General features: G+C 68.1%; 36 protein-coding genes and 1 tRNA gene (1 of these 37 only partly in view). 23 read left to right on the plus strand and 14 right to left on the minus strand.

Annotated elements, in window-relative coordinates; translation table 11 throughout:
* Together FE263_RS05170 and FE263_RS05175 are read right to left on the minus strand one after the other, a co-directional pair.
* Positions 1 to 1,221, minus strand: partial view of a sugar ABC transporter ATP-binding protein gene (locus tag FE263_RS05170; protein ID WP_138324807.1) — the 5' portion only. 261 nt of this gene lie to the left of the window's left edge; the window shows 1,221 of its 1,482 coding nt (coding positions 1-1,221); its start codon is at positions 1,219 to 1,221; its stop codon lies beyond the left edge, outside the window.
* Between the two features lie 9 nt (positions 1,222 to 1,230).
* Positions 1,231 to 2,325, minus strand: coding sequence for an ABC transporter substrate-binding protein (locus FE263_RS05175; protein WP_171033943.1), 1,095 nt, complete (start codon positions 2,323 to 2,325; stop codon positions 1,231 to 1,233).
* A gap of 991 nt (positions 2,326 to 3,316) precedes the next feature.
* Between FE263_RS05175 and FE263_RS23085 the strand changes: the two genes are divergently transcribed.
* Positions 3,317 to 3,697 carry a hypothetical protein gene (locus tag FE263_RS23085; RefSeq protein WP_240758995.1) on the plus strand — a complete coding sequence of 127 codons (381 nt, stop codon included), beginning with the start codon at positions 3,317 to 3,319 and terminating at the stop codon, positions 3,695 to 3,697.
* A 174-nt stretch (positions 3,698 to 3,871) separates the two neighbouring features.
* Here the strand turns inward: FE263_RS23085 and FE263_RS05185 are convergent, their stop codons facing one another.
* Positions 3,872 to 4,441 (minus strand): GntR family transcriptional regulator, encoded by a 570-nt coding sequence (locus FE263_RS05185; RefSeq protein WP_138324809.1) that lies wholly within the window; start codon positions 4,439 to 4,441, stop codon positions 3,872 to 3,874.
* A gap of 130 nt (positions 4,442 to 4,571) precedes the next feature.
* On the opposite strand from FE263_RS05185, the gene FE263_RS05190 reads away from it, so the two are divergent.
* From FE263_RS05190 to FE263_RS05200, 3 genes are all read left to right on the plus strand, one after another.
* Positions 4,572 to 5,780, plus strand: coding sequence for a pyridoxal-phosphate-dependent aminotransferase family protein (locus FE263_RS05190; RefSeq protein WP_171033944.1), 1,209 nt, complete (start codon positions 4,572 to 4,574; stop codon positions 5,778 to 5,780).
* Positions 5,781 to 6,209: 429 nt separating this feature from the next.
* Positions 6,210 to 7,532: an MFS transporter gene (locus tag FE263_RS05195; protein ID WP_138324811.1), complete on the plus strand. Its 1,323-nt coding sequence runs from the start codon at positions 6,210 to 6,212 to the stop codon at positions 7,530 to 7,532.
* Between the two features lie 40 nt (positions 7,533 to 7,572).
* Positions 7,573 to 8,865 carry an MFS transporter gene (locus FE263_RS05200; RefSeq protein WP_138324812.1) on the plus strand — a complete coding sequence of 431 codons (1,293 nt, stop codon included), beginning with the start codon at positions 7,573 to 7,575 and terminating at the stop codon, positions 8,863 to 8,865.
* A 41-nt stretch (positions 8,866 to 8,906) separates the two neighbouring features.
* Here the strand turns inward: FE263_RS05200 and FE263_RS05205 are convergent, their stop codons facing one another.
* The gene (locus tag FE263_RS05205; RefSeq protein WP_138324813.1) at positions 8,907 to 10,655 is read right to left on the minus strand and encodes a dihydroxy-acid dehydratase; all 1,749 of its coding nucleotides are present in this window, start codon (positions 10,653 to 10,655) and stop codon (positions 8,907 to 8,909) included.
* Positions 10,656 to 10,744: 89 nt separating this feature from the next.
* Complete coding sequence (locus FE263_RS05210) at positions 10,745 to 11,872, minus strand: FAD-binding domain-containing protein (RefSeq protein ID WP_240758996.1); 1,128 nt, start codon at positions 11,870 to 11,872, stop codon at positions 10,745 to 10,747.
* A 114-nt stretch (positions 11,873 to 11,986) separates the two neighbouring features.
* On the opposite strand from FE263_RS05210, the gene FE263_RS05215 reads away from it, so the two are divergent.
* The 3 genes from FE263_RS05215 (at position 11,987) to FE263_RS05225 (ending at position 15,036) form a co-directional block, all read left to right on the plus strand.
* Positions 11,987 to 12,898, plus strand: coding sequence for a DUF6492 family protein (locus FE263_RS05215; protein WP_138324815.1), 912 nt, complete (start codon positions 11,987 to 11,989; stop codon positions 12,896 to 12,898).
* Positions 12,899 to 13,121: 223 nt separating this feature from the next.
* Positions 13,122 to 14,093: a 2-hydroxyacid dehydrogenase gene (locus tag FE263_RS05220; RefSeq protein ID WP_138324816.1), complete on the plus strand. Its 972-nt coding sequence runs from the start codon at positions 13,122 to 13,124 to the stop codon at positions 14,091 to 14,093.
* Between the two features lie 16 nt (positions 14,094 to 14,109).
* Entirely contained in the window at positions 14,110 to 15,036 is a 927-nt protein-coding gene (locus tag FE263_RS05225; protein WP_138324817.1) for a dihydrodipicolinate synthase family protein, read from the plus strand.
* A 17-nt stretch (positions 15,037 to 15,053) separates the two neighbouring features.
* Here the strand turns inward: FE263_RS05225 and FE263_RS05230 are convergent, their stop codons facing one another.
* Entirely contained in the window at positions 15,054 to 15,761 is a 708-nt protein-coding gene (locus FE263_RS05230) for a molybdate ABC transporter substrate-binding protein (protein WP_138324818.1), read from the minus strand.
* A 27-nt stretch (positions 15,762 to 15,788) separates the two neighbouring features.
* Positions 15,789 to 17,048, minus strand: coding sequence for an alpha-hydroxy acid oxidase (locus tag FE263_RS05235; RefSeq protein WP_138324819.1), 1,260 nt, complete (start codon positions 17,046 to 17,048; stop codon positions 15,789 to 15,791).
* 87 nt (positions 17,049 to 17,135) lie between these two features.
* Between FE263_RS05235 and FE263_RS05240 the strand changes: the two genes are divergently transcribed.
* Positions 17,136 to 17,804 (plus strand): aspartate/glutamate racemase family protein, encoded by a 669-nt coding sequence (locus tag FE263_RS05240; protein WP_138324820.1) that lies wholly within the window; start codon positions 17,136 to 17,138, stop codon positions 17,802 to 17,804.
* 3 nt (positions 17,805 to 17,807) lie between these two features.
* The gene (locus tag FE263_RS05245) at positions 17,808 to 18,863 is read left to right on the plus strand and encodes a lactonase family protein (RefSeq protein ID WP_138324821.1); all 1,056 of its coding nucleotides are present in this window, start codon (positions 17,808 to 17,810) and stop codon (positions 18,861 to 18,863) included.
* Positions 18,864 to 18,876: 13 nt separating this feature from the next.
* On the opposite strand, the gene FE263_RS05250 is transcribed toward FE263_RS05245, so the two are convergent.
* The 6 genes from FE263_RS05250 to FE263_RS05275 form a co-directional block, all read right to left on the minus strand.
* Entirely contained in the window at positions 18,877 to 19,773 is an 897-nt protein-coding gene (locus tag FE263_RS05250) for an NAD(P)-dependent oxidoreductase (RefSeq protein WP_138324822.1), read from the minus strand.
* The gene (locus FE263_RS05255; RefSeq protein ID WP_138324823.1) at positions 19,773 to 20,477 is read right to left on the minus strand and encodes a ribonuclease activity regulator RraA; all 705 of its coding nucleotides are present in this window, start codon (positions 20,475 to 20,477) and stop codon (positions 19,773 to 19,775) included. Before FE263_RS05255 ends, FE263_RS05250 begins: the two co-directional genes overlap by 1 nt.
* Before the next feature lie 30 nt (positions 20,478 to 20,507).
* Positions 20,508 to 21,293 carry an SDR family oxidoreductase gene (locus FE263_RS05260; protein ID WP_138324824.1) on the minus strand — a complete coding sequence of 262 codons (786 nt, stop codon included), beginning with the start codon at positions 21,291 to 21,293 and terminating at the stop codon, positions 20,508 to 20,510.
* A gap of 513 nt (positions 21,294 to 21,806) precedes the next feature.
* Entirely contained in the window at positions 21,807 to 22,754 is a 948-nt protein-coding gene (locus FE263_RS05265) for a carbohydrate kinase family protein (protein ID WP_138324825.1), read from the minus strand.
* Positions 22,751 to 23,938: an SIS domain-containing protein gene (locus FE263_RS05270; RefSeq protein WP_138324826.1), complete on the minus strand. Its 1,188-nt coding sequence runs from the start codon at positions 23,936 to 23,938 to the stop codon at positions 22,751 to 22,753. The genes FE263_RS05265 and FE263_RS05270 overlap by 4 nt, the downstream gene beginning before the upstream one ends.
* Positions 23,939 to 23,953: 15 nt before the next feature.
* Positions 23,954 to 25,072, minus strand: a complete 1,119-nt coding sequence (locus FE263_RS05275; RefSeq protein WP_138324827.1) for an SIS domain-containing protein — start codon at positions 25,070 to 25,072, stop codon at positions 23,954 to 23,956.
* A 262-nt stretch (positions 25,073 to 25,334) separates the two neighbouring features.
* On the opposite strand from FE263_RS05275, the gene FE263_RS05280 reads away from it, so the two are divergent.
* From FE263_RS05280 to FE263_RS05345, 14 genes are all read left to right on the plus strand, one after another.
* Positions 25,335 to 26,108, plus strand: a complete 774-nt coding sequence (locus tag FE263_RS05280; protein WP_138324828.1) for a DeoR/GlpR family DNA-binding transcription regulator — start codon at positions 25,335 to 25,337, stop codon at positions 26,106 to 26,108.
* A gap of 95 nt (positions 26,109 to 26,203) precedes the next feature.
* The gene (locus FE263_RS05285; protein WP_171033945.1) at positions 26,204 to 27,733 is read left to right on the plus strand and encodes an ABC transporter substrate-binding protein; all 1,530 of its coding nucleotides are present in this window, start codon (positions 26,204 to 26,206) and stop codon (positions 27,731 to 27,733) included.
* Positions 27,730 to 28,731 carry an ABC transporter permease gene (locus FE263_RS05290; RefSeq protein WP_205880261.1) on the plus strand — a complete coding sequence of 334 codons (1,002 nt, stop codon included), beginning with the start codon at positions 27,730 to 27,732 and terminating at the stop codon, positions 28,729 to 28,731. Before FE263_RS05285 ends, FE263_RS05290 begins: the two co-directional genes overlap by 4 nt.
* Complete coding sequence (locus tag FE263_RS05295; RefSeq protein WP_138324830.1) at positions 28,728 to 29,585, plus strand: ABC transporter permease; 858 nt, start codon at positions 28,728 to 28,730, stop codon at positions 29,583 to 29,585. Before FE263_RS05290 ends, FE263_RS05295 begins: the two co-directional genes overlap by 4 nt.
* Positions 29,582 to 30,535 carry an ABC transporter ATP-binding protein gene (locus tag FE263_RS05300; RefSeq protein ID WP_171033946.1) on the plus strand — a complete coding sequence of 318 codons (954 nt, stop codon included), beginning with the start codon at positions 29,582 to 29,584 and terminating at the stop codon, positions 30,533 to 30,535. The genes FE263_RS05295 and FE263_RS05300 overlap by 4 nt, the downstream gene beginning before the upstream one ends.
* Positions 30,532 to 31,500, plus strand: coding sequence for an oligopeptide/dipeptide ABC transporter ATP-binding protein (locus FE263_RS05305; RefSeq protein ID WP_138324832.1), 969 nt, complete (start codon positions 30,532 to 30,534; stop codon positions 31,498 to 31,500). The genes FE263_RS05300 and FE263_RS05305 overlap by 4 nt, the downstream gene beginning before the upstream one ends.
* Before the next feature lie 2 nt (positions 31,501 to 31,502).
* On the plus strand, positions 31,503 to 32,210 hold the full coding sequence (locus tag FE263_RS05310; protein WP_138324833.1) for an aspartate/glutamate racemase family protein: 708 nt from the start codon (positions 31,503 to 31,505) through the stop codon (positions 32,208 to 32,210).
* A gap of 35 nt (positions 32,211 to 32,245) precedes the next feature.
* Positions 32,246 to 33,775 (plus strand): amidohydrolase family protein, encoded by a 1,530-nt coding sequence (locus FE263_RS05315; protein ID WP_138324834.1) that lies wholly within the window; start codon positions 32,246 to 32,248, stop codon positions 33,773 to 33,775.
* A 2-nt stretch (positions 33,776 to 33,777) separates the two neighbouring features.
* On the plus strand, positions 33,778 to 34,662 hold the full coding sequence (locus tag FE263_RS05320) for a polysaccharide deacetylase family protein (RefSeq protein ID WP_138324835.1): 885 nt from the start codon (positions 33,778 to 33,780) through the stop codon (positions 34,660 to 34,662).
* Positions 34,663 to 34,938: 276 nt separating this feature from the next.
* Positions 34,939 to 37,359, plus strand: a complete 2,421-nt coding sequence (locus FE263_RS05325; protein WP_138324836.1) for a TonB-dependent receptor — start codon at positions 34,939 to 34,941, stop codon at positions 37,357 to 37,359.
* Positions 37,359 to 38,225, plus strand: a complete 867-nt coding sequence (locus FE263_RS05330; protein WP_138324837.1) for an ABC transporter permease — start codon at positions 37,359 to 37,361, stop codon at positions 38,223 to 38,225. The genes FE263_RS05325 and FE263_RS05330 overlap by 1 nt, the downstream gene beginning before the upstream one ends.
* Before the next feature lie 8 nt (positions 38,226 to 38,233).
* A complete protein-coding gene (locus FE263_RS05335; protein ID WP_138324838.1) occupies positions 38,234 to 39,013 on the plus strand; it encodes an ABC transporter permease in 780 nt (259 codons plus the stop codon).
* 1 nt (position 39,014) lies between these two features.
* A complete protein-coding gene (locus tag FE263_RS05340; RefSeq protein WP_138324839.1) occupies positions 39,015 to 40,103 on the plus strand; it encodes an ABC transporter ATP-binding protein in 1,089 nt (362 codons plus the stop codon).
* Positions 40,104 to 40,119: 16 nt separating this feature from the next.
* On the plus strand, positions 40,120 to 41,328 hold the full coding sequence (locus tag FE263_RS05345) for an ABC transporter substrate-binding protein (protein WP_171033947.1): 1,209 nt from the start codon (positions 40,120 to 40,122) through the stop codon (positions 41,326 to 41,328).
* Positions 41,329 to 41,424: 96 nt separating this feature from the next.
* On the opposite strand, the gene FE263_RS05350 is transcribed toward FE263_RS05345, so the two are convergent.
* A tRNA-Met gene (locus FE263_RS05350) sits at positions 41,425 to 41,501 on the minus strand.

The following is a 41,501-nucleotide window of genomic DNA, read 5'->3' on the forward strand; positions in this document are numbered from 1 at the left end:
TCCGAGCACCACCTTCTGCAGGTTGCCGCCGCTGAGCGAGCCGGACCGCGCGTCCTTCGAGCTGGTCTTGATGCGCAGCCGGTCGATCAGCGCGCGAGCCGAGCGCCCCGCGCGGGCGCGGTCGAAGAATGGCCCGCGCCGCGGCGGCCGCGCCATCACCAGGTTGTCGAGCACGCTGGCATCGACGATCAGGCCCTCCGCGGTGCGGTCGCCGGGCAGGTAGGCGACACCCTGGCGCCAGGCATCCGCCGGGGTGCGGACGCGGTAGTCACGGCCTCCCAACTGGATACCGCCGCTGTCGGGCTGCACGATGCCGGCGATCAACTCCATCAGACGCTCGCCGCCGGCGCCCTTCAGCCCGGCGATGCCCACGATCTCGCCCGGCCGCAACTCGAAGCTGAGCGGCGCGAGCCGTGCACCCGAGGCGACCGCACGGGCCGACAGCACCGGCCCGGCAGGGTGCGGCACCGGCTCGCGCGCGGCCGGCCGGCCCGTGGACACGCCTCGCCCGACCATGCGGGCCTGTATCTCGTCACGGCCGATGCTGGCGCTGTCGTAGTCGCCAACCTTGCTTCCATCCTTGAGGATGGTGAGGCGGTCGGCGACGCGCTCCACCTCGGCCAGGTGATGCGAGACGAAGGCGATCACCATGTTTTCCCGCTTCAGCGCCTGCATCGCGGACAGCACCGCGTCGACCTCGCGGTGGTTCAGGAACGCGGTCGACTCATCAAGCAGCAGCACGCTCGGCTGCAGCGACAGCGCGCGGGCGATCTCGATGCATTTCCACTGCCCGAGATCGAGACTGCTCAGCGAACGCGATACGGAGATGCCGGCCGAGAAGCTGTCCAGCACCCGCTGCGCCTCGCGCTGCATGCGCGCCGTGGACAGCAGGCCGCCTCGCCGCCAGCGTCGCAGATGGCCGATATAGATGTTCTCGGCGATGCTCAGCGACGGGTTGATGGTGATCTCCTGGTACACCAGCCCGACGCCACGCGCTTCCGCCTCGGCCAGCGAGCGCGGCGCGAAAGGCTGGCCGTCCAGCAGCACCTCGCCGCTATCGGCACGCTCGGCGCCGGCCAGGATCTTCAGCAGCGTCGACTTGCCGGCACCGTTCTCGCCGACCAGGGCGTGCACCAGCCCCGGCTCGAGCGCGACCGAGACGTCGATTAGTGCGCGCGTGCTGCCGAAGCTCCGGCTGATGTGAGTGGCCGCCACCCGCATGGGGTGAACTCAGTGACTGTAGCTGACCGCGACGACCAGCGGCGGCGCATCCGGATTGTATACGCGGGAATGCTGCTTGAAGTCGTACGGCTGGACGCCGCCGGGAAAATCGGACTTGAACTGCGCGACCTTGTCCTGCGTCAGCGGCAACAGCTTGAGCTTGATGACATCGTTATCCTTCGCCACCGGCTTGCCCTTGATCGCGTCGTACAGCATGACGAGCGCGTAGCCGCCCTGCAGCCAGTGGCCGCCGATATCGAACAGCAGCTCGCCCTTCTGCACCGCCTCGACATTCTCCGGATTGAGATCCATCGCGACCACCACCACGTCCTTGCCAGGCGTCTTGCCCACGTTCTTGAGAGCGGTCAGCACGCCGGTCGCGGTGCCCCCATTCGCCGCCCACACGCCCTTGATGTCGGGATGGCCCTGGTACAGCGACTCGAAAACCGTCTGCGAGGTGTCACGCACGAAATTGCCGTCCACCTCGCCGGCTATCTGCACCTCGGGATGGTTCTTCAGCGCGTCCGCGAGACCCTTCCGGCGGTCGATGGCGACCGAGGTGCCGGCGGTGCCGTTGACAACGCCGATCACCTTCTTGCCGTTCGCGTCCGGCTTCATCGCCGCGAACAGCGCCTCGCCCATCTGGCGTCCGGCATCCTCGTCGCTTGGTCCGACGAAGGCGAGGTAGTTCGGGAACCGCTTCGACTGCGGCAGGAATGGCGGATAGCTGTCGGTCAGGATCACCGGGATGCTGGCGTCGCGCGCCAGCGTCAGGCCGCGCGCCGCGGTGTCCCAGTAGGGCGTGAAGATGATGCCGTCGACCGGACGTGCCACCAGGTCCTCGAGCGACTTGGTCATCTGGTCGGGATTATTGTCGGCGTTCAGCACCACGAGATTGACGCCGAGCTGGTCGGCGCCCTTGCGGATGAAACTGACATAGGTGTTCCAGAACTGGGCATCGAGTGTCGGCACGACAACGCCGATGGTCGGGCGCGCCGGCGCCGCGCCTGCTCGCCCCGGCGCAGCGAGACCCATGATGCCCGCGAGCGCACCCAGAGCGGCGATGGCCTTGCGTCGCGTGAGGGCTCCTGCCGGGGCCGGCACGGTTGTAGCTCCAGATCGACTTGCCTCTTGCATATTACGCGCTTCCCCAGCCTTCGATGACCGTCTGCGCGGTCCTGATGATTGCGCTAGCATGCTTGGCTGAGTCGCCGACGCTTGTCCAGCAGTTTGCTCAGGGCCACCGGCCGCGGGAGGTCAGGCCGGGGCGACCCTCCACCCGAAACTTGATGCCGCCCGCATGCCAAGTAGCTGCAGTTGTCGAGGAGGAGGACCCGACGCCCGAAAAGCGGCCGATCCCGGAGGTGGCAAAATCATGCCGGCGGTATCGCAAAGCGCCAGTGCAAGCTTGCGAGGGCTACAGTCACGCTTGACCGCACTGAGGACGCTGTATAGGGCGGTCGGTAGTCAAGCGCTCGACCGCCATTCACTGCATCCAACTCGGCCGAGCGCGACCGCCGCTTTCCTTTATCTTAGCAAGCGTCGGGTGTCTCGGCGTGACTTTGACTGCAAGTTCGCTATCTCCCCAAGAGCTTGAGCGCCATATCTTCGATACCTGCAGCATCGAGTTTGTGGTGGGCGTAGAGATATAGCGAGTCGTCAGTGTTGTCGGCGTGATCCTGACCTCGCCGCCTGCTCGTAATGCAGGGCGGCCGCATCACGGCGGAGATCAGCCGCAGGCGACACTCGCAACGGCGGTGATCGGCGCGACCGTCGTGATCCTGACCGAGGGCCTTGTTATCTCCATCGGCTCGGTCATGAGCCTGCTATGGCATCGTACGTCTCGGCGTGCATCCGATCGTGATGACGTTGAGCACGCTGACCATCGTGCGAAGGGTTGCCTCGTTGCTCCAGCCGACACCGGGAAGCTCGGCGCAAGACTACGTGAACCGGCTGGCCGACGGCGTCACCGGGCCGCTACCGCTCCCGGTCTCGTCACCGTCAGGGCGATAGCCCGGCAACATTGCGGAATGCGATACGCTCAGGCAGAACGTTCGCTACGCCTCGCCCGCTCCCCGGCCGGAACCGACCCGGCTTGACGCTCGACAAGTCAGCGTCGGAGCATGAGGTTGGGGCAGAGAACCGCTGCGCGACCGGGCGATACTCTCGCTGGCATGTTCCTGCAGATGGATTTCTGGGCTGCACGCACGGACGTATGGAACGACCCGAAATTGCAGATCCCGACCGCGCGTCCGCCGAGCCGGGGCTGGCGGCATCGGTGGCGATCTCGCCGAACTGCATCCGCATGCCGTCGGCGAGCACGCCTTGGATCGACGACGTTGTCGCGCGTGGTGCCGTAGGGCAGCCAGCCGCCGCCGCACGCATTGTTGCCGACCCTGCCGCCGATGGTGGCACGGGACGCCGTGAAGACGTCGACCGGAAACCACAGCCCATGCGGCTTCAGTTGCTACTTTAGGTCATCGAGCACGATGCCGGATCGACCGTGCATCTCCGGTTCGCAACATCGAGCTGGAGGAAGCAGCGGAGATGCCATGCCTATCTCCTCGTCAGTTGCTCGGGCCGGCAACGCGGGCGGACGCATGCAGCTCGTGACCGCAAACGCATACATGAGAACGGTTCTGCATGCAGGTCAGACGACGCCCTCGTCCCGTGCGGCCATCTGCTCTAGAGCAGCGCCGCTTCTGTTGCGAAGGTGCCTGAACAGGATATCGCTCAGCTCGTCGGCCGCACGTCGTCGCAGCGTGTCCAGGATGGCCTCGTGCTCTTGCATCGCCTCACCCCGGCGCTGGCGGTTGCGCGCGAGGATCGCGCCGTAGCGCACCCGCGTGGCGAAGGTGGCATAGGTCATCCGCAGGGTCTCGTTCCGGCACGCCTCGACGATGCGCTGGTGGATCGCCTGGTTGAAGGCGAAGTAGCCGTGCATGTCGCGCCGCAGGTAGAAGGCATGCATCTCATGATGCAGGCGCTCGATCTCGGCGATTTCCCCGTGGGTGATCCGCTCGCAGGCCAGCCGGCCGGCCAGTGCCTCGAGGCCGCCGACCACATCGAGGAGTTCGCTCACGTCATGCTCACCGAGCGTGCGGAGCCTGGCGCCCCGGTTCGGCAGCAGCTTGACCAGCAGTCCGGCATGCAGCGACACCGGCGCCGCATCAATTGCCGTGACCGGTTCAGCCCCGAACGGAGTTGCCGCCTGATCCATGCGTCCCCGCACCGCAGCTTGCCACGATCGGCGGAGCGAGACTTGCACGTCGCAAAAAGTGAATGCAATTTCGTCTTCCTGTCTCCCGAGATGAATGCATGGAGGCACGGCGGCCGAGAGGGCTCGATCGATGGCCAGGTCCGGACAGCATTTCCTGCAGATCCCCGGGCCAAGTCCGGTGCCCGAGCGCGTGCTTCAGGCCATGGACCGGCAGGTGATCGACCATCGCGGCCCTGAGTTCGGACGGCTGGGACGCGAGGTAATGGACGGCTGCCGGTCGATCTTCAGGACCGCAGGCCCAGTGGTGATCTATCCCTCCTCCGGAACCGGCGCGTGGGAAGCCGCCATCGTCAACACGCTCTCGCCGGGCGACCGGGTGCTCATGGCCGAGACCGGCCAGTTTGCGACGTTGTGGCGACAGATGGCGGCGCGCCTCGGCCTCGAGGTCGAGTTCATCCCAGGGGACTGGCGCCGCGGTGCGCCCCCGGACGTCATCGAGGCGACACTTGCGTCGGACCGGTCGCACGCGATCAAGGCGGTGATGGTGGTCCATAACGAGACCTCGACCGGCGCCCTAAGCCGGGTGCCCGCAATCCGACGCGCCATCGACGCCGCCGGGCATCCCGCGCTGTTCATGGTGGACACGATCTCCTCGCTTGGCTCCGCCGACTACCGGCACGACGAGTGGCAGGTGGACGTGACGATCGCCTGTTCGCAGAAGGGGCTGATGCTGCCGCCGGGCCTCGGCTTCAACGCCATGTCGGAAAAGGCACTGGCAGCTTCGCGCACCAACCGGATGCCGCGGTCGTACTGGGACTGGGCCGAGATGCTGAAGCCGAATGCCAACGGGTTCTTCCCGTACACGCCGGCGACCACGCTGCTGTATGGCATGCGCGAGGCGATCGCCATCCTGCACGAGGAGGGGCTCGATGCGGTGTTCGCGCGTCACCATCACCTTGCCGCGGCAACCCGGGCCGCCGTAGGCGCCTGGGGGCTCGAGGTGCTCTGCCAGGAGGAGGCCGAACACTCGCCGGTGCTGACGGCCGTCATGATGCCGCCCGGCCATGACGCGGATCATCTGCGCAAGGTCGTGCTCGAGAGCTGCGACATGTCCCTCGGCGCCGGATTGGGCAAGCTTGCCGGCAAGGTGTTCCGCATCGGCCATCTCGGCGCCTGCAACAGCCTGGTGCTGGCGGGCGCGCTGAGTGGCGTCGAAATGGGCCTCGCACGCGCCGGCGTACCGCATCGAGCCGGTGGCGTCGCGGCGGCGCTGGCCGTGCTCGCGGAACCTGGCGACGGCGGGCTGCGGACGCAGGAGAGGCACGGCAAGGCGGCATGACTACCGCCTCCCACGGCGATCCGGCGGATCGCCTGGCAGCGATGCTGGTGCAGGCACTCGCAAGCGGGGTGCCGCTCGACACCGGTGATCGAGACGCCGGACGCCTACCGGGCGCAGGCCCTCCTGGCCAAGTAGATCGGGCCGGTCGACATCGACGGCAGGCGTGTCGTGGACGGCGGCGGCAACCCTGCCGGTGATATCATCGAGCTGCTGGTGTGGCTGGCGAACCGGCCTGCCCCGGGGCAGCCGGTTGCCGCAGGCGGGCGACCTGATCACGACCGCCCGGAGGCCATGCCGAAGCCTGGTTCGGCGGCATCGGCCGTAACGCGGGAACGATGACGTGAAGCAATCCGCGCTTCCCGCCTGCCGTGGACGGCAGCAGGATTAAGTCAGAGGAACCGCCGGAGTGCGGGCGTCTGGGAGAACAGGATGCAAGTCACGGGCCTGCGCCACATGGTGGCAACGCCGCGTGTGCGCGCGACGCAACGTTCGGCACTGACCATGCTCGTGGCCGCCGGTGTCATCAACTATATCGACCGCGCGACGCTTGCGGTCGCCAACCCGCTTATCCGCCACGACCTGCATCTCTCGGTCGCGGATATGGGATATCTGCTTTCCGCTTTCCTCTGGGCCTACGCGTTCGCCCAACTCCCGACCGGGGCGATGGTGGACCGGATCGGGCCACGCAAGCTGTTGACCCTCGGGCTTTCACTGTGGTCGCTCGCGCAGGTGCTGGCCGGACTGGTACAAAGCTTCGGCCAGTTCTTCGGCGCCCGCATCCTGCTCGGCATCGGCGAGGCGCCGCAATTTCCGACCGGCGCGCGCGTGGCACGCGACTGGTTCAATGCGCGCGATCGTGGTCTCGCCATGGGCATCTTCAATTGCGCCTCCTCGCTCGGCACGGCGATCGGCGTGCCCTTGCTGACCTATCTCATGCTCAGCTTCGGCTGGCGCGCGATGTTCGTCATCATGGGCGTCGCCGGCCTCGTCGTCGCCTGCTGGTGGTTCGTCCGCTACCGCGATCCGTCGGCCGTGGCCTTGACGCCGCAGGAAAACGCCTATCGCGTGCAGGGCGACCCGCCGGGCCATCGCGCCAAGGTGACGTTCGGCGAGTGGCGCAGCCTGTTCCGGTTCCGGACCACCTGGGGAATGATACTGGGCTATTTCGGGTGCATCTACCTGACCTGGATCTACAGCGCCTGGCTTCCCGCCTACCTGGAAATGCAGCGCCACATGTCGGTGAAGTTCACCGGCATCGCCGCCTCCATCCCCTTCGTCTGGGGCGTTCTCGGCAGCGTGCTCGGCGGGCATTTCGCCGACTGGCTGCTGCGTCACGGCTTCTCGCCGATGAACAGCCGCAAGGTGCCGGCCGGCGTGGCGCTACTCGGCACCGCGGCCTGCACCGCGGCGGCGGCCTATGTCGAGAGCAACGTGCTCGCCATCATCTTCATATCCGCCTCGCTGTTCCTCGTCTACGCGACCAGCACCTGCGCCTGGGCGCTGAGTTCCGTCGGTGCGCCGACCAACTGCACCGCCTCGATCGGGGCGATGCAGAATTTCGGCGGCTATCTGGGCGGTGCGCTCGCACCCACGATCACCGGGCTGATCGTACAGACGACCGGCTCGTTCGTGCTGGCGCTCGACGTGGGTGCGGTGATCGGCGTCATTTCCGCGGTATCCTACCTGTTCATCGTGCGCGACCCGGTGACGGCGGCGGACATGCAGGCGCTGGGCGCATTGCCCGCGTGCTGAGGGTGGCAAGAGAACCGGCCCGATCGGGAGAACGCTCATAATGCCAGGTAATTTTCGTTTCGTCGTGGCCGGTCTGCTGTTCGCCGCCGGCATCATCAACTACGCCGATCGTGCCGCGCTGGGCATCGCCGCACCCCTGATCAGCAAGGATCTCGGACTGTCGCCGTCATCTCTCGGCGTCGTGTTCAGCACGTTCTTCGTCGGCTACGCGCTGTTCGCCTTCGTCGGCGGCCAGCTCGCCGACCGCTACGGGCCGCGTCGCGTCTATATCTGGGCGGCGACCGGGTGGTCCCTGCTCAGCGCCCTGACGGGTGCGGCAACCGGCTTCGTATCGCTGCTCCTGGTGCGCGCCCTGTTCGGCTTCGCCGAGGGGCCGATGAACTCGACCACCAACCGCACCATCACCAACTGGTTTCCGCGTGAGGAGACCGCGCGCACGATCGGCTTCACCTTCTCGGGCCAGACCGTCGGCAGCGCGATCGCCGGACCCGTCGTCGGCCTGCTCATGCTCTCCACGAGCTGGCGCGTGGCCTTCCTGCTGACCGGTCTTGCTGGCCTGCTCTGGGTTCTGGTCTGGCGCCTCCTGGTCACCGACCTGCCGCAGCAGAACCGCCGCGTCGGACAGGACGAGATCGCATTGGTGACGGCCAGCCGCGCGGTCCCGGTGGTGCCGCAGTCCGACCTCGCGCTGCCGCTCCGGCGCTACCTGCTGCGCGCCAGCACGCTCTCGCTCGGGCTCGGCATGTTCGCCGTCAACTACACGCTCTACATATTCCTCTCCTGGCTGCCGAGCTATCTCACCGGCGCGCTGCACCTGGACCTCAAGCAGATGTCCTTCGTCGCCGCCATCCCGTGGGCGTGCGGTTTCGTCGGCTATGTCGGTGGCGGCATCGTCGCGGACGCGCTCTATCGCCGCTCGTCCAACCGGTTGCGCACGCGCAAGCTCACCACGATCGTGCCGCTGGCGCTGGCCGCGGCCGCGCTGCTCGCGGTCAACGCGGCGCACAGCGCGGTCGTCGCGGTGGTGCTGATCGCAGCCGCGGTCATGCTGCTTACCAGCTCGGTGCAGTCATGCTGGGCAACGATCCACGAGCTGGTCCCGGAGACTCGGGTCGGGGCGGTGAGCGGCTTCATCCATTTGCTGAGCAACATCTCGGGTATCATCGGTCCGATCGTCACCGGCCTCGCGGTGCAATATCTTGGTGGTTACGACAGCGCCTTTGCGATTGCCTCGATCCTGGCGCTTGCGGGGGTGGTGGCGATGAGCGTGTTCGTGCGGCGGCCGGAGGCAAGCGGCTTCGCCCCTGGAACCCCATCAAAGGCAACCCTTTGAAATCCATCTTTAGGATACGGGTCCAGGCAGAGCCCTGCCTTCTAGACGACCGGCGCGGTCGCCACCGCCGGCGGCACGAACGACGTGAAATCGCAGCCGCCATCCGCCTGCAGCACCTCGTTGTCCCACAGGCGCCGGTAGCCGCGCGCGGCAGCGGGCGCGCGCTCCGAGGCCGGGAGTTCCCGCCGCCGCGCGGCAAGCGTGTCGTCGTCCAGCAGCACGTCGATCCGTCGTCCGGCGGTGTCGAGCCGGATCATGTCGCCGGTACGCACCAGCGCTAGCGGCCCCCCGGCGGCTGCCTCCGGCGAGACATGCAATACGATGGTGCCGAAGGCGGTGCCGCTCATGCGGGCGTCCGAGATACGCACCATGTCCTTGACGCCCTCGCGCATGAGCTTCTTCGGGATCGGCAGGTAGCCGGCTTCCGGCATGCCCGGCGCGCCTTTCGGACCGGCATTCTGCAGCACGAGCACCGTGTCCGGCGTTACCGGCAGCGCCTCGTCATCGATGCGGGCTGCAAGGTCGGCGAGGTCGGCGAACACCAGCGCCGGGCCGGTATGCTGCAGCAGCCCCTGGTCGGCGGCGCACTGCTTGATGACGGCGCCGTCGGGCGCAAGGTTGCCGCGCAGCACGACCATCGCGCCGGAGGCATAGACCGGCTGCGCGAGCGGGCGCACCACCGGTTGCCTGAACGGCGCGTCGCCCGCTTCGAGTTCGGCGCCAAGCGTGCGGCCGGTGACGGTCAGGCAGTCGAGCGACAGCATCGGCTTCAGCGCGCGCAGGATCGGCAGCAGGCCGCCGGCGCGGTGCAGGTCCTCCATGTAGCCTTGCCCGGTCGGCTTGAGGTCGACCAGCACCGGCGTCTCCCGCCCCAGCCGGTCGAAGCCGTCTAGATCGACGCGTATGCCGGCGCGTCCGGCGATCGCGGTCAGGTGGATCAGCGCGTTGGTCGAGCCGCCGACCGCCAGCATGGTGCGCAGCGCGTTGGTGATGGAAGCGGGCGTCACGATCCGGTCCGGGGTGAGCCCTTGCGCGGCCAGCGCCACGGCGCGCGTGCCGGTCTGCTCGGCATGGCGCCGGCGTGCGGCGAGCACGGCCGGAATCGCGGCACCTCCCGGCAGCATCATCCCGAGCGCCTCGGCGGCGAGCGCCATCGTGCTCGCCGTCCCCATCACCGAGCAGGTTCCGACCGTGGGTGCCAGTTCGTCGTTCACCGCCGCGATCGCCGCCGCGTCGATCGCACCGCCGCGATACTGCGCCCAGTAGCGCCGGCAATCGGTGCAGGCGCCGAGGCGCTCTCCGCGCCAGCTCCCGGCAAGCATCGGGCCGGTCACCAGCAGGATGGCCGGGACATTGGCGCTGATCGCCCCCATCAGCAACGCCGGCACCGTCTTGTCGCAGCCGCCGATCAGCACGACGGCATCCATCGGCTGCGCCCGGATCATCTCCTCGGTGTCGATCGCCATCAGGTTGCGCAGGTACATGCTGGTCGGCGAGGCGAAGCTCTCCTGGATGGAGATCACCGGAAAGGCCACCGGGATGCCGCCGCTCAGCATCACCCCGCGGCTGACCGCCTCGATCAGGTCCGGCACGTTCTGGTGGCAGGCATTGTACCCGGACCGCGTATCCACGATGCCGATCACCGGCCGTTCGAGCGCGTCGTCGGTATAGCCGAGCGCCTTGATGAAGGCCTTGCGCAGGAACACGGAGAATTCGGCATCGCCGTACTGGGCGAGGTTGCGCCGCATGCCGGTCGCATCGGGCTTTGCCGGATCGGAAGGATTGCTCATGGTCCGCCTGCTGAGTGCAAGGGGAAGAGGATAGCCCCCGGCGGGCTAGCGGCAATCCCGCCGACGCCGCCTGGCATCGTGCACCGGTGTCAGGGTTGCAGCGCCTTGTCCAGGATGGCAGGGATCGCGGTCTTCATCTGGAAGTAGCCTCGCGTGGCCCTCGGCCACGTCAGGTCATCCCACTGCCGGCGCACGCGCGAGACGCCGGCGGGCAACGCATCCGCCGACGGGCCGACCGGTGCCCACGCGGTGACTACCGGCAACGTGCCAGCCCAGCCGGCATCGACCCGTGTTGCGGGACAATCGAAATAGGCGGCGGCGCGCGCGAGGCCATCCGCCATCGCGTCCTCGTCGGCGCGGCGCACCCGCTCGGTCGCATCCGGTGCATGCGCCACCAGGCCACCAAGACGGACGACGCGCGCACTCCCCAGCGGAAGGCTTTCCGGGTGCAGGTCATCGAGGTGAAGCAGCAACGCGACCTCGCCGGTTGGGCATTCCCCGACGCCGCCCGGCGTGATCGCCGGCTCGTACTCGTCCTCCTGCAGCGCAATCGGGTTCTCGTTCAGGCCGGTCGGCGAGTAGCGGCCGTCGGTATACCGCCGGATGTTCTCGGCCCGGGCGGCATAGGGTTTGCCGCGCGTGTGCAATCCTGCGACCCATCTCCACGACAGTGTGTTGCTGGCCGGATCGCCGTCGACGAGGTGGCGCAGGAAGAAATCCGCTCCGAGCGCCCAGGGAAGCCCCAGGGTGAAGATCCAGATCGAGGCGAACCACATCCGCACGTGGTTGTGCAGCCATCCGGTCTCCACGAGCTCTCGCGACCAGTCATCGAAACCGTCGATCCCGGTGCGTCCGGCCACGGCTGCTTCGTACGCCCGCCTTCCGCCGGACGATGTGCCGGATGCGTCCTTCGCCTGTGCCACGAGATCCAGGTAGTTGGTCCAGATCCCGGGATGTGTCTCGAGGAAACCCTTGAAGTAGGAGCGCCAGAAAACCTCCTCGACGAACTTCGTGGCCTTCCCGGCGCCATGCTTCGCGAGAGCCGCGGCGACCACCTCCTGCTCCAGGAGGAGCCGGCGTCGGAGGTAGGGCGAGAGCCCGGTGGTGGTGGCCTCGCCGAGTGGCCCGGTGTCCAGATTGCGCCTGGCTGCGTAGTCCAGCCCGCATCCTGGCACCATTTCGGCCAGACGCTCCAGGCCAGCGGATCGGGTCGTCACGAAGTCACGGTTCATGACCTGTAGGTGGGATGACTTCGTCGGCATGCCATGGTGTCATGCGTCGGGCGGGCACGAACGTCGGCTGCGAAGCGCAGGCAGTTGGGGGATCGAGCGATGCAACCGTACCGGCGCCCCTACTCGTTCGTGACGGTCGCCCATGCGGAGGACGATTGGCTCCTGCGCCTTCAGGCACGCTCGATGCGTCTGTATCTCCCGCCGGCAATGGTGGAAGAGATCGTGGTCGTCGAGAACTCCGGAGCTGGCCGGCATGTCGGCTGGCGCGACCGGCTCCGCTTGGAATATGGCGACCTCGCCGGACGCGTGCGCTTCCTGTCGTCCGAGGCAATCGCCATGATGCCCGCGGCCCCGGGCTGGTGGACCCAGCAGGTCCTCAAGATCCTCGTGCATCGGGTCGTGGCATGTGATCGCTATGTCGTCCTGGATGCGAAAAACCACCTGATCCGGCCATTGCATCCGGACTTTCTCGAAGCGGCAGACGGACGGATGCTGTCACGCCGCTACTGCTACCGCGCACATCCGCTTCGCCATTTTCTCGAGAACACGCTCAGGCTTCACGACCTGCCGGTGGAGCCACATGTCGGCTGGTTCATGCAGGCGGATACACCTTTCACCGTCGATCGATCCGATGCGCGATCGGCGGTCGCGTTCCTGGAGGCGAGAACTGCAAAGTCGTTTGCCGAACGGCTCATCGAAGCGAAGGTGACCGAGTTCTTCGTGCTTGCCGCCGACCTGATGCGGAGGGGTATCCTGGAGGACCGGTATGATTTCTCCCGCATCGCCTGCCCGGTGGTATGGGACAATCCGGTCGAACCTGGCTCCCTCGCGGCTGTCATCGGGGAGGCGGAGGACTCTCGCGCACCCATCTTCTCGGTGCATCGCCGCACGCTCGCGAACATGAACGGGAATACCCGGAGCATCCTTTGCGAGTTCTGGCAGCGACACGGCCTCTTCGGCTCCACCCAGGAGGCGATGGCGGACCTGGCCCTGCACGACGCCCGGGAGTAGGCCGGCACCCGCAGACCTCGCGTCCGGCCCGTGATCCGCGGCGCTGTGGCGACCGGGCCGGCTATGCGAGCCCGGTCATCATCGGATACCTCAGGACCTGGCTCGGCACGCGCGGCTCCGGACCGGTCCTGGCTGCAGCCTGTCCGGTGGCGTCGACGTTGCCGATCCTGTTCGTGGTCCCGGCGTGGCCGGTCGACCGCAGGGTGGCTTGGGAGTGACCGGGATGAGTGGACGGGTACGGGTGCTGACGCTGGGCGACATGGGTGCCGACGAGGAGAAGGCGCTGGGCGCGCATTTCGATGTCGTTGCCGCCGCCGATGCGGGCGCGGTCGGGCGCGACGAGGCCGTCCGCGGCATCGTGACGCGCGGCCGCACGCCGATCAACGCGGCGCTTATGGACCGTCTGCCCAACCTCGAGGCAGTCGCCACGATCTCGGTCGGCTACGACTCGATCGACGTCGCGGAAGCGGTCCGGCGCGGCATCGTCGTCAGCCACACGCCTGACGTACTCAATGACGAAATGGCCGACTTCACGGTCGGCCTGCTGCTCGCGACGCTGCGCCGCTTTCCGGCTGCCGAGCGCCACCTGCGCGCCGGGCGTTGGCGCAACGGCGAGGAGTTTCCGTACTCGCCTTCGCTGCGCGGCCGCACGGTCGGGATCGCCGGGATGGGCCGCATCGGCGGCGTGATCGCCCGACGGCTGGAAGCGTTCGACGTGCCCATCGCCTACTTCGCCCGCAGCCCGCGCCCAGCCTCGCCGCACACCTATCACGACAGCCTGCTGTCGCTGGCGAGCGCCTGCGACACGCTGATCGTGGTGCTGCCGGGTGGCGCGACGACGCGCCACGCGATCGATGCGGAGATCCTCAAGGCGCTCGGCCCTGACGGCGTGCTCATCAACGTCGCCCGAGGCTCGGTCGTCGACGAGACGGCGCTGGTCGAGGCGCTGCAGCGCGGCGAGATCCTGGCCGCCGGCCTCGACGTCTTCGCCGACGAGCCGCGCGTGCCGGACGCGCTGCTGGCCCTGGAGCAGGTCGTGCTGCTGCCGCATGTCGGCACCGCGACCCACCATACGCGCGGCCGCATGGGCCAGCTTGCCATCGACAACGTGATCGCCTGGTTCGACGGCCGCGACATCCTGACGCCGGTCCCTGAGTGCGCCGGCCTCGACCGCAGACGGCCAGCCCGGACCTGAGCCAGGAGGACAGACGATGCCGCTCGACCACACCGCCCGGGGCGTGTTCCCGATTGCGCCGACCCCGTTCGACAGCGACGGCCGCATCGACTTCGCCTCCATCGAGCGCCTGACCGCCTTCTATCGCGACATCGGCAGCGACGGCATGACGGTGCTCGGCGTGCTCGGCGAGGCGCCGAAGCTCGACGGTGCCGAGGCGCTGGACGTGGCACGCTGCTTCATACGCGCCGCCGGCGCGCTGCCCGTCATCGTCGGTGTCTCCGCGCCGGGCTTTGCCGCCATGCGCAGCCTGGCCGTCGCATCGATGGAGGCGGGCGCCGCCGGCGTGATGATCGCGCCGCCGAACACGCTGCGCACCGACGACCAGATCGCCGCCTACTACCGGGGTGCGGCGGATGCGATCGGGCCCGGCATCCCGTGGGTGATCCAGGACTACCCGCTCAACTTCTCGGTGGTGATGTCGCCCGGCGTGATCCGGCGCATCGTCGACGACAACCCGGCCTGCGTGATGCTCAAGCACGAGGACTGGCCGGGCCTGGAGAAGATCAGCGCGCTGCGGGCAGCCGAGCAGGCCGGTGGCCGGCCGATCTCGATCCTGTGCGGCAATGGCGGCCTGTTCCTCGATTTCGAGACCGAGCGCGGCGCCAGCGGTGCGATGACCGGCTACGCCTTCCCCGACATGCTGGTGGACGTGGTCTCCTTGCAGGCGGAGGGTTGCCGCGACGCGGCGCATGACCTGTTCGACGCACACCTGCCGCTGCTGCGCTACGAGCAGCAGCCCGGCGTGGGTCTCGCGGTGCGGAAATACGTGATGGCGCGGCGTGGCCTGATCGCGTCCGACACCCAGCGCAACCCGCGTGCCGGGCTGAGTGCCACGGCGCGGAACGAGATCGAGTATCTGCTTGCGCGTCTGTCGACCAGGGACATGCGGGCGGGCTGCTGAGCGGGGGCAGCCGCGCCTCAGCGCCCAGGCGAGAGCGGTTCGAGCCCCGCCTGCGCATAGGCCGGCCGCGTCCGTGGATCATCGAGCAAAGCGAGGAAGCGCCGTGCCGCCTCGGGCTGCGCCGTTGCGGCAAGGACCGCGCCGGAGAAAATGGCGGCTGTCCCGAGCGGCTCGGGCAGGCTGCCGACGATCTCGACACCGGGCACCGTCATGAGTTCGCTGATCTGCTGCACCGCGATGTCGGCCTCCCCGGTGACCAGCTGTTCGGCGGTGAAGCCGGCCGGGATGATCGTGGCCCGTGCGTTGATCTCCGCCGCGATGCCGAGCCGCTCGATGGCGGCGGCGAAATGGATGCCGCTGGCACCTCCTCGCGAGTAGCTGACCGAGCGGGCGGCACGCAGCGTCTGTATCGCCGCATCGAGCGTGCCGATGTGAGGATGCGCGGCACCACGCGGCACCGCGATGCCGATGCGCGAGCGCACCAGGTCGATCCGGCTCGACGTATCGATCGTGCCCTTCCCGGCCAGGCGATCCATCGCATCGGCGGTGACGACCAGCACATCGGCACGCTCGCCCGCCTCCAGCTTCTGCAGCAGCACGCTGGTCGGTGCCCAGTCCATCTCGACGTGCAGCCCGCCCCCGGCAAGGCGCGGCAGCACCGCCGCGTCGACGGGATGGCGGAGCACCAGCGCCAGCATGGCCCGGATCGCGGCCATCTCCGTCATCAACCGGCGCTCATGGTTCGGTGCGCCTCAGCCACGCCGGACGAAATCCGGCGTCAGCTCGTCGAGCCGGTTCACCCCGAGCAGCGCCATGTCGCGGTGTATCTCCTCCTTCAGGATGGTCATCGCGTGCAGCACGCCGGGTACGCCGCCGATCGCGGCGGCGAACATCAGCGGCCGTCCGACGAACACGAAATCGGCGCCGAGGGCCAGCGCCTTCAGCACGTCGGTGCCGCGCCGGATGCCGCTGTCGACGATGACCTTCATCGTCCGCTTCTCGCCGCCAAGTTCGGCCAGCACGTCGAGCGGCGCCGGCGCGTAGTCGAGCTGGCGGCCGCCGTGGCTCGACAGGATGATCCCGTCCGCACCGCACTCCCGCGCCCGGACGGCGTCCTCGACCGTGAGCAGGCCCTTGACCAGCAGGTTGCCCTTCCAGCGCCGGCGGATCGCCTCGAGGTGGCGCCACGACAGCTTGTCCCGTGCGGTGGTGTTGCGCAGTGCCCGCGACATCATCGGCGGCCCGCGTTCCGCCTCGGTGTTCTCGAAATGCGGCGCGCCGTGCCGCCAGTAGGTGCGGGCCACCACCCCGAGCAGCCAGCGCGGATGCAGCGCGCTCTGCACGGCGACCTTCGGCGTCACACGGATCGGCATGCTGAAGCCGCTGCGTATGTTGTGCTCGCGGTTGCCGAGCACCGGCGTGTCCGCGGTCACCACCAATGTCCGGTAGCCGGCCGCCTGCACGCGATCGACCAGCCGGTCGATGCGGGTCTGGTCGCCGGCGAGATACGCCTGGAACCAGGCGTCCGGATTGCGTGCGATGACGTCCTCGAGGCTGATCAGCGCGGACGCGCTCAGGATCATCGGGACGCCCATGCGCCGGGCGGCTTCGGCAAGCACGAGATCGCCGCGATACGCCACGAACGCCGCTCCGCCCAACGGCGGCACGCCGAACGGAGCGCGCCAGGTGCTGCCGAACAGGGCGACCGACTGGTCGCGGCCGGCGGTGTCGACCATCATCCGCGGACGGAAGCTGTAGTGCTCGTACGCGCCGGAGGCGGTGCGCATCGCGGCACCGGTCTCCACGCCGCCGGCGACGTACTGGAAGATCATCGGCGGGAGGTGGCGTCGCGCATGGCGCTCGAAGTCACCCAGCGAAAGCAGGTCACGGAACCGGAAGGGCGTCGCCTGCGCGCTCCGCTTGACACTGGTGCTGAAGCTTTCGGCCGTCGTGATACCCGGGGCTGCGCCATCCTGGGTGGTTGCGGCGCCGTCTTGTGTGGTGAACGACATGTTGCTCCTTGTCCTTGGCGGAAACGGCACACCCTGGATAAACGCGTGGCGAGAGCTAGTTTCCCCTCGCCACCGAGAGGATCGCGCATGACCTGTCGCATCGTCCTGCTGCACGCAACGCCTGTCGCCATGGAGCCGATCCGGGCCGCCTTTGCGGACCGCTGGCCGGAGGCGGAGCCGGTCAACCTGCTCGATGACGCACTCACGCTCGATCGGGCGCGGGAGGCCGCACTATCCGGCGCGATGATCGACCGCTTTGTGGCCCTCGGCCTGTATGGAGCGAGCCTCGGCGCCGCCGGCATCCTCGTCACCTGCTCGGCGTTCGGACCGGCCATCGACCGCCTCGCCGCCCGATGTGCGGTACCGGTGCTCAAGCCGAACCAGGCGATGTTCGAGGCGGCGGCGACGCACGGCACGCGCATCGGCATGCTCGCGACCTTCGCGCCGTCGGTTGCCACGATGACGGACGAGTTCGACGGCTTCGTCGCCGGGAGCGGCCGCCCGGCGACACTCGAGACGATCGTGGTGGAGGATGCGATGGCGGCACTCCGGAGCGGCGACGCGGAGGCGCACAACCGGCTGGTCGCCGCCAGCGCACCCGCGCTCGCCGGTTGCGACGCGATCATGCTGGCGCACTTCTCGACCTCCCGGGCGCTCGGCGCCGTCAGCGAGGCGGTCGCGGTCCCAGTCCTGTCGGCGCCGGACCTCGCCGTGGACCGGATGCGCGCCCTCGTCACCGGCTCCGCGTCGTCCTGACCGATGCAGCCCGATTTCGCCCCGCGTTTCGCCTATCTCGGCTGCTTCACCACCGCGGCGCGCGGCGCGCGTGGCGATGGCATCCATGTCCACGCCATCGACCCGGCAACCGGTGCCTGGACCCACATCCAGCACCTGCCCGGCCTGGTGAACCCGTCCTTCCTGGCCCTCGCACACGACCGGCGGACGCTCTACGCCGTGCATGGCGATGCCGACTACGCCAGCGCGTTCGCGCGCGACGCAGCGACCGGCCTGCTGCATCCGCTCGGGCAGGCGGCCACCGGCGGCAACAATGTCGTCCACCTGGCGGTCGCCCCGTCCGGCCGCCACCTGATCGTCGCCAACTATGGCTCCGGCTCGGTCGCCGTCCTGCCGATCGGGGAGGACGGGTCGCTGGCGCCGTTCAGCTTCCTCGCGCCGATGCCAGGCAACCCCGGGCCGCACCCGGTGGAGCAAGCCGGATCGCACCCGCACCAGATCCTGTTCGACCCCTCCGGCCGCTTCGTGCTGGTTCCCGACAAGGGCCATGACGACGTCGCCGTGTTCGGGTTCGACGCGGACCGGGGCACGCTCTCGCTGCACTCGGTGATGGCGGCGTGCCCGGGCGCAGGACCGCGCCACGCAGCGTTCCATCCGGCGCGACCGGTCTGCTGGGTGCTGAACGAGCTGAATTCGTCGGTGACCACCTGCCGCTGGGTCTCCGGGCGGCTTGAACCGGTCGAGGCTGTCCCAACTCTTCCGGGCGATTTCTACGGCACCAGCACCGCGGCGGCGATCGCCACGACGGCCGACGGACGGGTCGTGTATGCCTCCAACCGCGGACATGACACCATCACCGCCTTCTGCAGCGACGGTGGCGACGGCCACCTGCGCCCGCTTGGCTGGACGCGCGCCCCCGGACGGGGTCCGCGCTTCATGGCCCTGCAGGACAAGACCCTTTTCGTCGCCAGCGAGCAGGACGATCGGATCGGGCGTTTCGCTCCCCGCGATGGCGGTGCCCTCGATCCGCTTGGCGAGACCATCTCGTCGCCGAGCCCGGTCACGATCGCCTTCGCGTAGATCCCGCCCGGCTCTAGCCGTCCGGCAGGGCGGCACGGAACCGGACGTCGAGCAGGTCCTCGAACACGCGTATCATCGCACCCTTGTCCTGCCCGCCATGGCCACGCCGGAGTGCCGTCTGGTAGGTGGCGGTCGCCGCGGCCAGCACGGGCAGCGGCACACCGAGCCGCGCCGACAGCGAGGCGCCAGCGACCAGGTCCTTGTAGGCGGCCGCCATCGGGTAGCCGTCGGTGAAGTGGCCCCGCAGGATGCGTGGGATGAAGAACTCCGAGGCGTGGCTCCGCCCGGTTCCGGAATTGACGGCCTCGCCCAGCTTCGCGGGATCGAGGCCGAGCCTGGCCGCGAACGGCAGCAGCTCGGCGAGGGCCGCCGCGTTGATGTCGAACAGGAGCTGGTTGACCAGCTTCGCCGCCTGGCCGCTGCCGGACGGACCCATGTGCAGGATCGTCCGGCCGATCCGGGCAAGCAGCGGCTGGGCGCGCGCAAAGGCGTCCGGCGTGCCGCCGCACATGACGGTCAACGTCCCGTCGATCGCGCGCGCCTCCATGCCGGAGACCGGCGCATCGAGGAAGCAGATGTCCCGTGCCCGCACGGCCTCGCCGAGAGCCAGGGTCTCCGCGTGGTCCGTCGTGCCGAGATCAACCAGCAGCGTGCCTGGCGCGAGGCAGGACGCCAGACCATCCGCTCCGAAAAGCACCGAGCGCACCGCTTCGGCATCCGGCACGCAGAGGAACACGATCCCGGCGTCGGAGAGATCCGCCGGGCGCCTGGTGACGGCGGCGCCACGGGCGCTGAAGCTGTCGAGGCCACGGCCGCTCCGGCTGCAGACGGTCAGGGTCTCGCCCTCGCACAGGAGGTTGTGCGCGATCGGCCGCCCCATCTGGCCAAGCCCGACGAAGCCGAGACGCATCAGGAGGCGCCGGTCTCGCGCCGGTAGCGCGCCCTGGTTTCCTCGTTCATCGGGTAGAGGCCGGGCAACGGCACGCCCTTGCGCACCTCGCCCATGATCCATTCCTCTACGCGTTCCTGTTCGACCGCCTCGGCAATCACCTCGTCGACGATTGCGGCCGGCATGAGGACGCCGCCATCCTCGTCCAGCGACACCAGATCGTCCGGGAAGACGGCGACGCCACCGCAACCGATGGGCTGCTGCCAGGCGACGAAGGTGAGCGCCGCGACCGAGGGAGGTGCTGCGGCACCGCGGCTCCAGACCGGCAGCCCAGTCTCCCGCACTCCCTTGACGTCGCGCAGGGCGCCGTCGGTCACCAGGGCCGCGACACCGCGCTCGCGCATGCGGCCGCACAGGATGTCGCCGAAGATCCCCGCGTCGGTGTTGCCCATGGCGTCGACCACGGCGACGCAACCGGCCGGCATGGCCTCGATGGCGGCCCGGGTGGACACCGGCGATGCCCAGGAGGCCGGTGTTGCGAGATCCTCGCGCGCCGGGACGAAGCGGAGTGTGAAGGCGCGGCCGACGATGCGCGGACTGCCGGGATCGAGGGGGCGCGTCCCTCGCATGTATACGTTCCGGAGCCCCTTCTTCAGCAGGACGGTCGTCAGTGTCGCCGTGCTGATCGCGCGCAGGCGTGCAAACCGTTCGGTGTCGTCGGCCATGCTGGCACTCCGTGTTCGCGGGTATGATGGTCAGAGGCTCTGGATCAGGCCGCCATCGACGCGCACGACCCCGCCGGTCACGTAGGACGCGGCCGTGCTGGCAAGAAAGGCGACCACATCGGCGTATTCCTGTGGGTCGCCGTATCGGCCGACCGGGATCGTTGCGGCACTTTCGGCCGCCACCTCGGTGACGGCCCGGTTCTCGCGCTGCGCCCTCTTGTCGTCGAGGAATGCGACGCGTGCGGTCGCGATCCGGCCCGGCACGACGACATTCACCGTGACGCCGTCGCGGGCGACCTCGCCTGCAAGGGTTTTCGACCATCCGAGGAGTGTCAGGCGGAGCGCGTTCGAGATCGCGAGGTTCGCAATCGGCGCCACCATGCCGGACGAGGTGGACGTGATGATCCGGCCCCAGCGACGCTGCCGCATCGACGGAAGCACACGATCGGTGATTGCGATCACCGACAAGACCATCGCCTCGAACTGTGCCTGCCACGTAGAGGCGGGCAGGCCCGCTGCGGGAGATGGTGGCGGGCCGCCAGTGTTGTTGATCAGGATGTCCACCGGCCCGAGGTCCGCCTCCACCTGGGCGATCCGGTCGCCGATGCATGCCAGATCGCCAAGATCCCACCCGAGCGCCAGCGCGTTGCCGCCGTCGGTGCGTATGGCGGATGAGACAGCCTCAAGCGGTGCCATGCTGCGGCCGGCAACCGCCACGCGGGCGCCCTCACGGGCAAGCGTGCGCGCGATCGCGCTCCCGAGACCGCCGCCACCCCCCAGCACCAAAGCCGTCTTGCCTGTGAGCCCCAGGTCCATCTGCGTTCTCCAGATCGCTCGCCGCCGTGCTGACGGGGTGACGACCAAAAGGACGGCGCGCCGCTTCGGTTCCGCCTCCGAACCTGGACACCGCGCCGGGATCGACGCTGTCCAAATCCACCTCGAGGATTGATCCGTGTGGCCGGTGCTGGGGGCCCGAACGCAAAGAAGCCTGCCGATCAGGCCAGCGTTCCTGATGCGTTCGTGCGTTTGGCGAGGTGTGGTTGCGGCGACGGAAATCACCGATAGTTGCCCCTGTGCCCGGCTGGCTGTTGACACGATTGACCGCCCCCCCGGGTGGCTGACAACGACTTCGTCGTGGAGCACGCGATGACCGACGACAACCCGGCCTACAAGAGCAGGATGTTCGCCGCCCGCCCCGAGGGGCCACGATATCGCACCCGGGCGAACCCGATCCTACGCGGCCAAGCCAGAGGCGACGGCGCGCTGCACGTCCGGCATGTCGCCTTCCCGGTCCGTACCGGCGCCCTCCAATCGGCCCCGAAGCTTTGTCTATTCCGTGTACGCAACGCTTTGCATGAGCTTGTCCCGGCGTCCGGAGAAGAGCCGTGGATCTGCAGCCTGCAGCCCGGCTATGCCGAAATCGCTGATCGCGAAGGACGCCGCCGTGGCGCCGGAGGCCGACGCGCGCACCAGATCGTCCGGAACCTGCACCAGCGAAGCCACGAACGCCGAACAGAACGCATCGCCACCGCCGGTGGTGTCGACCAGATCGACCGGGCAGGCCGGCATCAGCACGTCGCGATCGGTCAGCCGGTCATGGGTCAGGCTGCCCTGCGCGCCCATCTTGATCACGATACGACCGGGCCCGAGTTTAGCAAACTGCCGCGCTGCACGCGGCGCGTCGACATGGCCGAGCAGGCGTCGCACCTCGTCGAGGCTGGGCATGAACAGATCGACCTGCGCCACCAGGTCCAGGATCTCATCGACATGGCCGTCGATGTATTCTTCCTGCGGATCCAGCGCGAGCAACGCCTGCCCCTGGCGGCGTAGTCCGGCGACCAGATCGCGCTGGGCTTGCAGCGTCATCGCCAGGATCATGAACGCCTCCGCTGCCCGGAAGCTCTCCGGTATGTCGGATGCATAAGGCGACAACACATCGAAATCGTCCTCGGACGACAACAGCTCCACTTCGCGCTGGTCGTAGGTCCGGTAGACGATCCGGTTATGCAGCGTCGGCCGCGAACGGCGGGGCAGGCCGGCCTCGGCAAACCCGGCCGCCAGGATCGCATGCTGCATGGCCTGCGGCAGATCGCAGCCGACCGGCGCCAGCATCTGCGTCTCCGGCAACACCAGCCTGGCTCCCAGCGCGCCGAACAAGGCGTCGCCGCCGGTGCAACCCGGATGCGACGAGCCGTCCGGATGCACCATGTCGTCGATCGACAGATTGCCGCAGCACACCAGCCGGGGCGGCGGCGGCACCACGCCGTCGCCGCTCACTCCGGTTGAGCCGGAATAGTCGTCCCGGCGCGGATGAATTTCTCCATCGCGGCGTGATAGGCGAAAAGCTGCAGCGGCAGGGTGAAGGTGAACGCGGCAAGGCTCTCCGGCACCGCGCCCAACCGGATCACCCGATCGCAGAACGGGTCGAGTGCTGCCTGCTCGCCCGTCACCACGCCATAGACGCGGCCACGCCAGCGCTGTCCCTCGAAGGCGGTGTCGCGGGCCCGCGCGACGGACGGCCCATCCGGCGCCAGCACGAACAGCGGATCATCCGGTTTCAGCGAGTTGTAGTGGTGGAACTCCTCGAGCGGGATCGCCATGGCATGATCCGGCGAGCATTCCTTCATCTTCACCGCGCCGAACAGCGCCGAGGCGTAGGCCGGTCCACCGCCGGCATAGAGATACATGCCGCGATCGGCCTCGATACGCGCCAGTTCCGCCATCACCGGGTCAAGGGCCGCAAGCGCGTCGGCCATCTGCCGCGGCAACCGGTCCAGGGCTGCCTGCAGGGCCGGCGCCCCCGGCACGCCGCGCAACATGCCGACCCGGATCGCCAGCCGGCACAGCATCGCCATCGCAGCCGTGCTGGACTGGGTCGGCCAGCCCTTGCGCTCTGCATGCACCAGCAGCCCATGAGTGGAGTGCGTCATCAGCGCGGAGCCGGGCGTGTTGCTGAGGGCCAGCGTTCGTGCCCCCAGCGCGTTCGCCACCAGCGCGGCCTCCACCGTACGGGTGGTCGTGCCGCTGGAGCTCAACGTCACCACCAGCGTCTCCGGCCCGAGATCGCGATTGTGGTAATAGGCGAAGTCGAGCGCCTGCATCGGCTCGCACACCACGCCCAGCATCTCCTCGAGCAGCAGCCGCGTGCCGATCATCACCGCCAGCGAATCGCCGCATCCGGTCAGCACCACCCGGCGAATGGCGCGGCCGGCGAGATCCCGCGCCACCGCCTCGATCGCCCCGGCCTCGCGGGTCAAGGTGTTGGTGATCGCTTCGGGTTGCGCGAACATCTCCGTCCGGGTCAGCATCACCCGGCGCAGCCGCTTCGGATCCCGCGGATCGTCGGTCGGCAGCGAGGCCATCAGTTGCGCCTCCTTCTCGAACAGGCCGGCGATGAGCGCCCGGGCGTGGTCGTCGAGCGGCGACGTGTCCGCCAGCAGCGGCGTGAGGGGCGTGGTCATGGCAGGTTCCGGGCTCTAGGAGGCAGGCGCCAGCTCGCACCGCCGGCTGAGCAACTGGGCGGCGAGGAAACGCGCGGGATCGCCCTTGTCCTGGCTCATGTTCGGATTGCCGCCGAGCGCGATCGATAGGTGATAGGCCAGGAGCTGCAGTGGAATCGCCTGTGCTATCGGCGCCAGGGCCGTCGGGATCGCCGGCAACCGGATACGGTGGCTCGCGGACTTCACCTCGTGGCCGCTGGTCTCGACCGATACGGTGCGCATGCCGGCTTCGCGCAGCGCCGAGGCGGTATTCCCGGCCAGATGCGCGGACTCGGCCGAGCCTGCCAGCAACACCACCACTTCGCCGGCATTCGCCGACCAGAACTGGCTATGCGCGTATTCCTCGATCTCCGCGCCCCAGACCGGTCCGTCATACAGCTTGACCAGCTTGGCGGCACCGTATTCCGCGGTGCCCCAGTCGCTGCCAGCCCCGAGCACGCGGATGCCGGCCAGCCCCTGGTCGGCCAGATTGGCGGCGACCGCCTGGGTGCGCCGATTGGCTTCTGCCAGCAACGCCGGCAGGCCCGTTACGAGGAAGTCGGCGACCGCCGCGTCCAGCGCCTGCGCGCGAGCGCCCAGTGCGCCCTCGAGCAGGAACATCAGCGCCAGCACGGTGGCGCTGTAGCGGGCCGTGCCGGTCAGGAAGGCGGCGACATCGGGAACGTGCAGCGAAGCCACGGTGGAGGCGATGGCGCCGAGCGGACCGCCATCCTCGTTGGTCAGCGCCACGCAGGTGCCCCCCGCCGCCTCGATGGCCTGCGCCGCGGCATTGGTGCGATCGACGCTGCCGGACATCGAGATGGCGATGCCGCGATCGGCCGCGGTGAGCCGTGCGGACGCCAGCACCATGCCGAGGCTGGTCACCGCCTGCGGAACCACGCGCGATGCGCCATCCCAGGCCAGGCAGGTGGCACGCGCCGCGGTCCAGCCATCGCCGCAGCCGAACACGAACAGCCGGCCGCCTGCGTCCGGGCGCAGCCGATCGCTGCCGACTGCCCTGAAATGGTCGGCGCGCGCGAACAGGGTGGTGAGCACCGCCTCCTGCCGCATGATGTCGGCAAGCATCGGCAGGTCGCGGAACAGCTCGGTTGTCATGGTGCCCCTGTTCGACGCTACGGCAAAAACAGCAACCCGACTGTGCGAGCCGCCCCGGGACGCGACAAGGAATATCTTCGAAAAATACGGTCAGGAAGGTTTTCGCAAGGCGTAGAGCCCTGTTGGACTCCCACGACCGGATGCGTTTGGCGACCGGCGCATGGGAGCCAAAAAGACTTCCAGCTCCGATGCACAAGGTCCTGCTGCTTGTTCACCTTCGGAAAAGATGGAAAGCTCTCGAAAGCAGCAGGAAGCAACGCCCATGGCCGCGTTCGGCGCCGTCAATCGACAGAAAGAAATCGTCGACCGGCTGCGCATCGACGGCAAGGTCAGCGTCGTCGCCCTCTCCGAAGATCTGGGCGTTTCGGTGGTGACGATCCGCAACGATCTCGACGTGCTGGAGCGCCAGCAGATGCTTCGGCGGCTGCGCGGCGGTGCGATCGCGGTCCGTCCGGCCCGGTTCCAGCGCTCGCTGCACCCGCTCCACAACGCCTTCGAGGACGAGAAGGCGAGGATCGGCGAACTGGCCGCCAGCCTGGTGCGCGATGGCGAGACCATCATCATCGATGCCGGCAGCACCACGCTGGCCCTGGCCCGGGCCCTGCCGATGGCGCTGCAGGACGTCGCGGTGGTGACCCCGGCGCTCGATGTGGCCCTGGAGCTGGAGCGGCATCTGGGGGTGAAGGTGGTGGTCACCGGGGGCACCTTCGCCAAGCCGCAGCGCTGCCTCATCTCGCCGTTTGCCACCACCCTGTTGCGCCAGATCAATGCCGATGTCGCCTTCGTTGCCTGTTCCGGGGTCGATGCAGGAAAGGGCTTCACCACCCAGAGCTGGGAAGAGGCGGAGGTCAAGCATGCGATCGTCGCCGCCGCTTCCCGCGTCGTGTTCCTGGCTGATCGCGGCAAGATCGGTCATGTCGCCACCGCAAAGATCATGGACATCAGGGACGCGGAACTGCTGATCACGGATAGCGACGCCGATCCGGCCAGCCTGAGGCCGTTGGAGCAGGCCGGCCTGAACATCATCCAGGCTTGAGGAATTCGGAATACACGAACTTTCGATGTTTTTCGTTGATCTGCGGATCGAAAGCCTTGAGCCTGCCGGGTGATGCAGCTCCGGGGAGATGGTGCGTGTTGCCTCCTGCTCTGCCGGTCCGGTCCGGCCCCATCACCCGGCGCAGCTTCAACGCCACCCTGGCGGCGGCGGCCCTGTTGCCACGCCCGACGGCGGCCGCTTCCATCGCTCCGGTGGTGATCACCTCCGACGAGGACGTGACCACCCTCGACCCGCATCTGATCCGCAACAACCACCCGATCGGCAGCCTGATCTGGTCGCTGTTCGACAGCCTGGTGCGCCGCCGCCCGGACGGCACCCACGAGCCGCGGCTGGCAACCGGCTGGAGCCAGGTTTCGCCGACCGTCTGGCACTTCACCCTGCGCCCCGGCGTCACCTTCCATGACGGCGAAAGGCTGGACGCCGCCGGGGTGGTGTTCAACTTCAACCGCATGAACCAGGCGCCCTGGAACGGCGAATGCCAGCTCTGGCAGCAGAGCGGACTGGTGGCATGCGCGGCGCTGGATCCGCTCACCGTAGCGCTGACCACTGCGGCCCCGTCATCCACGTTGCTCTACTGGCTGGAGGAGGCCTTCATCGGCCCCACCGCCTATCTTCGCGACACCGCGCCCGAGCTGGTCGGCAGCCACCCGATCGGGTCCGGCCCATACCTGTTCGTGTCGTGGCAACGCGGCTCGCAAGTCACCTTGCGGGCCAATCCCGCCTACTGGGGCGGCGCGCCGCCGATCCGCGACGTTGTCTTCCGCGCCGTGCCGGAGCTCTCCGCCCGGCTAGACGAGCTGAAAGGCGGCAGCATCGACCTGCTGACCGGCCTCGACCCAGACTCCGCGGCGCTCGCAGTCTCGCCGGTGTCGGGGGTCCGGCAGGTGCGCGGCCTCCGCAAGATGCATGTGGGCATCGCCCAGCATGGCATCGCGCCGCTGCGCGACCGGCTGGTCCGCCAGGCGCTCAACCACGCCGTCGACGTGCAGCTCATGGTCGACACCCTGCAGCGTGGCACCACCACGCGGCTGCTGTCGGTCATCAACCCGCCCAACAACGATCCCGCCCTGCAGCCGTTCGCCTATGATCCGCAGCAGGCCCGGGCCTTGCTGCACCAGAGCGGCCATGCCGGCTTCGCCGTCGAGCTCGCCTTCGACGGCCGCTACGCCGATGCCCAGGAGACCTGCGAGGCGGTCGGCAGCTTCCTCGAGGCCGTCGGGCTGCATCCGGTCCTCAAGGCCTACGAGAGCGGCCACTTCGCCGAGACGTTGCGCGCGCGCGGCTTTCCCGGTCTGTACTTCTACGGCTTTGCCGCGCAGATCGAGCCGCTGGTGGAACTGGTCGTCTTCACCGGCAGCGCCATCGACAATGCCAGCGGCTACGACAATCCGGCTGTCGATGCGGTCATGCGACAGGCGGCGGACGTGACCGACGCCGACGCCCGGGCGGCCCTGGTCAGGCAGGCCGAAGGCATGATCTGGAACGACGCACCCTGGATCTACCTTTGGTACCTGCCGGCGCTCTACGGATCGAGCCATCGCCTCGAGTACACGCCGCGACCGGACGACTATGTCGAGATCTACCGGGCACGGCTGGCCGCGTGAGCGACACGACACTCCCGTCGCTGAAGCCATCGCCGCGCCGGGCAACCTCGCCGCTACGGTCCCGGGCGTTGCGGGCCCGCGTGTCGCACGCGCTGGCGGTGCTGTTCGGGGTGAGCCTGCTGACCTTCCTGGTCGCGCATGCGACCGGCGATCCGGTCACCCTGTTGCTGCCGGCCAATGCCCCGGAAGCGACGCGGATCGCACTGGCGCATCATCTCGGCCTCGACCAGCCTCTGCCGGTGCAGTACGGGCTGTTCCTGCTGCATGCGCTGCAGGGCGATTTCGGCCGCTCCTTCCTCTACGGGCAGCCGGTCGCGCCGCTGGTGCTGCAGACCCTGCCGGCAACCCTGGAACTTGCCGCGGCGGCCTTCTGCATCGCCCTGCTGGTCGGGTTGCCGCTCGGCGTGCTGTCTGCATCGCGTGGCGGAGTTGCCAGTGCGGCGCTGCAGCTTCTGTCGATGCTGGGCCTGGCGATGCCGGCATTCTGGCTCGGACTGATGCTGGTGCTGGTGTTCGCGGTGCAACTGCACCTGCTGCCGGTCGACAGCTCCGGCGGCGTATCGCATCTGGTACTGCCGGCGCTGACGCTGTCGCTGCTGAGCCTGGCACGGATCAGCCGGCTGGTGCGCTCCGGCATGCAGGAGATCCTGGACCGCGACTTCATCCGCACCGCCCGCGCGCGCGGACTGCCGGAATGGCGCGTGGTGTGGGTGCATGGCCTGCGCAACGTGCTGGTGCCGGTCGTCACCATGGCCGGCATGGAGCTGGGCGACCTGCTTTCGTCGGCGGTGGTGGTCGAGGTGGTGTTCGCCTGGCCCGGCATCGGCCGGCTCTCGGTCGAGGCGCTGGGTGCGCGCGACTTCCCGCTGCTGCAGGGCACCGTGTTCATCGCCGGGCTGGGCTTCGTGCTGATCAACCTGCTGGCCGACATCCTCTGTGCCCGGATCGATCCACGCATAGCCAGCGGCGCCACCTCCTCCGGGAGCATCGCGCCATGAGCCGCCTTTCGAGCAGCCCCCGCATATCAAGTGGATTGGGCGTCGCCGGCGCGGCCCTGCTGGCCGTCGCGGTGCTGGTCGCCCTGGCCGCCCCGCTGATCGCCCCCTGGCCACCGATGCAGATCGACCTGCGCGCCCGCTTCACCCCGCCGGCCTGGGAGGCGCATGGCGTCCTCCGCCATCTGCTCGGTACCGACAATCTCGGCCGCGACATCGCCTCGCGGATCGTCTGGGGAGCGCGGATCTCGCTCGGCGTCGGCGTCGCGGCGTCCCTGCTCGGTGCCGCGATCGGCGGCACGCTCGGGCTGTGCGCCGGGTACTTCGGTCGCGGGGTCGATGCGGCAATCTCCTGGCTGATCGACGTGCAGCTCGCCTTCCCCTTCACCCTGTTCGCGCTGTTCCTGCTGGCGGTGTTCGGCGGCGGCCCCGGGCCGGTGGTGGTGGTGCTGGCCCTGGCCACCTGGGTGAACTATGCCCGCGTGGTGCGCGCCCAGGTGATGGCGCTGCGTGGCCAGGACTTCATCCTCGCCGCCCGCGCGGTGGGCGTGCCATCCGGCCGGATCCTGCTGCGCTACCTGCTGCCGGCGGTGGCGCCCGCCATGGTGGTGGTGGGCAGCTTTTCCGCAGCCCAGGCCATCCTGACCCAGGCTGCCCTCAGCTTCCTCGGCGTCGGCGTCGATCCCTCCAGCCCGTCCTGGGGCGCGATGCTCGATCTCGGCCGCAGCTACATCCTGAGTGCCTGGTGGATGGCCACCTTCCCCGGCGTGACCATCGCGCTGGTGGTGCTGGGCGCCAACCTGCTGGGTGACTGGCTGCGGGAATGGCTCGACCCGCTGGCGGTGTCCCGCCGATGAGCACGCACCTGGTTGACGTGTCCGGACTGGATGTCCGCTTCGGCGCCACCCATGCGGTGCGCGACTTCTCGCTTGCCGTGGCGCAGGGGGAGTCCGTCGGCCTGGTTGGCGAGTCTGGCTCCGGCAAGAGCGCCGCCCTGCTGGCGCTGCTGGGACTGCATCCGGAAGCGCGCGTCCAGGTCAGCGCCCGGACGCTGCGGGTTGGCGGCACCGACCTGCTGTCCGCCACCGGGCCGCAGCTTCGCGACCTGCGCGGCGGTGTCGCCGGGCTGATCTTCCAGGACCCGCTGGCCGCGCTCAATCCGCTGCTGACGGTCGGCGCGCAGGTGAGCGAGGTGCTGCGCCGGCATCGCCGCCTGCCGGCCCGCGCCGCCCGGCAGGAAGCCGCCGCCCTGCTCGCCCTGGTCGGCATCACCGACGCACAGGCCCGGCTGGGGCACTATCCCCACGAATTCTCCGGCGGCATGCGCCAGCGGGTGATGATCGCCACCGCCCTCGCCGGCCAGCCGCGCCTGCTGCTGGCTGACGAGCCGACCACCGCGCTGGATGTGTCAGTGCAATCCGAGATCGTGCGGCTGATCCTGCGGCTGCGCGCGGAACGCGGCATGGGGCTGCTCTGGGTGACGCACGACCTGGCCCTGATGGCCGGCATCGTCGACCGGGTGGTGGTGATGTATGCCGGCCGGGTGATGGAGACCGCGCCGGTCGATGCGCTCTATGGCCGGCCCCGCCATCCCTACACCCAGACCCTGCTGGCCAGCCTGCCCCGGCTTGACCGCCCGCACCGGCCCCGTGCGGCGCTGCCCGCCGAGGCCACCGCGCCCGGCCACGGCGCCCAGACCGGTTGTCCGTTCGCACCGCGCTGCCCGCGTCGCTTCTCCGCCTGCGACACGCTGCCGCCGCTCTTCACCGACGGCGCCACGCAGGCCGCCTGCTGGCTGCTGGCATGACGGGCGCGGCCCCGCTCGCGGAAATGGCCGGAGTCAGCGTTCGCTATCGACGCGCCGGCCGCCTCAGCCACGGCCTGATCGCCATCGATCTGCAACTGGCCGCCAATGCCACCGTCGCCGTGGTCGGCGAGTCCGGCTGCGGCAAGAGCACGCTCGGCCGTGTGCTGCTGCATCTGCAGCAGCCCAGCGAAGGTGCGGTGCGCTTCCGCGGCGAGGACCTGACCTTGCTCAAGCGCGCCGAATTGCGCCGGCGCCGCCGGGCGATGCAGATGATCTTCCAGGACCCCTTCGCGTCGCTGAACGCCCGCATGACCATCGGCGAGACGCTGGCCGAACCGCTGGTGGTGCATGGCCTGGCGCGGTGGCGCGACGCCAGGCCGCGTGTCGCCGCCATGCTGGAGCGGGTCGGACTCGAGCCCGGGGTGGCCGCGCGCTACCCGCACGAATTCTCCGGCGGCCAGCGCCAGCGCATCGCCATCGCCCGTGCCGTGATCGCGGAACCGGAGCTGGTGGTGGCGGACGAGCCGCTGTCCGCCCTCGACATGACGGTGCAGGGCCAGATCGTGTCGCTGCTGGCCTCGCTGCAGGAGACGCTGTCGCTGACCTACCTGTTCATCAGTCACGACCTTCCCCTGGTGCGCGAATTCGCCGGCCGCGTGGTGGTGATGATCGCCGGCCGCATCGTCGAGGACGGGCCTCCGGACGCCGTTTTCGCCACCCCGGCGCACCCCTACACAAAGCTGCTGGTGTCCTGCGTGCCGGTTCCCGACCCGGCCCAGGAACGCGCACGCCAGGCCGCTGCGGGAAACACATCAACCATTGCGGCAGCCGAAGCCCCGGATCACGCCGCCTGCCCATTCCGCTCCCGTTGTCCGCACGCCATGCCGATCTGCGCCACCATGCCGCCGTTCCGGCATGTCGCTCCCGATCGGCAAGCTGCGTGCTGGCTACATGAAAGTTCCTGACCATGCGCATCGCCCTGCTCAACCCGAACACCACCGAGGTCTTCACGGTGCGCCTGGGCGAAGCCTGCCGGGCGATCGCGGCACCCGGCACGGTGGTGATCGCGCGCGCCCCCGCGGTCGGCACGCCGTCGGTGGAATGCCACACCGATGAGGCGATCGCGACCATCGGGTTGATGCAGCTGGCCCGCGAGGAGGAAGCGCTCGGCACGGATGCCTACGTGATCGCATGCTTTGGCGACACCGGCATCGATGCGGTGCGCGAGATCGCGGGTGGCCCGGTGGTCGGCATGACCGAAGCGGCGCTGCAGGCGGCGAGCACGGTTGCCGCCTTCTTCTCGGTGGTGACGCTGCCGCCGCGCACCATCGTGCAGGCGGAGCGTGTGGTGCGGCATCTCGGGCTGTCGCATCGCTGCCGCAAGGTTCGCGCCATCGATGTGCTGGTCGATGATTGCGTCGATCTCGACGAGACCCTGCTGGCGGCGATGATCGCGGAGTCCCGCGCGGCTCTGGCTCAGGATGGCGCGGAGGCGATCGTGCTCGGTTGCGCCGGCCTGTCCGCGCTGGTCGGCCCGATGACGCAGGCCCTGGGCGTGCCCGTCATCGATGGCGTCGGCGTTGCCATGAAGATCGCCGAGGGGCTGGTCGCGAACGGCCTGCGCACCAGCAAGCATTGCTCCTGGGCGACGCCGCCGCGCCATCCCGCGGCCTGATCTCCCCGCTTCCCGCCACCCGAGGATCCGGCCCGATGCAGACCCTGTTCCGCCACGCGACCTTGCGCTCCTTCGCACCCGGCAGGCCCATCGTCGAACCGGCCGATATCCTGGTGGACGGCGCGGTCATCGCCGCGATCGCCCCCGCCGGCAGCCTGGTCCCGGATACGCGCACCGAGGTGATCGAGGCGGCGGGCAAGCTGGTGATGCCGGGACTGGTCAACGGCCATTTCCATTCCCCCGTGAACCACCTGAAGGGTTCGCTCGACAGCCTGCCGCTCGAGATCTTCATGCTCTATGAGAGCCCGGGCCTGCCGGGGCTGATGGCCTCGCCACGCTGGGCCTATGTGCGCACGCTGCTGGCCGCCGCCGAGATGCTGAAGACCGGCACCACGGCGGTGCAGGACGACGCCTTCCTGGTGCCGTTCCCGACCACGGACGTGATCGACGCCATCCTGCAGGCCTATGCCGATATCGGAATTCGGGCCCGCGTCGCGCTGGACCAGTCGGACCTGCCCGAGATCGGCAAGCTGCCCTTCCTCGGTGACCTGGTGCCCCCGGCAATGCGCCGCAGCCTCGAAGCTCCCGCGGGCGCGCAGGCCGGGCAACTGCTCGACAGCTACCGGCATCTGCTGGAGCGCTGGCATGGTGCCTGCGACGGACGCCTGCTGGCCGCGACCTCCTGCTCGGCGCCGCAGCGCGTCAGCGACAACTATGTCGGCGCCTTGCTCGACCTGTCGCGCGCGCATGACCTGCCGTTCTATGTCCACATCCTGGAAACCCGGACGCAACGTGTCCTCGGCCAGCAGCGTGGGCGCTCGCTGTTGCAGGAGGCGAACGCCCGCGGACTGCTCTCGGAGCGCAGCAACGTCATCCATGCCGTCTGGATGGACGACGCCGATCTCGACACCATTGCCGCCTCCGGCTCGGCCGTCGCGCACAACCCGATCAGCAACCTGCGGCTGGGCAGCGGGGTGATGCCGTTCCGCCGCCTGCGCGACCGTGGCATCCCGATCTGCCTCGGCACCGACGAGGCGATCGCCGACGACAGCGTCAACATGTGGTCTGTCGCCAAGATGGCCGGCCTGATCCACAATATCGGCAACCCGGATTACGAGACGTGGCCGCGCGCGCACGAGGTGCTGGATTGCCTCATCACGGGCGGCGCACGCGCCATGCGCCAGCAGGACCGGATCGGCGCGATCGCACCAGGCATGCAGGCCGACCTGGTGCTGATCGATCTCGACACCCTGGCCTTCACCCCGTTGAACGATCTCGACCGGCAACTGGTCTATTGCGAGAACGGCGGCTCGGTGCGGCTGACCATGGTCGCCGGCCGGGTGGTGATGCGCGACGGCGTGCTGACCGGCATCGACGAGACGGCGATCCGCGCCGAGGCCAGGGCTCTTGCGCGCGAACAGGACGGCGCCGCGCAGACCGCCAGGGAGGCCGCCCCCTGGCTGCCGCATTATCGCGAAATGTATCTCCGCGCCGCACGCACCGATGTCGGCATGACGCGCTGGGTTTCCGAAGATGACGACACCGACGCCGCATACAGGAGCTGAGCATGCCTGATCATCACGGACGATATGCCTATCGCGCCATCACCGGGCGGCCGGACTATTACTGGCCGGGCGGCAAGCGCCTCGCGGTGTATGTCGCACTTGGCGTGGAATGCTACGCGTTCGGCGAAGGCATGGTCGAGAACCTGGTGCCGGGTGGCGCCGCCGCGCATGACGTGCTGAATGCGTCCTGGCGCGAGTACGGCAACCGTGTTGGTGCCTGGCGCATCCTGGACGGCATGAACCGGCTTGGCCTGCCCCTGACCATCCTGATGAACAGCGCGGTGTATCAGGAGGCCCCGTCCCTCGCCGCCGCGTTCCGCACGAGCGGCTGCGAGATCGTGGCGCACGGCCGCTCCAACTCCGACACCATGGCAGGCATGAGCGAAGCCGAGGAGCGGGCCTATATCGGCGGCGTCACCGAAACCATCCGCGCCGCCGAGGGCAAGCCGCCGGCTGGCTGGGCGAGCCCGTGGATTGCCGAGACGCCGACCACGCCGGACACCCTGCAGGAAGCCGGTTATCGCTACCTGCTGGACTGGTGCATGGACGACCAGCCCATCTGGCTGAACACGCGCGGCGGCCGCCTGCTCTCGGTGCCGTACAGCCAGGAGATCAACGACAGCTCCACCATCATCGGCCGCATGGCGAGCGCCACCACCTTCGCCGACATGATCGTCGACCAGTTCGAGCAGCTCCGGGCCGACTCAGACGGTCAGCCGCTGGTGATGAGCGTGATCCTGCACAGCTTCATCGCCGGCCAGCCGTTCCGGCTGCGACCGATCCTGAAGGCGCTGGCGCATATCGCTGCAACACGGGACGCGCTCTGGCTGACCACCCCCGGGGCGATCGCCGACCAGATGTACGCCGATCCAGCCCTGGCCGCATAAGATCGGGCTTCCATTGGCCCGATGCAGGAAACCGATCGAAAGCCGAACCACAATCCGGAAGGCCGACTGGAACCTGGCCAAAAGAAAGCCTGCACTGATTATACGCAAGGAATCGCCCAAACTCTTCGGCGTTTCCGTCAAACGCCTCTCCCAGGGTCAGCTTTTCGGGTCCCGGTATAAAATTGCATCAGTTGCTTCGCCTGCTTTCGAAAGCCTTGCATTGAAAGAGAAAAGGAAGGCTGTTGTAGTCGGCCACGCACCGTAACGGAGGGTGATGTGGCTGGTCTTTCCAAGACACTCGGCGTGTTCGGGCCGGTCATGTTGCTGGCCATTCCAACCTCCGGGCCCGCGTCGGCCCAGACCGCTGCCACACCCCCCGCCCAGACCCAGCCGGCGGGGCCGGCGGGACGCGGGGCGCCGAACCATGCGACCCCGCCGGGTAAGACCAAGGCGGGCGCTGCGCAACCATCGCAGCTCGAGGAGATCGTCGTCACCTCGAACAAGCGGCGGCAGAACTCGCGCAAGATCGCAGGCAGCATCGGCGTCATCAGCGGCAAGGAACTGATCGACCATCACGTCGAGAGCTACGAGGACATCACCCGGGTGCTGCCGGGCGTGTCGTTTGCTTCTCATAACGGCCCCGGCCAGGACAACATCTCGATCCGCGGCGTCAGCTCGACCGTGGGCAACCCGACAGTCGGGATCTACATCGATGAAGTCCCGATCATTACCCAGAACGGCTACGAGGGTGCTGCCCAGCCGCGCATCCTCGACCTCGACCGCGTCGAGGTGCTGCGCGGACCGCAAGGAACCCTGTACGGTGCCAGTTCCGAGGGGGGAACCATCCGCTTTATCACCAACCAACCAAATCTCGACAAATTCAGCGCGATCATCAACTCCGACGTCTCCGGCACGGTGCATGGCGGCCCCAATTCCGACCAGCAGTTCGCCGTCAACCTGCCGGTCATCCCCGACAAGTTCGCGCTGCGCATCTCCGGAGAGTTGCTCGACAACAGCGGCTGGATCAACAACGAGAGCCTCGCCGGCAACCTGGTCAAGAGCGGCACCAACTACGAGCGCACCGGCGCCGTCCGGGTCACCGGGTTGATCCAGCTCGCGCCGGATTTCAGCCTGACGCCGTCGTTCTTCTACCAGAACCTGTTCACCGGAGATTCACCGAATTTCTTCGAGAACCTCGGCACCTACAACCAGAACAAGCAGGTCCGGGAATTCATCAAGGACGAGATCTATATCCCGAGCCTGACCATCCACAAGGGTATAGGCAACTTTGCCGATCTCACCTCGATCACCAGCTATTTCCAGCGTGATGTCGATCGTCAGGCGGACGGCACCTATTTCAACAGCACCGCGCTGTCGCAGTTCTACCTCGACCCGTCCTATCCGCAATACCAGCCGCAGAACGACTCCATCCTCGGCAACTCGCCCTCACCGGTGCTGTTCCAGGATCACTTCCAGACCATCACGCAGGAGGTCCGGCTGGCCTCGAAAGCCGACCAGCGTCTGCGTTGGGTACTCGGGTTTTTCTACTCAGACCAGCAATGGACCCACTTCGACTACGAGACGATTTCCGACTACGACCAGGAGTTCCAGAACATCTACGGCTTCAACATCAACCAGTCGGTGCTTGGCAGCCCGGGCAATCCAGGGCTGTGGAACAACAACCTGGTCTGGCAGGTCTATGACCATAACGACATCACCCAGTACGCCGGCTTCGGCCAGATCGACTATGACCTGACGCCGCGCCTGCATCTGAGCGCCGGCGAGCGCTATGTCTATGCGCACGAGACCTTCAGCGAGGTCGGCGGCGGCTTCTTCGACCTTGGCGGCGCCGGCACCATGGGCTCGCCGTATCGCCAGTCCGCATCGTTCTCGGCCCCCACGCCGAAATTCTCCGCCACATACGACCTGTCGGTGCACACAAGCGTCTACAGCACGATCGCCAAGGGCTTCCGCCTTGGCGGCGCCACCACGCCCAATACCAACGTATCCTGCGTGGCCGGCCTGAACCAGCTTGGCTTCAACAACGCGCCCAATACCTATGGCTCCGACCAGCTCTGGAGCTACGAGGCCGGGCTGAAGTCGCTGCTTCTGCACAACACGCTGTCGATCAACGTCGCCGGCTACTACATCGACTGGTCGCGGATCCAGCAGACCATCACCATTCCGATCTGCGGCGGCGCGTTCAACTACAATGTCGGCAATGCGGAAGCCTATGGCGGCGAAATCGAGACCCGCTACCGTCCGCCCGCCATCCCCGGCCTGACGCTCGGCGTCAATGCCGGTGCCGAGCACGCCAGCATCACCAGCACGATCAACGCGCAGACCGCAGCGGTCGGCGAGAACGTGCTGTTCACCCCGACCTGGAGCGCCTCGGCGATCGCCGACTACTATCACGATCTCAGTGCCGCGGTGACCGGCTTCATCAAGGCGGACTATGACTGGGTCGGCCCGTCCAACGGCAGCTTCACCGTTACCGATCCAAACTTCCATGATCCGGCCTATGGCGTTCTGAATGCCAGCGTCGGCGTGGATTTTCGGGGCTGGGAGGCCTCGCTGTACGCGCAGAACCTGCTCGACAACAAGATCATCATCCAGCGCCCGATCATCAATTCGGTCACCGAGGCCTATACACTCCGCCCGGCGACGATCGGGGTCCACCTGACCAAACGGTTCTGATGGTGCGCGCTCCCGGGCGATCCGACGGCGCTGTCGCCCAGACCGGCCTGCTCGCCGCCGGATGGGGAGTGGCGGTGCTCCTGCCGCTTCTCTCCGGCCTGCTGCTCGCCATCATGCAGCATCGAGGCCTGCATCTGCGATGGGGCTTCAGTCTCGCGGCCTACCGCGACCTCGTTGCAACCGGCCGCATCGGCGTGGTGCTCGACACTGCCTGGATGGCGGCCCTGGTCAGCGTCCTCTGCCTGGTATTCGGCTTTCCGCTGGCGCTCTGGCTGGCTCGCGACGCCCGCTCCGGGTTCGCCATGCAACTGGTCTGGCTGTGCCTGACGGTGCCGTTCTTTCTCGATCCCTCGGCACGCGGGCTCGCACTCCGGCTGATGCTGTCCGCAGGGGGGCCGGTGAACAGCGTCCTGCTGCATCTGCATCTGGTGCACCAACCCGTGCGGTGGCTGCTGTTCAGCGACTTCGCCGTGATGATCGGGTTGCTCGGCCCGAATTTCCCCAACATGATCTGGCCGATCTATCTGTCGCTGACGCTGATCGACCCAGCCCTGTTCGACGCCAGCCGTGATCTCGGCGCCAGCCCATCGCAGACCCTGCGGCTGATGATCCTGCCGCTGGCACTGCCCGGCATCCTGGCCGGCGTGATCATGACCTTCATTCCGGCTCTCGGCGACAACGTGGTGCCGGATCTGCTTGGTGGCGGACGCACGGAATACATCGCGGATTCCGTAATGGCCTTGTCCACGTCCATGAACTATGCCGGTGCGTCGGCGCTCGCCACGGTGGTTTTCGCACTGCTTGGCCTGCTGCTGCTGCCCTTCTTCACCTTGCGCCGGATGCTGGCGCGACCGGCAACCGCGTGAGCCGCGCCATGGCCACCTTGCGGTTTGTGCTGCTCTCGGGGTCCGCCGGCATCCTGCTGCTCATCTATGTGCCGGTCCTGTGGCTGGCGCTGCTGTCGGTCGGCGCCGAACCGCTCTCCGGCCTTCCGGGCGGGTTCACCACCGTCTGGTATCTTGCCCTTGCCAGCAACCGGAACTGGGTGCAGCCCGCGATCAGCTCGATCGAGATCGCGCTCTGCGTCGCCTTGCTCTGCATGCTGGCAGCACTCGCCGCCGGACGCGGACTGCCGCGGATGCGCCGGGCACGGGTCCCGATCACGCTCGCCTTCCTGCTGCCGCTCGGGATACCCGGCACCGTCACCGGGCTGATGCTGTTCGCCGGATATCGCTTCGTGCTCGGGATCCACATGGGCTTCTGGTCGCTGGTGCTGTCGCACTTCGTCTGGGCGTTCCCGTTCGCGCTGATCAGCATGCTGGTTGTCACCAGCCGCTTCGATCACGGCCTGCTCGATGCCGCCGCCGATCTCGGCGCCTCGCCGCGCCAGCGCTTCTGGCAGATCGAGTGCCCGTTGCTGATGCCGGGCCTGGTCGGCGCCGGACTGTTCGGCTTCCTGCTGTCCTTCACCGAACTACCGCGCAGCATCTTCGTCAGCGGTGCGATCCAGACCCTACCTTTGTTCAACTGGGCAGAGGCCTCCACCCAGAGCAGCCAGGTGCCGCTGATCTTCTGCCTGAACACCCTGCTGACCGTGCTCAGCACTGCGGCCTCGGTCGCGATGATCGGGCTGCTTGGCCGGACGACACGCTGATATGGATCAGACGACCCCCTCTCCTGCCCTGCAGGTCGAGCGGCTGTCCCACGCCTATGGCCAGGTGACCGCGCTCGACGCCGTCGAGCTTGCCGTCGATCGCGGCGAGCTGCTGACCATCGTCGGGCCGAGCGGCTCGGGAAAGACCAGCCTGCTGCGCATCCTGGCAGGCTTCGAGACGCCCAATCGCGGCGGTCGGCTGCGCATCGGCGGCAAGGACATGCTCGACCTGCCGCCCGATCGACGCCCGGTTGCGACCGTGTTCCAGCACTACGCGCTGTTCCCGCATCTAAGCGTCGGCGAGAATGTCGAATACGGCCTGCGGGTGCGCGGTGTCTCCCGGCCGCAGCGTCGGGCGCGGGCGGCGGAAGCGCTGGAGATCATGCGGCTACCCGGCCGGGAGGCGCGTCGGATCGGTCAGCTCAGCGGCGGCGAGCGCCAGCGCGTGGCCTTCGCCCGGGCCCTGGTCACCGAACCTGACATCCTGCTGCTGGACGAGCCGATGGGCGCGCTGGACGAGCCGCTGCGCCGCGCACTGGAAGCCGAGATCCGTGGGTTGCAGCGGACGCTCGGCACCACCGTCATCCAGGTCACGCATGGGCGCGAGGAAGCGCTGGCGATGAGCGACCGGCTGGTTGTGCTGAGGGCCGGCCGGGTGGAGCAGGACGCAACGCCGCGGACCGTCTTCGAGCGACCGGTCACTCGTTTTGTCGCGGGCTTCATGGGCCTTACCAACCAGATGACCGGCCGTATCGTGTCCGCGGGCAACGGACAGGTAAGCATCGAAACCGCATCGGGCCGCTTCGATGGTCAATGGAGCGGCGCGGCGCCGGCGCGGCCCGGCACTCACGGGTTCCTGGCGGTGCATCCGGAGAAGCTCCGTCTCGACCCGGATGGCGCCTGCAGCAACCAGTTGGAGGGCCGCGTCGTACAGGCTTTCTACCAGGGCCTCGGCAGCCGGATCGAACTCGAGACGGAGTTCGGTGTGTTCATCGCGATCTCCGGCTGCAACGAATCGCTCGGCGGCACCATCAACCGCTTCGGCTGGACCGCCGGCGATTGCGTCATCGGAAACCTCGACGCGACGTGAAAGGATGATCCATTTAATGCAGGACCCGTTCTCCCACACCAGCCTGGGCCGCGTGACGCCGCTCCGGCGGCGCCAGTTCCTGCGCAATGGCGCGTTGGCGCTGACCGCCTTGTCCGACGGCGTCGCGCTGCCCGGCCGGCGTTTCTGGGCCCAGGCGGCGACGCCGGATAATGTTGTGCGTGTGCTGGGCGTGTCGACCGGAGCATTGGCTGACTGGAGCAATTTCGAGAAGGCCACCGGGCTGAAGATGGAATGGACCCCGGCGTCGGACGATGTCGGTTTGTTCCTGCATGACATGATCGCGGGCGATGCAGGCGAGCGCTACGATATCGTCACCTGCCTGAGCGGCAGCTATGCGCCTCTGGCCGACCAGGACCTGCTGATGCCGATCGATCTGAGCCGGCTGAATCACTGGACCAGCCTGCCGGGCTTTGTTTCCGGCGTCACGCCAAAGGCGCCGGGCGCGAACAGGGCCTGGGGCGTGCCGTACCATATGAACGCCGACAGCTTCCTGTATGCGCCCAAACGCCTGGGGCTACCGGATGCGCCGGCGGAGATTTCCTGGAAGCTGATCTACGACGATCCGCGCACCAGGGGAAAGGTGGCGATCGACAACGAGATCTATGCACTGATCTGCGCCTCGATCTACGTCAAGGCACACAAGCTGGCTGAGATCGGCGACCTCGCGAACATGACCGCAAGCGAATGCCATTCGGTCGCCGAGTTCCTGATCGAGCGCAAACGGGCCGGCCAGTTCCGCACCACCTACAAGTCCTTCGACGAGCAGTTGCAGTTGCTGGTGGGCGGGGAGGTGATCGCGGAAACCGGCTGGGAGCCGGTAGCGCACGAGGCGCAACGGCGTCACGACGACGTCGCCTACGCCTACACTGTCGAAGGTTACGACAAATGGGCGCAGAACCTGATGGTTCCAGCCCAGGTTGCCAGCCGCAACGGCAGTGACAAAGTATATGCTACGATCGACTGGATGCTGGGTGGCGCATATGCAGCCGAGTTATCGACCCGGGAAGGCTACATGACGCCGCGGCTCGATCTTGGTCTTACCTATGCCCAGGAGCAGGGATGGAGTGCCGAGCGCATCGCGCTGATCCGGCAGGTGATCGACAAGGGCACCGCCAAGCTGTCGAAGCCGTTGTTCTGGGACCCCGGGTATTTCACCAACTTCGCCAGCTACCAGACCGAAATGGCCCGGTTCCGCAACGCCTGAAAGGCGTCGTGAATGTCCGAGCGGAGTGGCGACGGAGGGTATGAATCCACAACGGAAAACTCCCCGGGACAAGCGCCCTGGGGAGTAAACGATCGGTGGTTGCGGGGACAGGATTTGAACCTGTGACCTTCAGGTTATGAGCCTGACGAGCTACCGGGCTGCTCCACCCCGCG

Source organism: Lichenicoccus roseus (assembly GCF_005844085.1).
Lineage (GTDB): Bacteria > Pseudomonadota > Alphaproteobacteria > Acetobacterales > Acetobacteraceae > Lichenicoccus > Lichenicoccus roseus.

Bases quoted from the DNA above. Each gene is read 5' to 3' on its own strand.
- FE263_RS05215 (WP_138324815.1), top strand. From the start codon at position 11,987: ATGCAACCGTACCGGCGCCCCTACTCGTTCGTGACGGTCGCCCATGCG.
- FE263_RS05240 (WP_138324820.1), top strand. From the start codon at position 17,136: ATGACCTGTCGCATCGTCCTGCTGCACGCAACGCCTGTCGCCATGGAG.
- FE263_RS05230 (WP_138324818.1), bottom strand. From the start codon at position 15,761: ATGACGGAGATGGCCGCGATCCGGGCCATGCTGGCGCTGGTGCTCCGC.
- FE263_RS05345 (WP_171033947.1), top strand. From the start codon at position 40,120: ATGCAGGACCCGTTCTCCCACACCAGCCTGGGCCGCGTGACGCCGCTC.
- FE263_RS05245 (WP_138324821.1), top strand. From the start codon at position 17,808: ATGCAGCCCGATTTCGCCCCGCGTTTCGCCTATCTCGGCTGCTTCACC.
- FE263_RS05205 (WP_138324813.1), bottom strand. From the start codon at position 10,655: ATGAGCAATCCTTCCGATCCGGCAAAGCCCGATGCGACCGGCATGCGG.
- FE263_RS05270 (WP_138324826.1), bottom strand. From the start codon at position 23,938: ATGACCACGCCCCTCACGCCGCTGCTGGCGGACACGTCGCCGCTCGAC.
- FE263_RS05275 (WP_138324827.1), bottom strand. From the start codon at position 25,072: ATGACAACCGAGCTGTTCCGCGACCTGCCGATGCTTGCCGACATCATG.
- FE263_RS05235 (WP_138324819.1), bottom strand. From the start codon at position 17,048: ATGTCGTTCACCACACAAGACGGCGCCGCAACCACCCAGGATGGCGCA.
- FE263_RS05340 (WP_138324839.1), top strand. From the start codon at position 39,015: ATGGATCAGACGACCCCCTCTCCTGCCCTGCAGGTCGAGCGGCTGTCC.
- FE263_RS05300 (WP_171033946.1), top strand. From the start codon at position 29,582: ATGAGCACGCACCTGGTTGACGTGTCCGGACTGGATGTCCGCTTCGGC.
- FE263_RS05220 (WP_138324816.1), top strand. From the start codon at position 13,122: ATGAGTGGACGGGTACGGGTGCTGACGCTGGGCGACATGGGTGCCGAC.
- FE263_RS05250 (WP_138324822.1), bottom strand. From the start codon at position 19,773: ATGCGTCTCGGCTTCGTCGGGCTTGGCCAGATGGGGCGGCCGATCGCG.
- FE263_RS05185 (WP_138324809.1), bottom strand. From the start codon at position 4,441: ATGGATCAGGCGGCAACTCCGTTCGGGGCTGAACCGGTCACGGCAATT.
- FE263_RS05200 (WP_138324812.1), top strand. From the start codon at position 7,573: ATGCCAGGTAATTTTCGTTTCGTCGTGGCCGGTCTGCTGTTCGCCGCC.
- FE263_RS05190 (WP_171033944.1), top strand. From the start codon at position 4,572: ATGGCCAGGTCCGGACAGCATTTCCTGCAGATCCCCGGGCCAAGTCCG.
- FE263_RS05310 (WP_138324833.1), top strand. From the start codon at position 31,503: ATGCGCATCGCCCTGCTCAACCCGAACACCACCGAGGTCTTCACGGTG.
- FE263_RS05280 (WP_138324828.1), top strand. From the start codon at position 25,335: ATGGCCGCGTTCGGCGCCGTCAATCGACAGAAAGAAATCGTCGACCGG.
- FE263_RS05320 (WP_138324835.1), top strand. From the start codon at position 33,778: ATGCCTGATCATCACGGACGATATGCCTATCGCGCCATCACCGGGCGG.
- FE263_RS05255 (WP_138324823.1), bottom strand. From the start codon at position 20,477: ATGGCCGACGACACCGAACGGTTTGCACGCCTGCGCGCGATCAGCACG.
- FE263_RS05225 (WP_138324817.1), top strand. From the start codon at position 14,110: ATGCCGCTCGACCACACCGCCCGGGGCGTGTTCCCGATTGCGCCGACC.
- FE263_RS05195 (WP_138324811.1), top strand. From the start codon at position 6,210: ATGCAAGTCACGGGCCTGCGCCACATGGTGGCAACGCCGCGTGTGCGC.
- FE263_RS05315 (WP_138324834.1), top strand. From the start codon at position 32,246: ATGCAGACCCTGTTCCGCCACGCGACCTTGCGCTCCTTCGCACCCGGC.
- FE263_RS05295 (WP_138324830.1), top strand. From the start codon at position 28,728: ATGAGCCGCCTTTCGAGCAGCCCCCGCATATCAAGTGGATTGGGCGTC.
- FE263_RS05335 (WP_138324838.1), top strand. From the start codon at position 38,234: ATGGCCACCTTGCGGTTTGTGCTGCTCTCGGGGTCCGCCGGCATCCTG.
- FE263_RS05260 (WP_138324824.1), bottom strand. From the start codon at position 21,293: ATGGACCTGGGGCTCACAGGCAAGACGGCTTTGGTGCTGGGGGGTGGC.
- FE263_RS05305 (WP_138324832.1), top strand. From the start codon at position 30,532: ATGACGGGCGCGGCCCCGCTCGCGGAAATGGCCGGAGTCAGCGTTCGC.
- FE263_RS05330 (WP_138324837.1), top strand. From the start codon at position 37,359: ATGGTGCGCGCTCCCGGGCGATCCGACGGCGCTGTCGCCCAGACCGGC.